64 protein-coding genes (1 of these 64 only partly in view) are annotated in these 57,671 nt (G+C 29.6%); 8 read left to right on the forward strand and 56 right to left on the reverse strand.

Annotation, left to right across the window (positions count from 1 at the left end):
* Positions 1-27: 27 nt before the first annotated feature.
* The 14 genes from QK892_RS03700 to QK892_RS03765 all read right to left on the reverse strand — a co-directional run bounded on the left by QK892_RS03700 (position 28) and on the right by QK892_RS03765 (position 11,321).
* A complete protein-coding gene (locus QK892_RS03700; RefSeq protein ID WP_317272175.1) occupies positions 28-1,431 on the reverse strand; it encodes a PTS ascorbate transporter subunit IIC in 1,404 nt (467 codons plus the stop codon).
* 18 nt (positions 1,432-1,449) lie between these two features.
* Positions 1,450-2,175 (reverse strand): creatininase family protein, encoded by a 726-nt coding sequence (locus QK892_RS03705; RefSeq protein WP_317272176.1) that lies wholly within the window; start codon positions 2,173-2,175, stop codon positions 1,450-1,452.
* A 365-nt stretch (positions 2,176-2,540) separates the two neighbouring features.
* Complete coding sequence (locus QK892_RS03710) at positions 2,541-3,107, reverse strand: DUF4256 domain-containing protein (protein WP_317272177.1); 567 nt, start codon at positions 3,105-3,107, stop codon at positions 2,541-2,543.
* Between the two features lie 111 nt (positions 3,108-3,218).
* Positions 3,219-3,983: an ABC transporter permease gene (locus QK892_RS03715; protein ID WP_317272178.1), complete on the reverse strand. Its 765-nt coding sequence runs from the start codon at positions 3,981-3,983 to the stop codon at positions 3,219-3,221.
* Positions 3,984-4,745 carry an ABC transporter ATP-binding protein gene (locus QK892_RS03720; protein ID WP_317272179.1) on the reverse strand — a complete coding sequence of 254 codons (762 nt, stop codon included), beginning with the start codon at positions 4,743-4,745 and terminating at the stop codon, positions 3,984-3,986.
* A 117-nt stretch (positions 4,746-4,862) separates the two neighbouring features.
* On the reverse strand, positions 4,863-5,051 hold the full coding sequence (locus QK892_RS03725) for a cysteine-rich KTR domain-containing protein (RefSeq protein ID WP_317272180.1): 189 nt from the start codon (positions 5,049-5,051) through the stop codon (positions 4,863-4,865).
* 42 nt (positions 5,052-5,093) lie between these two features.
* On the reverse strand, positions 5,094-5,444 hold the full coding sequence (locus QK892_RS03730) for a DUF1048 domain-containing protein (protein ID WP_317272181.1): 351 nt from the start codon (positions 5,442-5,444) through the stop codon (positions 5,094-5,096).
* 9 nt (positions 5,445-5,453) lie between these two features.
* On the reverse strand, positions 5,454-5,801 hold the full coding sequence (locus tag QK892_RS03735) for a DUF1048 domain-containing protein (RefSeq protein WP_317272182.1): 348 nt from the start codon (positions 5,799-5,801) through the stop codon (positions 5,454-5,456).
* The gene (locus QK892_RS03740; RefSeq protein WP_317272183.1) at positions 5,798-6,124 is read right to left on the reverse strand and encodes a PadR family transcriptional regulator; all 327 of its coding nucleotides are present in this window, start codon (positions 6,122-6,124) and stop codon (positions 5,798-5,800) included. The genes QK892_RS03735 and QK892_RS03740 overlap by 4 nt, the downstream gene beginning before the upstream one ends.
* Before the next feature lie 338 nt (positions 6,125-6,462).
* Entirely contained in the window at positions 6,463-8,448 is a 1,986-nt protein-coding gene (locus tag QK892_RS03745) for an MFS transporter (RefSeq protein ID WP_317272184.1), read from the reverse strand.
* A gap of 22 nt (positions 8,449-8,470) precedes the next feature.
* Positions 8,471-8,881, reverse strand: coding sequence for a MarR family winged helix-turn-helix transcriptional regulator (locus QK892_RS03750; RefSeq protein ID WP_317272185.1), 411 nt, complete (start codon positions 8,879-8,881; stop codon positions 8,471-8,473).
* A gap of 320 nt (positions 8,882-9,201) precedes the next feature.
* Positions 9,202-9,813 (reverse strand): glycerol-3-phosphate 1-O-acyltransferase PlsY, encoded by a 612-nt coding sequence (gene plsY / locus QK892_RS03755; protein ID WP_317272186.1) that lies wholly within the window; start codon positions 9,811-9,813, stop codon positions 9,202-9,204.
* Positions 9,814-9,853: 40 nt separating this feature from the next.
* Positions 9,854-10,468 (reverse strand): NAD(P)-dependent oxidoreductase, encoded by a 615-nt coding sequence (locus QK892_RS03760; RefSeq protein WP_317272187.1) that lies wholly within the window; start codon positions 10,466-10,468, stop codon positions 9,854-9,856.
* A 157-nt stretch (positions 10,469-10,625) separates the two neighbouring features.
* Positions 10,626-11,321: a class II aldolase/adducin family protein gene (locus tag QK892_RS03765; RefSeq protein WP_317272188.1), complete on the reverse strand. Its 696-nt coding sequence runs from the start codon at positions 11,319-11,321 to the stop codon at positions 10,626-10,628.
* A 221-nt stretch (positions 11,322-11,542) separates the two neighbouring features.
* Here QK892_RS03765 and QK892_RS03770 point away from each other — a divergent pair, with 221 nt between their 5' ends.
* On the forward strand, positions 11,543-12,337 hold the full coding sequence (locus QK892_RS03770; protein WP_317272189.1) for a DeoR/GlpR family DNA-binding transcription regulator: 795 nt from the start codon (positions 11,543-11,545) through the stop codon (positions 12,335-12,337).
* 27 nt (positions 12,338-12,364) lie between these two features.
* Here the strand turns inward: QK892_RS03770 and QK892_RS03775 are convergent, their stop codons facing one another.
* The 5 genes from QK892_RS03775 to QK892_RS03795 form a co-directional block, all read right to left on the reverse strand.
* On the reverse strand, positions 12,365-12,904 hold the full coding sequence (locus QK892_RS03775) for a YcxB family protein (protein ID WP_317272190.1): 540 nt from the start codon (positions 12,902-12,904) through the stop codon (positions 12,365-12,367).
* 16 nt (positions 12,905-12,920) lie between these two features.
* Positions 12,921-13,193 carry an HPr family phosphocarrier protein gene (locus QK892_RS03780; RefSeq protein WP_317272191.1) on the reverse strand — a complete coding sequence of 91 codons (273 nt, stop codon included), beginning with the start codon at positions 13,191-13,193 and terminating at the stop codon, positions 12,921-12,923.
* Positions 13,194-13,414: 221 nt separating this feature from the next.
* Positions 13,415-14,833: a PTS galactitol transporter subunit IIC gene (locus QK892_RS03785; protein ID WP_317272192.1), complete on the reverse strand. Its 1,419-nt coding sequence runs from the start codon at positions 14,831-14,833 to the stop codon at positions 13,415-13,417.
* A gap of 28 nt (positions 14,834-14,861) precedes the next feature.
* Complete coding sequence (locus tag QK892_RS03790) at positions 14,862-15,173, reverse strand: PTS sugar transporter subunit IIB (RefSeq protein WP_317272193.1); 312 nt, start codon at positions 15,171-15,173, stop codon at positions 14,862-14,864.
* A 57-nt stretch (positions 15,174-15,230) separates the two neighbouring features.
* Positions 15,231-15,686, reverse strand: a complete 456-nt coding sequence (locus QK892_RS03795; protein WP_317272194.1) for a PTS sugar transporter subunit IIA — start codon at positions 15,684-15,686, stop codon at positions 15,231-15,233.
* Between the two features lie 244 nt (positions 15,687-15,930).
* Between QK892_RS03795 and rpiB the strand changes: the two genes are divergently transcribed.
* From rpiB to QK892_RS03810, 3 genes are read left to right on the forward strand one after another with little or no spacing between them, the layout of a single operon-like run.
* On the forward strand, positions 15,931-16,395 hold the full coding sequence (rpiB, locus tag QK892_RS03800; protein ID WP_317272195.1) for a ribose 5-phosphate isomerase B: 465 nt from the start codon (positions 15,931-15,933) through the stop codon (positions 16,393-16,395).
* A 56-nt stretch (positions 16,396-16,451) separates the two neighbouring features.
* A complete protein-coding gene (locus QK892_RS03805; RefSeq protein WP_317272196.1) occupies positions 16,452-17,273 on the forward strand; it encodes a triose-phosphate isomerase in 822 nt (273 codons plus the stop codon).
* Positions 17,266-18,537, forward strand: a complete 1,272-nt coding sequence (locus QK892_RS03810) for a RuBisCO large subunit C-terminal-like domain-containing protein (protein ID WP_317272197.1) — start codon at positions 17,266-17,268, stop codon at positions 18,535-18,537. Before QK892_RS03805 ends, QK892_RS03810 begins: the two co-directional genes overlap by 8 nt.
* Before the next feature lie 676 nt (positions 18,538-19,213).
* Here the strand turns inward: QK892_RS03810 and QK892_RS03815 are convergent.
* The 8 genes from QK892_RS03815 to QK892_RS03850 form a co-directional block, all read right to left on the reverse strand.
* Positions 19,214-19,813 carry a GNAT family N-acetyltransferase gene (locus tag QK892_RS03815; RefSeq protein WP_317272198.1) on the reverse strand — a complete coding sequence of 200 codons (600 nt, stop codon included), beginning with the start codon at positions 19,811-19,813 and terminating at the stop codon, positions 19,214-19,216.
* 423 nt (positions 19,814-20,236) lie between these two features.
* Entirely contained in the window at positions 20,237-20,710 is a 474-nt protein-coding gene (locus QK892_RS03820) for a hypothetical protein (RefSeq protein WP_317272199.1), read from the reverse strand.
* Between the two features lie 292 nt (positions 20,711-21,002).
* Positions 21,003-21,347: a hypothetical protein gene (locus QK892_RS03825; RefSeq protein ID WP_291707287.1), complete on the reverse strand. Its 345-nt coding sequence runs from the start codon at positions 21,345-21,347 to the stop codon at positions 21,003-21,005.
* Positions 21,348-21,553: 206 nt separating this feature from the next.
* Positions 21,554-22,909: a 23S rRNA (uracil(1939)-C(5))-methyltransferase RlmD gene (rlmD, locus tag QK892_RS03830; RefSeq protein ID WP_317272200.1), complete on the reverse strand. Its 1,356-nt coding sequence runs from the start codon at positions 22,907-22,909 to the stop codon at positions 21,554-21,556.
* An 18-nt stretch (positions 22,910-22,927) separates the two neighbouring features.
* Positions 22,928-23,284: a hypothetical protein gene (locus QK892_RS03835; protein ID WP_317272201.1), complete on the reverse strand. Its 357-nt coding sequence runs from the start codon at positions 23,282-23,284 to the stop codon at positions 22,928-22,930.
* 20 nt (positions 23,285-23,304) lie between these two features.
* Positions 23,305-23,985 (reverse strand): hypothetical protein, encoded by a 681-nt coding sequence (locus QK892_RS03840; RefSeq protein ID WP_317272202.1) that lies wholly within the window; start codon positions 23,983-23,985, stop codon positions 23,305-23,307.
* Positions 23,986-24,178: 193 nt separating this feature from the next.
* On the reverse strand, positions 24,179-24,394 hold the full coding sequence (locus QK892_RS03845) for a DUF350 domain-containing protein (RefSeq protein ID WP_317272203.1): 216 nt from the start codon (positions 24,392-24,394) through the stop codon (positions 24,179-24,181).
* Positions 24,395-24,472: 78 nt separating this feature from the next.
* Entirely contained in the window at positions 24,473-25,129 is a 657-nt protein-coding gene (locus tag QK892_RS03850; RefSeq protein ID WP_317272204.1) for a helix-hairpin-helix domain-containing protein, read from the reverse strand.
* A 155-nt stretch (positions 25,130-25,284) separates the two neighbouring features.
* Here QK892_RS03850 and QK892_RS03855 point away from each other — a divergent pair, with 155 nt between their 5' ends.
* Positions 25,285-26,589: a D-alanyl-D-alanine carboxypeptidase family protein gene (locus QK892_RS03855; RefSeq protein WP_317272205.1), complete on the forward strand. Its 1,305-nt coding sequence runs from the start codon at positions 25,285-25,287 to the stop codon at positions 26,587-26,589.
* A 137-nt stretch (positions 26,590-26,726) separates the two neighbouring features.
* Here the strand turns inward: QK892_RS03855 and QK892_RS03860 are convergent, their stop codons facing one another.
* From QK892_RS03860 to QK892_RS03985, 26 genes are all read right to left on the reverse strand, one after another.
* Positions 26,727-27,623 carry an RluA family pseudouridine synthase gene (locus QK892_RS03860; RefSeq protein WP_317272206.1) on the reverse strand — a complete coding sequence of 299 codons (897 nt, stop codon included), beginning with the start codon at positions 27,621-27,623 and terminating at the stop codon, positions 26,727-26,729.
* A gap of 297 nt (positions 27,624-27,920) precedes the next feature.
* Positions 27,921-29,273 (reverse strand): LCP family protein, encoded by a 1,353-nt coding sequence (locus QK892_RS03865; protein ID WP_317272207.1) that lies wholly within the window; start codon positions 29,271-29,273, stop codon positions 27,921-27,923.
* Between the two features lie 20 nt (positions 29,274-29,293).
* On the reverse strand, positions 29,294-29,860 hold the full coding sequence (gene yqeK, locus QK892_RS03870; protein WP_317272208.1) for a bis(5'-nucleosyl)-tetraphosphatase (symmetrical) YqeK: 567 nt from the start codon (positions 29,858-29,860) through the stop codon (positions 29,294-29,296).
* A gap of 23 nt (positions 29,861-29,883) precedes the next feature.
* Positions 29,884-30,504 (reverse strand): nicotinate-nucleotide adenylyltransferase, encoded by a 621-nt coding sequence (gene nadD, locus QK892_RS03875; protein ID WP_317272209.1) that lies wholly within the window; start codon positions 30,502-30,504, stop codon positions 29,884-29,886.
* Between the two features lie 7 nt (positions 30,505-30,511).
* The gene (gene yhbY / locus QK892_RS03880) at positions 30,512-30,805 is read right to left on the reverse strand and encodes a ribosome assembly RNA-binding protein YhbY (RefSeq protein ID WP_317272210.1); all 294 of its coding nucleotides are present in this window, start codon (positions 30,803-30,805) and stop codon (positions 30,512-30,514) included.
* A gap of 15 nt (positions 30,806-30,820) precedes the next feature.
* Positions 30,821-32,110, reverse strand: coding sequence for a GTPase ObgE (gene obgE, locus QK892_RS03885; protein ID WP_317272211.1), 1,290 nt, complete (start codon positions 32,108-32,110; stop codon positions 30,821-30,823).
* Positions 32,111-32,505: 395 nt separating this feature from the next.
* A complete protein-coding gene (rpmA, locus tag QK892_RS03890; RefSeq protein WP_317272212.1) occupies positions 32,506-32,805 on the reverse strand; it encodes a 50S ribosomal protein L27 in 300 nt (99 codons plus the stop codon).
* A gap of 1 nt (position 32,806) precedes the next feature.
* Complete coding sequence (locus tag QK892_RS03895) at positions 32,807-33,181, reverse strand: ribosomal-processing cysteine protease Prp (RefSeq protein ID WP_317272213.1); 375 nt, start codon at positions 33,179-33,181, stop codon at positions 32,807-32,809.
* Between the two features lie 5 nt (positions 33,182-33,186).
* Positions 33,187-33,498 carry a 50S ribosomal protein L21 gene (rplU, locus tag QK892_RS03900; protein WP_136005970.1) on the reverse strand — a complete coding sequence of 104 codons (312 nt, stop codon included), beginning with the start codon at positions 33,496-33,498 and terminating at the stop codon, positions 33,187-33,189.
* 132 nt (positions 33,499-33,630) lie between these two features.
* Positions 33,631-35,079: an Rne/Rng family ribonuclease gene (locus QK892_RS03905; RefSeq protein WP_317272214.1), complete on the reverse strand. Its 1,449-nt coding sequence runs from the start codon at positions 35,077-35,079 to the stop codon at positions 33,631-33,633.
* 13 nt (positions 35,080-35,092) lie between these two features.
* A complete protein-coding gene (locus QK892_RS03910) occupies positions 35,093-35,794 on the reverse strand; it encodes a TIGR03936 family radical SAM-associated protein (protein WP_317272245.1) in 702 nt (233 codons plus the stop codon).
* The gene (locus QK892_RS03915) at positions 35,778-37,631 is read right to left on the reverse strand and encodes a TIGR03960 family B12-binding radical SAM protein (protein ID WP_317272215.1); all 1,854 of its coding nucleotides are present in this window, start codon (positions 37,629-37,631) and stop codon (positions 35,778-35,780) included. The genes QK892_RS03910 and QK892_RS03915 overlap by 17 nt, the downstream gene beginning before the upstream one ends.
* Before the next feature lie 434 nt (positions 37,632-38,065).
* Positions 38,066-38,917, reverse strand: coding sequence for a site-2 protease family protein (locus tag QK892_RS03920; RefSeq protein ID WP_317272216.1), 852 nt, complete (start codon positions 38,915-38,917; stop codon positions 38,066-38,068).
* Positions 38,918-38,982: 65 nt separating this feature from the next.
* Positions 38,983-39,456, reverse strand: a complete 474-nt coding sequence (locus tag QK892_RS03925) for a peptidase M23 (RefSeq protein ID WP_317272217.1) — start codon at positions 39,454-39,456, stop codon at positions 38,983-38,985.
* A gap of 353 nt (positions 39,457-39,809) precedes the next feature.
* Positions 39,810-40,298, reverse strand: a complete 489-nt coding sequence (locus tag QK892_RS03930) for a hypothetical protein (protein WP_317272218.1) — start codon at positions 40,296-40,298, stop codon at positions 39,810-39,812.
* A 519-nt stretch (positions 40,299-40,817) separates the two neighbouring features.
* A complete protein-coding gene (gene rodA / locus QK892_RS03935) occupies positions 40,818-41,954 on the reverse strand; it encodes a rod shape-determining protein RodA (protein ID WP_317272219.1) in 1,137 nt (378 codons plus the stop codon).
* A gap of 354 nt (positions 41,955-42,308) precedes the next feature.
* On the reverse strand, positions 42,309-42,572 hold the full coding sequence (gene minE / locus QK892_RS03940; protein ID WP_317272220.1) for a cell division topological specificity factor MinE: 264 nt from the start codon (positions 42,570-42,572) through the stop codon (positions 42,309-42,311).
* 15 nt (positions 42,573-42,587) lie between these two features.
* Positions 42,588-43,382 (reverse strand): septum site-determining protein MinD, encoded by a 795-nt coding sequence (gene minD / locus QK892_RS03945; RefSeq protein ID WP_317272221.1) that lies wholly within the window; start codon positions 43,380-43,382, stop codon positions 42,588-42,590.
* Positions 43,383-43,401: 19 nt separating this feature from the next.
* Complete coding sequence (minC, locus tag QK892_RS03950) at positions 43,402-44,055, reverse strand: septum site-determining protein MinC (protein ID WP_317272222.1); 654 nt, start codon at positions 44,053-44,055, stop codon at positions 43,402-43,404.
* A 197-nt stretch (positions 44,056-44,252) separates the two neighbouring features.
* A complete protein-coding gene (locus QK892_RS03955) occupies positions 44,253-47,195 on the reverse strand; it encodes a penicillin-binding transpeptidase domain-containing protein (protein WP_317272223.1) in 2,943 nt (980 codons plus the stop codon).
* Entirely contained in the window at positions 47,192-47,683 is a 492-nt protein-coding gene (gene mreD, locus QK892_RS03960) for a rod shape-determining protein MreD (RefSeq protein ID WP_317272224.1), read from the reverse strand. Before mreD ends, QK892_RS03955 begins: the two co-directional genes overlap by 4 nt.
* A gap of 9 nt (positions 47,684-47,692) precedes the next feature.
* Positions 47,693-48,544 carry a rod shape-determining protein MreC gene (gene mreC, locus QK892_RS03965; RefSeq protein ID WP_317272225.1) on the reverse strand — a complete coding sequence of 284 codons (852 nt, stop codon included), beginning with the start codon at positions 48,542-48,544 and terminating at the stop codon, positions 47,693-47,695.
* Complete coding sequence (locus QK892_RS03970) at positions 48,545-49,564, reverse strand: rod shape-determining protein (RefSeq protein ID WP_317272226.1); 1,020 nt, start codon at positions 49,562-49,564, stop codon at positions 48,545-48,547.
* A gap of 17 nt (positions 49,565-49,581) precedes the next feature.
* Positions 49,582-50,271, reverse strand: coding sequence for a RadC family protein (gene radC, locus QK892_RS03975; protein WP_317272227.1), 690 nt, complete (start codon positions 50,269-50,271; stop codon positions 49,582-49,584).
* A 51-nt stretch (positions 50,272-50,322) separates the two neighbouring features.
* Positions 50,323-50,892, reverse strand: a complete 570-nt coding sequence (locus QK892_RS03980; protein WP_317272228.1) for a Maf-like protein — start codon at positions 50,890-50,892, stop codon at positions 50,323-50,325.
* A gap of 196 nt (positions 50,893-51,088) precedes the next feature.
* Positions 51,089-51,802 (reverse strand): SPOR domain-containing protein, encoded by a 714-nt coding sequence (locus tag QK892_RS03985; protein ID WP_317272229.1) that lies wholly within the window; start codon positions 51,800-51,802, stop codon positions 51,089-51,091.
* 338 nt (positions 51,803-52,140) lie between these two features.
* On the opposite strand from QK892_RS03985, the gene fosX reads away from it, so the two are divergent.
* Together fosX and QK892_RS03995 are read left to right on the forward strand one after the other, a co-directional pair.
* The gene (gene fosX / locus QK892_RS03990) at positions 52,141-52,554 is read left to right on the forward strand and encodes a FosX/FosE/FosI family fosfomycin resistance hydrolase (RefSeq protein ID WP_317272230.1); all 414 of its coding nucleotides are present in this window, start codon (positions 52,141-52,143) and stop codon (positions 52,552-52,554) included.
* A gap of 138 nt (positions 52,555-52,692) precedes the next feature.
* Positions 52,693-52,884, forward strand: a complete 192-nt coding sequence (locus QK892_RS03995; protein WP_317272231.1) for a hypothetical protein — start codon at positions 52,693-52,695, stop codon at positions 52,882-52,884.
* Between the two features lie 282 nt (positions 52,885-53,166).
* Here QK892_RS03995 and QK892_RS04000 read toward each other — a convergent pair whose 3' ends face one another.
* The 3 genes from QK892_RS04000 to QK892_RS04010 all read right to left on the reverse strand — a co-directional run bounded on the left by QK892_RS04000 (position 53,167) and on the right by QK892_RS04010 (position 56,736).
* Complete coding sequence (locus QK892_RS04000) at positions 53,167-54,495, reverse strand: DUF4179 domain-containing protein (RefSeq protein ID WP_317272232.1); 1,329 nt, start codon at positions 54,493-54,495, stop codon at positions 53,167-53,169.
* Positions 54,473-55,009 (reverse strand): sigma-70 family RNA polymerase sigma factor, encoded by a 537-nt coding sequence (locus tag QK892_RS04005; RefSeq protein ID WP_317272233.1) that lies wholly within the window; start codon positions 55,007-55,009, stop codon positions 54,473-54,475. The genes QK892_RS04000 and QK892_RS04005 overlap by 23 nt, the downstream gene beginning before the upstream one ends.
* 275 nt (positions 55,010-55,284) lie before the next feature.
* Positions 55,285-56,736, reverse strand: coding sequence for an aminoacyl-histidine dipeptidase (locus QK892_RS04010; RefSeq protein ID WP_317272234.1), 1,452 nt, complete (start codon positions 56,734-56,736; stop codon positions 55,285-55,287).
* Between the two features lie 128 nt (positions 56,737-56,864).
* On the opposite strand from QK892_RS04010, the gene pyk reads away from it, so the two are divergent.
* A protein-coding gene (pyk, locus tag QK892_RS04015) for a pyruvate kinase (RefSeq protein ID WP_317272235.1) crosses the window boundary here: on the forward strand, positions 56,865-57,671 show its 5' portion. The gene runs 612 nt beyond the window's last position; 807 of the gene's 1,419 nt are visible here — the first part of the coding sequence; it begins with the start codon at positions 56,865-56,867; its stop codon lies off the right edge, out of view.

A 57,671-nucleotide genomic window follows, 5' to 3' on the forward strand; every position in this document is an offset into this window, starting at 1 on the left:
ACTAATGCCTATAAGTAAAGCTATTAATTATTCTTCTTCAGCGAAGTATTTCTTTAGAGGAATACATGCTAGTACATATATAGCTACTAAAAGAATAACAAATACCCAAACATTTCCTAGCACCTTCATAATTGATACTAATATTGCCATTGTTGATCCAAAGTCTGTATTACCATATGTTGCTCCCAGTGTTGATAGACCTGATACTCCAGTAAATATTACTCCACCTAAAATTTGAACTACACCTATTACTAATCCTGAAATTAAAGCAGATTTTTTACCGCCATATTTAAAACCAAATACCCCTGCTATACCACCATCAAAGAAAGTAGCTATAATACCAGGTATCATTAGTGTTTTTGATCCTACAGCTAATAAAATGAAGAATCCTATAAATTCTCCAATAAATGCTCCTAAGAAACCAAGGATAGCTGCAAAAGGAGCAAGTGGATAAAATACAGGCATGTCCACGCTAGGTACTGCACCTGGAACTAATTTATCAGATATACCTTTAAATGCTGGAACAAGTTCTGCAATCATCATTCTTACACCTGATAATAAAACTACAATACCAACAGTAAAACTAGCACCTAACTCTAAAGTGAAAACAACCCAGTTTGCAGTACCAGCCATTTCTTGAATAGCTTCTCTACCTGCTAATAAAGATCCTCCACCTAATACTATTGTCATTAATAAACATGTAACTACTGTAGAATCATTAAATAACCTTGTTAATGAAGAAAATCTACCTGTTTGATTAGAATCTTCTTCGTCCTCTTCAAAAAGCTTTGGATTTTTTTCGTCATATTTACCTAATAACATTCCTATTCTTGAACTTATTACAGCTGCCATACCAGAAATATGTCCTAATGTAAAACTATTTCCTGCAAAAGGCTTAGAATATCTGTATGTCCAAGCTGGCATAACAGTCCAATAAATACCACAGAAAATACTACATACTATTAGTAATGTAGTTCCTTCAACTCCAAAGAACCAATGAACTAACCAAACTGTAAGTGTAGCAAAGGCTAACATTGTATGAGCTGTTAAGAAAACTACTTTTAATGGTCCAAACTTAGCTAATAGTAAATTAATTATGAATCCGAACAACATAACAGTCGGTACTATTGCAACTAATTCTGGTATAGTATTATTAATTGCAGCCATACCTGAATAGTTTTCTGTAATTATTCCTGATATGCCAAAATGACCTTTTAGCATTTCCATAACTGGTTTATATGCAGCTTGTAATAAAGTTGATCCTTGCTTAAGTATCATAACCCCTACAATAGCTTTAACTACTCCACTAACTACATCCACTGGTTTTTTCTTTTGTAATAAAAGTCCTATCAAAACTACAATCCCCATTACTAATTCTATTTGACCAGCAATAGTCTTAAAAATCGTTGTTATAACATTTAAAAATTCCATAATGAACCTCCTAAATTATTATATTAATTTTATTAAGTTTTCTAGTTCTTCTATCCAATTGTCTAAGAATTTCTCACCTTTTTCTTTAGTTGCTTTTGTAGCATCTCCAAAAACTCCACTTTCACAAAACTCAATCCAAGGCTTAGGTTTTATGTCAACATCATAAGGTATATCTGGATATTCACAAACAGCTTTATCCATATCAACGGTGCTTGAATCTATATGGAGCACTATAGATGTTTCAATTTCTCCTGAATGAAAACCACTGTTATTCCATAACTCAGTTTCCATTATTCCATTTCCATTTTTCTTTAGATTCATATAGCTCATGTAATAAACATTGGAGAAACCATTTTCATCAAATAGTTCTCTTGCAGCAATTTTTGCAGGTGCGGTATTCCCCCAATGACTAGAAAAAAGAATTATATTTTTAGCTCCTTTTTTTTCTAGACTGCACACTATATCCTTAACTACTTCTATAAAAGTTCTTTCTTTTAAGGATATAGTTCCAGGAAAATCTTTTGCAGACCATACTTGTCCATACGGTAATATTGGTAACACTACACAATCTGTTTGCATTGCTAATCTTTTAGATACATATCTTCCTACTATATTATCTGTATCAAGGGTCATATGATACCCATGCTGTTCAGTAGAGCCTAGGGGAAGAATAACTGCCTTAGCTTCTTTAATTCTTATATCTGCCTCCTTCCATGTCATTTCACTAATTAAATACTTTTTCATTTCACACCTCCTTTATTAATTTAAATTTTTATTATGTAAAAATTTTTAGTAGACAAATTAACTTTTTCTTTATCTTTCTTTTATTTTCTTTTATTTTCTTTTGTTACTTATATTATACATTTATTGACTGAATTGAGTCAATATTCTGTCTATTTTTATTCCTTATTTTTCATTTTATTTTCCTTATTATTAACTTTTTTTAATTAATAATCTTATATTTACCTCTTTTTAAACTCAAGAAAGAACTTATAACTCATAAAAAAAGAAAAGAGTTAAGCGCCGTACTGCTTAACTCTTATATCTATAGAATATTTTAAACAAAATGATTAATCTATTCACTTTTTATATTATGTGAAAATTAAATGTTATACTTTTAAATATCCACGGAATCCTCTTGCAGCATAGTATGAGTCTGCTCCATTATGATAAACAAAAACAGTATCATAACGTCTATCACAGAAAATAGCCCCGCCTTTTTTTCTAATATTATCTGGAGTTTTGACCCAACTAGATGTTTTAACATCAAAACTTCCAAACTTCTGTAGCTCTCTATATTGCTCTTCTGTTAAAATTTCAATTCCCATATCTGAAGCCATATCAATAGCAGTATTTTGTGGTTTATTTTGTTTTCTTGACTCTAATGCTTCACGATCATAGCAAACACTTCTACGTCCTTTAGGACTTTCTGCTGAACAATCATAAAAAACATATTCATCATTCTTATTATCATAACCAATAACATCTGGTTCACCACCAGTTACTTCCATTTGATGAAGGGACCATAATTTTTCAATATTAGCTTCTAGCTTTGCTTGTACTTTAGACCATTCAATTTCATTATGACGATTCATATTTTTCTCAAAACGAGCTTTCAATATTCCAAGTATTTCTTCATGTTCTTCAAGTGACAAGTTACCTTTTTTATTTTCCATAATAAAGCCTCCTCATATAATATATTTATATTTGAAATAATTCTAATTAAGTTTGATTATCAAATATTTTTAATAATCATATCAAATGCATTTTATAGAATCAAGCTTTATTTATAATTTTTTATAAATCTTCATTGCAAATATATACGCAACAACTATTATTCCTACACACCAAGCCAAAGCTGTCCATATCTCATTTCCTACTGGCTGATTTTCTAATAAGTTACGAATAGCTTCTACTATAGGAGTTACAGGTTGATTTTCTGCAAAAGCACGCACTACTGAAGGCATTGTATCTGTTGGTACAAAGGCAGAACTAATAAATGGTAGAAATATTATTGGATAAGAGAATGCCCCTGCACCATCTGGTGTTTTAGCAGCAAGTCCTGCAATAATAGCAATCCAAGTCATAGCAAGTGTAAATACTCCAAGAATTCCAAAGACTGCTAACCATTCTAAGATTCCTGCTGAAGAACGGAAGCCCATTAATAATGCAACAAGTATAATCACTACTACAGAAATTCCATTAGAAATTAATGAAGTTAATACATGTCCCCATAACACTGTAGAACGAGCAATTGGCATAGAGTGAAAACGCTCAAAGATACCACGCTCTTTATCCATAAACAAACGGTAAGATACATATGCAATCCCGCTACCTATAGCCATTAACATTATACCTGGCAGTAGATAATTAACATACCTCTCTGTACCTGTTTGTATCGCACCTCCAAATACGTAAACGAATAGTAACATCATCGCAATTGGTGTAATACAAACTGTAATAATTGTATCCATACTTCTAAAAATATGACGCATAGAACGTCCAAACATAACACTCATATCTTTTAAAAAATGTTTATTAGTTGATTCCATCTATTTCTCCCCCTTTTTACCTATGATTGCTAAAAATATTTCTTCTAATGTAGGTTCTTTTTCAACATATTCAACTTTTGCAGGTGGGAATATTTTTTTCAATCCTTCTAGTGTATCTAGAGCAATGATTTTTCCTCCATGAAGAATAGCTATTTTATCTGCAAGTTGTTCTGCTTCTTCTAAATATTGAGTTGTTAAGAATACTGTAGTTCCTGAATTGGTTAACTCCTTTACAATCTTCCAAACTTCTAAACGTGCTTCTGGATCTAGACCTGTTGTAGGTTCATCTAGGAAAATAATCTTTGGATTTCCAACAAGGCTCATTGCTATATCAATTCTTCTTTTCATACCTCCAGAGTACGTCCCCACTCTACGATCTGCTGCCTCTGACATACCAAACCTATTAATTAATTCATCCGCTACTACATCGGGATTTTTAAGATGTCTAAGCTTTGCTATCATTTGAAGATTTTCACGACCAGTTAAAATTTCATCAATAGCAGCAAACTGACCAGTAAGACTAATAGAAGCTCTAATGTCACCTGGATTTTTTTCAATATCGAAACCATTAATTACAACACTTCCAGCATCTGCCTTGAGTAAAGTAGACATGATTTTAATTATCGTTGTTTTTCCTGCTCCATTAGATCCTAGTAGTGCAAAGATGCCTCCCTGCTCTACTTCAAAATCTACGCCTTTTAGTACTTCTACATTTTTGTAGGATTTCTTTACTCCTTTAATTTGTATGATATTTTTTTTCATTTTCTTTTCCCCCTCTATATATAATAAACTTTCTTAAAGCTTAATCTAATCCATTTTCTGAATCCTGAATTAGCTATAAAAAAGAGCCGATAACTGTGAATATTATTATTTCACATGTTATCGGCTCTGCGTCTTAGCGTCTGGCTCTTTAATAACTGATATATTAAAATGTTTTACATTGATTATGGTTTCCTGCCTACACTTTGGACAAAATAGTGGGAAATTTTCAAGTACTGTATCATCACCTATCTTGACCCTTGTTTTATTGCCACATACTGGACATAATATCCACTCGTATTTACCCACTCTATCCCTCCTTAATTGATATTATTATTTATCACTATAATTTTACTTTTTCTTATTCATAGCCTTTTTCATAGCCTTATTAACTTCTTGTTCAACAGATTCTTTATAGCTGTCAAAGTAAGTTTTTGAATCTCTGACTAAATCATCACAGAAAGCCGCTACATCTCTGCCAGTCACTTCAAGCACACCTTTACCTAAAGCTATCCCCTCTTCAAAGAGATCAACAATACCAGTAAGCAAACCTATCCCATCAGATAGTTCAACAGGGCCAACCTTATAAAGATATTTTTCAATCTCTTTATAAACACTTTGATAATCTTTAGGTAGAGCCTTAACACGAGCAAGGTGAGCTCTCCATTCTTTTTTGCCTTTTATTATATCTTGAATACTCATTTTATCCTCCTATTTACCTAGTTTTTTAGCTATATTACTATTTAATTGTTTACGCCACTTGTCTCGAAAAGAGTTTGCCCCTTCTTCGCCAAGCAGTGCTAAGCAGAAACCTTTTATATCGTCATCCAAAACCTCTTGTATGCTCTGACCATCTGCAGCTGTTTCTTCTAGCATACTAAGCGCACTATCAAGAATTGGCATCAGGTTACGACCTGTAAAATCTGAATGTTCCCAAAGATTAGCCTTAATTTTTTCCCATGCCTCTCGATAATCAGCTGGTAACTTTCTCACTCTTATTTCAAAAGCTTTCGCTTCTTTAGTCATATCACTTCCCGTGATTTTTTCCCAAAAATTCATGATTTATTCTCCTTTAACTCGTTAATTTTTGTTGAAACAAATTCCCATTTTGCCCAGAATTTCTTTAGTTCTTCACGTCCTGCATCATTAAGAGTGAAAAACTTTCGTGGTGGTCCCATATCGGATTTCTTTTTCGTAGTTTCCACCAATTTATTTTTCTCAAGTCGTACCAGGATAGTATATACTGTTCCATCTACAACATCTGAAAAGCCAAGCGCATTAAGCCTCTTTGTAATCTCATAACCATATATTTCTTCATGACTGATAATTTCAAGAACACAGCCTTCCAGTACACCCTTTAACATTTCTGTTATATTATCCAAATGAATCACCTCTTCACTATCTAGCATTACCGATATTCAGTATTACTTAGTACTACTATATAGTAACACCGAGTAGTGTTGATGTCAATATAAAATATATATTTTTAATATATATTTTTAGCAATTAAATTTTAAATTATACAAGCACTGTATAAATAGGCACATGACCTGCTTTTTTTATTTATTTTTATCAACTAATTATCCCTACTTCATATCACCTTCTTTACTGATCTAAATCCTTCAAGTGAACTAAATTTAATCCCAAAAGTAAAAAGAATCAAGCAATTATACTGCTTGATTCTTTTATTTAGGTCTATATTAAAGTAATATTTCAATTATTATTTAGTTGCCTTTTCTTCTTTATATAGCATAAGAACAATCAAAGCTAATACTGAAGCAATAGCAACTGTTGCATATACTTGCTGGAATGCTTTATTTAATGTTGTTTGATATTCTTTTTCTATTAGACCTCTACTATCTTCAATCTTAACTAAATAATTTTCTTTTCCTTTTTCAAATGCACCTGGAATTGCTTCTTCAAGTGTAGTCATTTTTTCTATAGTATCTTCCATTTGTGCCTTTGCAGATTTCATCTTTTCAACGGATGCAGCCATAGCTGGATTATAAGACATTCCCACTATTGCATTGTTTAATTCTGCAACAGAATCACTTATACCTGTAATTCCAGAATCAATTCCACCTTCTATTTTATCAATTATTGATGGTGTCATTTGTGTAAAAATATATTCTGCCATTACCTTCGTATTATCAGTGATAGTTGTAACATCAGAAGATTTTAATAAATCAAGAATTTCATCTGAAAGCTGTAAGCTACCATTATCACTGTTCATATCAAATTTTATAGTTTCCATTGCTGTTAAGTCAGGTATTTCTATACCTTCAAGTTTATCTGCCATAGAAGGATTAGATTTTAAAGCAGTAAATTCTTCTGTAAGTTCTTCTGCATATGGAAGCTCAGGAACATTTACTTCATTAGGAAGAAGAGTTTTAATATTATCTTGTACTGCCATTCCCCCATGAGAGATAAATCCTATCATTATTGCAGGTGCAACAGCAGTTCCAATTGAACGAACTAATGAAACAGTTGCTAGTGCTGAATTTGCTTCTTCAACTCTAGTATTATCAAGCATCATATAATTTATTGGAGTTCCCATTGTGAATCCAATTCCTATTCCTAGTAAAATTAAGCATACTACTATAGAAAATAAACTTGGATGGTCAGCAGCATATAATATAAGATATAGAGAACCTGCTATTGAAGAAATAAATCCAAAGCCAAGTACTACTTTTGCTCCATACTTATCTATTAACTTACCTGAAAATGGAGCACCTACTCCTGCAAATATTCCTAAAATAATTACGAAATATCCTCCACTACCTGTAGCTATCTTTAATGAATTCTCAGAGAATTGAGGAACGAAAATCATACCCATAATAATGATTCCAGTAATAAAAGCTATAAAAAGTGTAATAATGATTTTAACATTTTTAAAATAAGAAATATTAATTACTGGATCTTCTGCTTTCTTTTCTATTAATATAAATATTGGAAGTAATACAATAAACGCTATTAAGTAAGGATAAACAGATGTACTTAAAAATGTATTCTTAAAATCAAAATAATCTATATTTTTAAGTCCATATAAAATAGAAAGTACCATTAAAGTTACTGTTGTAATTCCTAAGAAATCAATCTTTTTAACATCTGTAATTTTTGTATTTGGAAGAGTTAAAAATCCAGCTACTAATATAAATATTGTAATTGGAACATTTATATAAAAGATATATTGCCAATTGCTTTGTCCAAAAATATCAATAATTGCACTACCTGCTGATGCTCCAAAGATATTAGCAACTCCGTAAACCCCACCTACTAGTCCAAGTGCAAGACCTCTTTTTTCTTTAGGGAATGTTGTACCAAACTCTGCAGTAGCAATAGGAACGATTCCCCCACCACCTATAGCTTGAACAACTCTTGCTATTAATAGCATAGAAAAACTTTCAAAATTTTGTGATAAACCACAGAATAAAGAACCAATCCCAAATAAAGATATGCTTATTAAGTATATATACTTTCTTCCGAACTTATCAGCTAATTTCCCCATAATTGGAATACTTGCTGCATATGCAAGAGTATAAATTGTAATCATCCATATTCCTGTATTTTCATTTACCATAAGGTCATTTTGTATTATTGTTCTTGCAGGTGTTACTATTCCCGTATCAATTGCACCCATAAATATGCCTAATAGATATACAACTGCTATTAATACAAAATTAATTTTTTTCTCTTTTCTCACCATAAATTATTCCTCCTTTTCTTTTCTAATCCATATGATTAGCAATATTTTCTGCCATTTTGTTTGTAAGTTTTTTCATACAAACAATTTCTTCTTCACTCATTTCTCCATATAAAATTTCATACCATTCATCAACTATACTTTTTATATTGTTTAAAATATCTGCACCTTTTTCCGTAAGCGAAATAATATTTTCTCTTTTGTTATCAGGGTTTTGCTCCCTTAATATAAAACCTTTGGTCTCAAGCTTATTTAGAGTTTTTGCTACCATTCCTTTATCAATCATATATCTCTTTGAAATAGTATCCTGATTCACATCTTTATTCTTTGATAAAAACATAATTATAACTTGTTCCCCAAAAGTTAAATCAAATTCTCTTAATCTTTTTTCAAAAAAGTTTCTGCAATATCGTACTATAACCGATAAGTTATTCATATGGTTTTCTCCTTTATATCCATTGCAATATTTAAATGTTGTCATTTGCAACAGTTGACTAATTCAACAATTATTATCTTATTCCTTAATTTGTACATTTGCAATATGCATTTTAAAATAAATAAGTAGACTATACAAAGCTCCCTATTTCGTAAATGTCTGCAAAGAATTTAAATTTTTTATAGCCTTATTCAACCCTAAAGTACGGGAGCTACAAAAATTTATTCATAGCCATTTTTGTGGATTATTAAATAAAAAAATATAGGAAAGTTTAGTAACCTTCCTATATCTCACATTCTTTATTTAATTATAAATTAATATTATCTCACTCTATGTTCGCCTTTATTTGCACTTCTTAGTCCAATTTCAGTACCATTTCTAAGTCTTCTAATATTTTCAACATGTTTATAAATCATCACAAGAGATGCCACAGCTAATATACAGAAAGCTATGAGATCATTCTTAAATAATCCAAAATAAGCAGGTACAGCAATTATAGTTGCAAAAGTTGCACTAACAACATAATCAGTAATTAAAGTTAGAATTACACATAAAACAATTAAAGCAATTGCAAACTTCCAATCTAATGCAATTGTCAGACCCATATATGAAGCTAGACCTTTTCCTCCTTTAAACTTTAAATAAAATGGGAAAATATGTCCAATAACACAGGCCACACCTACTACTTCTGATAAATATGGTAAATCAGCAAATAAATATCTTGCTAACATAATAGCTAGATAAGCTTTTAAAACATCATGTAAAGCTACTATAATCCCAGCTTTCCAACCAATTATGGCAACCATATTTGATGCCCCTAAGTTACCAGAACCATTTTTTGATACATTAATATTATTTAGCCTCCCTAAATAATATGACATACTAGAACTTCCAATTAAATAACCTATTAATATAACTATAATATACTTCACTGCAACCTCCTATTAATGACTATATAAATTTACGTATATTTTAGTATGATAATCCTACACTCTTACCAATATATTTATCATCTTGTACTGCTTTTAATAAAAAGCTAGCTACATCAGCACGAGAAATATTTTTTCCACCCTCTGGTGCTCCTTCCTCCGCCTCTCTATATACTCCTGTAAAATCACCATCTGTTAAGCCTAATGGTCTAGCTAGTGTATAATCAACACCGCTTTCTAATATCTTATTATATGCCCCTGCATGATCCTTTAATGGATTTTTCAACATAAGCATTACTGCTTTTCCTGCTATTCCTTTTAATTCACCATGTACTCCCGCAGAAGCCATTTGTAATATTCTCTTTACTCCTGCTTCATTCATAGCATCTACAATATTCTTTGTAATATCTGTAATAGTTGTAGATGCTTTCATTCCTGGTCCTCCTATACAGCTAATTACTGCATCATGACCAGCCATAGCCTTTTTTACGTCCTCATAGTTAGTTGCTTGTCCAACTATTATCTGTAATTTCTCTGACTGTATTTTCATATTTTCTGCATTTCTTACAAATGCCGTAACCTCTATACCTTTATTTAAGGCTTGCTTAATTACTTCTTGTCCAGTTCTACCATTAGCACCAAAAACTATAATTTTCATCAAAAACCCTCCTTCTTTTGAAATTTATATATTTAATTTCACTATATATTTTAAATAGTATTTTTACTATTCTTAGTTATAGTTATACTTTAATTATATATAAAAATACCCCATAGAGGAAACTTTTTTCACTATTTCCTCCATAGGGCTTATTTTCTTAATCATTAAATGATGGAATACCTCCAGTAGTAATCCCCATATTTTCTCTAATCTCTATTAGTTTATTTACTTGATCTTTAGAAAGATAATTTTGTTTACAAATAATATACTCAGTATTCATCATAATATTTGCATAACTTTCCATAGTCTCAAGCCTATAATATGCTTGATAAATATTTTCTCCCCAAGTTAAGGCCCCGTGATTTGCTAGAAGTACACCATTGTATTCATTTACATAATCTGCTATGGAGTTTGGTATCTCTTCAGTTCCAGGCGTTGCATATTTTGCAACAGGAATAGTTCCAAGGCTTAGGATTGCTTCTGTAAGAATTGCTCTATCTAAAGATTTTCCAGCTACTGCAAAGCCTGTTGCTATAGGTGGATGCGCATGTGTCACTGCATATAGTTTAGGATTTTCTTTATACACTCTAATATGCATTTTTATTTCAGAAGATGGTTTCCATGATCCTTCAATAACATTACCATCTAAATCTATCTTAACTAGCATTTCCTCTGTCATAAACCCCTTTGAAACGCCTGTTGGAGTAGTCCATATTTCATTATTACCAACTTTAACAGAAATATTTCCATCATTAGCAGCAACAAATCCTTTGTTATACATTCTCTTACCCACATCTAAAATTGCCTTTTTTGCTTCAATATCAGAAATATAATAACCTTCTATATTAAACATTTAGTCACTCCCTTCATATTTATAAATTCCAAAGCACTATAAACATATATTACCATATATGTATTTATTGTTCAATTATTTATTTGGTATTTTTTTGTTTCTTGCATTATTTATGTTTATTTGTTTTTATTTCATATTATTTTTATTGTGTTTTGAAATCAAAAATTCTATGCTATAATAAAATATGAATTACATATAAGATAGACAAAAGGAGTAATATTATGTTAGCTATTACTAGACAATCACAAATAAAAGATATTGTACTAGAGAAAAAAAGTGTTACAGTAACAGAATTATCGCAAAGGTTCTCTGTAACAGAAGAAACTATTCGCAGAGATTTAAAGATTCTAGAAAGCGAGGGTTTTCTCACTCGTACTTATGGTGGAGCCTTTATACAAAATGGCGTAAACAATAGTGTAGATTTATCCATCCGTGAGACTACTTACTTACAAAGCAAGCAATCTATTGCTTCTTCATGTCTCAAGTTAATTCATAATGGTGACTCTATTTTTCTGGATTCATCGACAACCTGCCTTTATATTGCAAAAGCTATCAAAGAAATGCGACTTACAGTAGTTACTAATTCCCTATTGATAGTAAATGAGCTTTGTGATAATAACAACATCCATTTAGTCTGCATCGGTGGAAATTACACTCCTAGCGATAAGGCTTTCAATGGTTTTATCACTCAACTAAATTTAGAAACATTATTTTTTGATAAATCATTTATATCATGCCGAAGCCTTTCAATAGTGAATGGTATCACTGACTCACTTGAACAAATGGCCAAAGTACGTCAGGCTATTATTAACAGAAGTGAGGAGGTATACGTGGTTGCAGATTTCTCTAAATTTGACAAGACTTCATTTATACATATAGCAAATTTTGATAAGATTAGCGGGATAGTTACAGATAGAAAACTAAACGACAATTGGGTTGACTTTTTAAAAAGTAATAATGTTGCAATTTATGAGAGTCAATCTTATCAACCTGAAAACAAAAGCTGGAACTCTTAATGACTCCAGCTTTTTATTCTATATATACTATTCAAATATAGAATTCTTTAGAGGATAAAAATACTTTGGTATCTTTTGATTAACTAATCCTTTAAATTCTTCAATCTGTTTATTATTTTGCATACTCCGTTTAGGCAGAATAACTGCATCCTTGTGGTTAAGCTGAATTACGAAGACGCTCTTATGCTCTTCAAGCTTTGATACATCCGTCCAAGGATTCTTTCTGGATTCTTTACTACTTTTATTTACAAAAATGAACCCTTCCTCATCTGCTATTATCGTTCTTTCTGCCCCAAATCCATTCTTATATGCATTTTTATATTTTATTATATTAATCTCTAAAGTAATAGCAGCAGATGGAATAGATACAAATACAAGCAAAGCACACAAATGTACTACTCTACTTAATTGTATTATATTTATAAGTTCTAAAAGTAAAAGAGTTGAAAATACAGCCCAAGTCCCAAATAATATGACACGTCTTATCCATGAATTTCCATAAGTTTGGGAAATCATCATTTTCCGATAGTCACTTACGGACATTTTAAAATCAAACTTAAGTCTCATAATTAATCCGCCTTTCTTATTCTCCAAAGCCAGACTCAATTAATTTAATAAGAGAGTCAACAGCTTCTTTTTCATCTTCTCCGTTTGCAACAATTTCAATTTCCTCGCCATTACATAGCCCCAATGATAGGAGTAGTATTATACTTTTTGCATTAACCTCCCTATTTTCTTCTGTAGTTCTACATATTGTAATATTAGATTTAAACTTTAAAGCATTTTTTACAAACTCAGAAGCAGGACGTGCATGAAGCCCTGTTTTATTTTTAACTACAACAGTTTTTTTTACCATTATGATCTACCCTCCATAAAATATTATTCTAATATATATTAAAAACTCTTCTAATTTCAATTTCTTTTCACAAACTTCATATAGTCTCATTTCTTCTCTACAAAATCAATAGTAATTATATGCTGAATCAAAAATTTCTGGATATGAAGAATACCATAAATCTCTTTTTAAAAAGCTACACTAATATATCAATAGTGCAGCTTTTTATCTTTATTAAAATGTTATGACGTCATTTCCAACGTTTTCCCAGTTGGATTTAGAGCCTGTCTTTCCAATGCATCATGAATCTTATCTTTATTCTTGCGAATTATTACATAACTAACAGCATATACAGCTACCAATAATCCAATAAGGAATATATTCTGACTTGCGAATATTAAGAATGTGAGGTATCCAATTGGTTGTCCAATTATAATGAAAGAAGTAACCATCATAGCTCCATTTGCTCCAAGACTACCACCCGCAACCTGAACTACTTCTGTGAAAGTAACTCCACATGCTGAACATACATATAAGAATATAACACCAACGATAGTAGAACCAATAACAGATTTAAGAACATTACCATTAGACATAGCAACTATTGGCTGTATACAGTAAGGAATAGCAACTAGGTCTACCATTGGAAGTGTTGTATTTCCAGGTAATACAAAAGCTAGTATTAGTATAATAGGCATTGTTAATAGTCCTGATACAAGTGTAGCCGTCTCACCATAACCGGTTGCATCATTAACTGCCAAATACCATTCTCCTTTGAAACCTTTTGTCTTTTTCTTTGATGCTTCTGTTATAGATGTAAAAGCTCCTGAAAAAATTGATGAAATCTTTGGGAACACAGACATAACAGCTGAAGTAGCAACACCACAACTAAGGATTTCTCCCCACGCTTTAAGCTCACCAATTCTAGTTATATTTCCCGCTATTCCAATAACTATACCAAGAATTAAACCTAAAGTCATTGGTTCACCTATACTCCCTAGCCTCTTACGCATACTCTCTGGATCCATCTTAATTTTGTACAATCCAAACTTATCCATCAACCAGTTAAGAGGAATTGCTATTACTGCTATAGTAGCTGTATGAAGTGAGGCAATAGTACATCCCTCATATCCATAATACGTTGACCATCTCTTTGCAATTACTTCGGTTATAAGAAGAGTAATTAACAATTGCATGGTCATCAAACAAATAGCTAAAAACATATTGCCTGTTAACACAAATAACATTGATCCCCAGCAGAAATAAGAATAATTATTCCAAAGATCACCTGCTTGGAAAACAGTTGTATATTTAGTTAAGAAAAGTATTACCTGTAGTAATATTGCAATAACTATGAATATCATACCAGCTTGTGTTGAATAAGCTACTACAGAAGTATTTGGCCATCCAGCATCATATACTGGTAGATTAATGCCTGTAGCTTCCACCATACGAGAAATGATTGGTTGAATAATCGGGCTGTAAGCACCTATTACGAGATTAAATCCCTGAAGACCTACACCAGCTGAAAGAGCTGAAATAAATGCCTTTTTTGGTTTAACCTTAAAAGCAATATTGATAATAAACATAATAATTGGTACAAATACAACTGCACTAAATGTATCGAAAAAAGCTTTTACAGCATTTATAAATAATTCCATGATACTCCCCCCTTTAAGTTATAGAAAATTACTTTCCCGCAGCTTTTAAAATTTCTAAAGCTTTTTGTAAAAATTCATCTTCGCCCCTACCTGTAATTAAACTAATAGCTGGAAGTGCTGGAGTTCCATTTAAATCAGCTTCATTTATGGGACTTGCATATGCCACTAAATCATAATGTTCTCTTGCAATATATGTTGCTAACTCGCTTGGATTGGCCTCCATAGCTTTTACATCATATCCTTCCTCCTCAAACATTTCTGTCAACTTATTAGCTATCATTGATGATGTCACTATTCCTGAACCACATACAGTTAGTAATTTGATAGTTTTACTTTTCACTAAAATCCTCTCCTTTCTCTATACTAAATAGTTTTTATTTAATTCCCCTTTGTAAATCTATTTTTCAAAAATAAGTGAATTTACAATAGAGTACACCTCATCAACCGTCGTTGCTGTTTTAATTTTCTTTAGTACGTCAGAATTCTGAATTAACATCATAATTTTACGTAAAATAGATATCTGATCTTTAGGATCTGTAACTGCTAACATGAATAATATCTGTGGATATAAAGTAATATCTGGAGAACCCATCTGTTTAAATTCCACAGGCTTCTTTAATACACATATACCCATAGCTGGTTCATTTACATGCTCTGCAAATGTATGCGGGATAGCTATATCAAAAGCAGCTGCAGGTAGTGCAGTAGGATACTTGTCCTCTCTTTCTATGATAGCTTGAGGATAAGTAGATTTTGCAATACCTAGGTCAACAAATACTTGTGCCATAGTTCTAAGTGCATCTTCTGACGTCTTAGCATCAACATTTAATCTAATTAGATCTTTTCTTAGCATTTTCCCTTCCCCTCTAATTTAAAATTTTTGTATACGTTTTAATGATTTTATATTAGCATACAATTTTTGGTAAAACAATACTTTTTTTCATATTTTTGTTTTTTTGTTTTTGTTTTAATAAACTTTATACTTAATTCTTACTTGTTTTTTTTGGGGTTATTCTTGATTCCATATTTTCTTTGTGATAACATATAGATATTACATTTTATGGAAATTATTATTTTTATATGGGAGGTCGTAATTAATGGATAGACATATTGTAATAGGCTGCGATAATGCAGCTATTCATATGAAAAATGAATTAAAAAAATACCTAGAAAATAACGGTTATACTGTAGAAGACGTTGGTTGTAATAGTTCTGAAGATTCCACCTATTATGCTTATATTGCGGAAAAGGTCTGCCGTAGTATCATTGATAGTAATTTCATAAAAAACGGAGTCTTAATTTGTGGTACTGGTCTTGGTATGGCTATGGTCGCTAATAAGTTTCCAGGCATTAGAGCTGGTGTATGTCATGACATTTTTTCAAGCGAACGCCTAAAACTTAGTAATGATGGTAATGTCATATGTTTTGGTGAACGTGTAATTGGAATTGAGTTAGCAAAAAAAATTTTAAAAGAATGGCTATCTCAAGAATTTATAAATGGTCCATCTTCTCCGAAGATTGAAGCTATAAAGGAAATTGAAAAGAAAAATATGAAAGTCTGAATCATCAAAATAATAACTGCTTTTTTATCAAAAATAGGGTATGAAAGGAGAAATATATGAGCCGTTTAGATAAACTCTATATAGGTACTAACACAAAGATGTACAAAACTATAAGCGATACAAAAAAATATCTTACTCAACTAATTGAACATACAAAGAATATTGATAGTAATAATTTAGAATTATTTGTAATTCCATCCTTCCCAGCTTTAGATGCTGCAGTGCAAGCCACCCAAGATAGCATAATTTCTATTGGCGCACAGAATATCTCTTGGGAAGATGAGGGACAACTTACTGGAGAGGTATCTCCTCTTATTTTGAAAGAGGTTGGAGTTCAGATAGTGATGATTGGTCATTCAGAACGTCGTCATATCCTAGGCGAATCAGATTATGACGAAGAAAAAAAAGTTGCAAAATCTTCTAGTCACGGATTTACAACACTATTATGTGTCGGAGAAACATTAAAACAAAAGAATTACAATTTATGTGATGAAGTATTACGTACACAGATAAAAATTGGACTTAACTCTATAACAAGTGAACAAGCCAAAAAGCATCTATGGATTGCATATGAGCCAGTATGGTCTATAGGTGTAAATGGTATCCCCGCGAATGAAAGTTATGTTGATATAAAACACCGGGTTATAAAAGATACTCTAATTGAACTTTTCGGACAAGAAATAGGTTCTGATATACCTGTCTTATACGGAGGGAGCGTGGATTATTCAAACGCACAGCTATTTATTAAGATGCCTAATATTGATGGATTATTCATTGGCAGAAGTGCATGGGACCCTATAAATTTTAATAAGATTATCCACTCTGTTCTTCCTCTTTTTATTGAAAAAAAAATAAATAAGGAGAAATATAATGATTGATTCTAACCTTTATTCACTTTCAGAAGATATTAAAAACAAAGACTATATTCTTGCTACCTATTATATAGAACTTGATAAAGATGTTAATATAATTAGGAAAGCAGAAAGTATGGCGATAGGACAAACTATCGGCACATGGGTTCCAATTCCAGGTATTACAGAAGAAATGCGTAAAAATCACATGGGTAAAGTGGTGAACATCATGGATGCTCCTCCCTATGAACTATATACTCAAATTCAAGGTAACTTACGCTCATACTTTATACAAATTGCATATCCTACAATTAACTTTGGTCCACAATTTCCCATGATGCTAACCACATTATTAGGTAATGATGCTTCTACAAGTGCCCAAGTAAAACTTGTAGACCTTCAGCTTCCTGAAAGTTTCGTAAATCATTTTACGGGTCCAAAATTTGGAATAGAAGGACTTCGAAATCTTACAGGTGTTTATGATCGCCCACTAATATTAAATATGATTAAACCCTGTACTGGAATTACCCCGGAATTAGGAGCTAAAATTTTTTATGAAACCGCTCTTGGGGGAGTAGATTTTATAAAGGATGATGAACTTCTTGGAAATCCCGATTTTTGTAAGGCTGCTGATCGCGTTAAAGCATACAATAGAGCATCTAAAGCTGCTTATGAAAAAACTGGTAAAGAAGTCATTTATATATGTAATATCACTGATTCCTCTGATAGGATTTTGGATACACTAAAAGCTGTTCAAGAGGCAGGAGCAAAAGCTGTAATGATGTGCTTTTCAACTATTGGTTATAGTCAATTCCAGCATATATCTGAACAGATTGAAATTCCTGTAATGGGTCACTATGCTGCTTCTAGCATATGTAACGAAGGCATTCTAAATGGACTTGGCTCTCATCTATCAGTTGGAAAATTCCCTCGTCTTGCAGGAGCTGATTTGGTTATGATGAATACCCCTTACGGTGGATATCCTCTTACTACCTTGCAATATTTTAAAACTGCACTTCAACTTACCTTGCCATACTATAATCTTAAGCCTACTATGCCTATATGTGGTGGCGGAGTTCATCCAGGCATGGTACAGCGTTTTATTGATGACTTTGGCTCTGATATTATTCTTGCAGCTGGAGGAGCCATCCAGGGTCACCCAATGGGTGCTACTGCTGGCGCACAGGCTATGCTTCAAGCAACAGAAGCTGCTATGAAAAAACTAAGTTTAGATGTTGCTGCAGAAGAACATAAAGAATTAAAGGTAGCTTTAGAACAATTCAAACATTAATTCAAATTCACTATGCACAAACTAAAATTTTTATAATAGGGATACCTCAGATAGGTATTCCCTTTTTTGAAAGTATTATATTATAGAGCAACATAAAAAATATCCAAGCAAAATTCCTTGCTTAGATCTTACGTTTATCTTTATTAATTTTATCTACAACTAAAATAATAACTACAATAATAATTAAAATTAAAGAAACTATTAGTGGATCATAATTAGAACCGTAATTAGGAAATAAAAAAACACTAACATTAATCATCATATGATAAATAACTGAAGTTAAATTATTTTTATTGCCCTTTACATAAATCCAAGTTATAAAGATATCTAGACCAAGCTACCTCTTCAAAAAATGCTGGAACAAAGAATATTATTAGAAACACAGGTATATCTCCTAAATAAATCTGTGGTGTAGGTAAATTTCTCTTAGATAATAACATATATTATATATACTAATTAAAGAAATTTAATAATTCACTAAAAAACCCTCCTTCTTTTGAAATTTATATATTTAATTTCACTATATATTTTAAATAGTATTTTTACTATTCTTAGTTATAGTTATACTTTAATTATATATAAAAATACCCCATAGAGGAAACTTTTTTCACTATTTCCTCTATAGGTTATACTTTTTCAGTGAAATGATAGACTTGTTAAGTGACTTCTCTAATACTTATTTCTCCTTTAACATAGCATATTGAACAATATCCGTACCCGGTAGAATATCCTCAGATACTACTTTAAAACCAAGCTTATTATAGAAAGATACATTCTTTTCACCATGTGTCTCCAGATAACAAGATTGACCATTTTCTTCTGCTAATTTTAGTACTGATAGCATCAATTTTTTGCCGTATCCTTGTCCTTGTTTACTTGGATTAACTCCAATCATTATGATATATTGGTGGTTATCTTTCATTATTCTTTTATGCGTTTTTAATGTAAAACTATCAAATTCATTGAATCTCTTTCCTGCATCCCCACCGATTTTCATTAGTGGTAATATGCCTGATCTTATGGATCTAATCAAATTGAACTTATAGTCTTTAAAATCTGTAAATAATATAATTCCTTCCATTTCCTTTGAACTTGCATACGCATTTCCATATAAAATTGAGTAGTTAATTAGAAACTTAAGAAAAAGCTTTATATTTTCGTGATTTAGCTTGTCTGCTAATATATGCTGAAACATTGGATAGTCATAGAAGGCCTTTGCTATACTATCAGAACTTGCATCAATATCTTGCTTCTTCAACTTATATAGATCATTCATATCTCTCCTTGTCCTTTCTTATAGAAAAATTACATAAACTATATGTTTACATTCATTCTAAATGTATGCAAATAGTTTTTAGCTATGACCCATAATTTAATAGAAATATTATCTAATTCAGTTCACCATAAAAATAGGCATAGTTTCCCTTCCCCTGAACCTCACTAATACCATCATTGTAAAAAAGTTTGAATTTTTTAGTATGTCAGATTTAAAGAATAATGAAAAAAGAGCTAAGCAATAATTTTGCATGGCTCCTCTATTTATCTTACATTAGTTTTATTATTCTTTCTTATTTTATCCTATTACTCTATCAACCTTAACTCTGCATAAAAGATGCACCAGTTAAACTTTCCTCAGAATAGTTATTATTTAGTCGGATTAGTTAAAGTTTAATTGGAGACTACACTTACTATTAAACTTTTAATAATAAATTGTTACTATTGGAGCATCTGCATTCCATAGCTCAACTTGCCTACCATCTCTTTCAATAGTTTGATTTCCAAATGTATCACTTACCATATTGTAAATCTCATTACCAGCTGTTGGTAGTGCCATATTTAATACCTGCTTAACTATTGAATCATCTGTAGCATTATTCTTATATAATTCTATTTTAACATTGTTACTTATAGCAATTACAGTTTCTTTTGTTGAAGAAACATATACATTTATGCCATATCCACTACTTTCTGTATCATAAGTCATTCCTAAATCAACAAGTCTGCTCTCTATTTCACTTGGAGACATTCCATAAGTCGGAATAGGTGGAGGTGATGGCTGTGCAGGTTGTGGTGGTTGTGATGGTTGTGATGGTTGTGGTGGTTGTGGTACTAAAAGCAAAAATAATATAGCTACTACTGATATAATAAATACTCTTATCTTTTTATATCCCATTTATCATCTATCCCTTTTCATAAAATTGCTATCATAAATTTTATCAAATATTTATTTTAAAGTCATTTTTTATAACATTTCCTATTTATATAAAATATTAAATACTTCTTTAATGCTCAGTGATAAAAAACATTCTTACTATGTATTCTTCCACTAAAGCTGACTTTTATCCCCTTGCTCAACTCCTCTATTTATCTGTCTTTAATAATAGTTTCCTTAAGTAAATTTATAATTTTAATTACTATTTTCTTGTTAATTTCATTGAGTTATATTATTTTCTTTAATATCCCCTTTATTCAAGCTCTATATTTCTTATTTTATTATAAAACTCCTCTGAAACTTCAATTTCTTCTAAATTAATCTTATCTGGATTTGTTGTTAAAGGAAATTCCATTATCCAAATGTTTCCCTCAATTAATATTGGTTCTGTAATTGAACTACTTGGATCTTTCTCATTTACCTCTTCAAGCTCTTTAAATTTTGTAAGAACTAGAATTCTTCTGCAGTATTCTTCTGTTTCAGTAAATATATTAAAAAAACTATTATAATTTTCAAAGAAGCTAGTTGATGTTACAACTTTTAAATTCAATCCTAATTCCTTTGCAATATCACTTATCTTAATTAATTTTTCTTTCATCTTATTATCCTCTTTAAATTATTATTATATATATTTATTTTTTGACTTCAATTCTATATTCATAATTAAACTAATTATATTTTAGCTATTTAATTATATCATATTTATTATTTCTATCTACCTTCGACTTTAAGAAACTATAGGATTAAATGAAAATAAAAAAGAGCCAAGCATTTATTTTGCTCGGCTCCTGTATTTATCTTACTTTATTTCTTTACTAACTTAACTACTGCTTCTAGATGTGGTGTATTCGGGAACATATCTTTTACGCAGCTTTCTACGATTTGATATCCTGCTCCTAATAACACTTGTAAGTTATCTACTAATGTTTTTGGATTACATGATACATAAATTATTTCCTTGGCATTAAATTTAATTACGTATTCTAATGCTTTTGGATGTACTCCACTTCTTGGTGGGTCTAAAATTATTGTATCTGGTTTATCTTTAACGTTCTTTATTATTTCTGCTACGTCTCCAGCTAGGAATTCGCAGTTATTTAAATTATTTAATTTAGCATTTTCCTTTGCTGCTTCAACTGCCTCTTCTATAAGCTCTATACCAACAACTTTTTTTGCATTAGCTGCTGCTATTTGGCCTATAGTACCTGTTCCACAATAAAGGTCAAATACTACCTTATCATTTGATTCTCCTAGATAATCTCTAACTATACTATAAAGGCTTTCTGCTCCCTTAGTATTCGTTTGGAAAAATGAAAAAGGAGATATTTTGAATTTTAATCCTAAAAGATTTTCTGTTATATAATCTTTTCCAAATAATAAGTTAACTTTTTCTGGCACTACTGCATCTGAAAATGAATTGTTTTCTGTATGTAATATTGATACTAATTCACCTTTATAATTTAGATTTTTTAATATATCTACATATTCTGTTAAATCAAAATCAATTTGAGTTGTAGTAACTAAGTTAACCATTAATTCTCCTGTATTAATAGCTTTTCTTATTACTAGGTGTCTTAAGTATCCTTCTCTTTTCATAACTCTATAATAAGGTAAGTTTTGAGCTCTGAAATAATCTACTGTAGCTTTAATTACAGTTCTAAAGTCTTCATCTACTATTAAGCATTTATCTACTGTAATTATGCCAAAGGATTTCCCCTTCATGTGCATTCCTAGAGTTAATTCTCCACCCTTTTCAAAGTCACCAAAAGTGAATTCCATCTTATTTCTATATTCCCATTGTTCCTTGCTTCCTACTATCCCTTTATAATTGTTAAGAGGTAGGTTCGCTTCTTCAAATAAAGTTTTAAACTCTTCACTTAAAAGTTCTAATTGTTTTTCATAAGTTAAATTTTGTGAAGTGCAACCACCACAGATTCCGAAATGCTCACAAGATGGTTCAATTTCATAATCTGCTCTTTCATCTACAGACATAAGCTTTAATTCTGCAAAGGCTTCTCTTTTCTTTTTAACTCTCCCACTCACTGTTTGACCTGGAAAAGCACCCTTTACATATATTTTTTTACCTTCTGCAGTCCCAATCCCCATTGATGGGAACTCAGTTTTATCTATTTTAACTTGAATAGTACTTCCTTTTCTCATGTTAACTCCTAATTTCAATTATTTTAACACTGTTTTTCTTCCTATAGTATCTTTTAATTTAGTTGATGCACAAATTGGTCCATATATTATATTAACTATAATATACATTATTAAGAACATTGGCTCTCTTTCTACAATATAGAAGCCAAATAGTTTTAACAACAAATCTACTACTATTAATAATAATAGAGATAATGCAATACTAATAATTTGATCAATTGCTCCAGCTAAAATCTTTTTTAAAAATCTTATTCCCTTGCTATCATCTTTTACTTCTGTTTCCTCATATACTTCTGCATCTACTGGTTCTATTACCTTATTTTCTTCTATAACTTCGTTTATAACATCATCTTGGTTTAATTCTTTATTATCCAAACCGAAATCCTCCTAAAAAGTTACTTTTTAAAATTGTAAGTCTTTGAATCTATTTTATATAATAAAAAATCATCCTTTATAGTTATAGTTTCAACTAATCCATTTAAGTTAGTCTCTATAGTTCCATTTGCATTTTGATTCTTTACAATATCTATTATATTTTCGTTTATTTCAGAATAATCTCTATCTGGATTATTTGTCATAGCTTCAGAAAAGTTTGATATAGACGTTTCTTTAAGATCAAACTTATCTTCATTTTTAATTAAATCTAAATCTAACTTAAATCCTATTTTTAAATTTAAGCTACCTCTTGCCATATCTGTTCCATATGTTTTGAAACCATAATACATGCTTTCCATTCTATTTGGCTCTGGATCTAAATTATCAAAATAAACGTATTTGTCATTAACACTCTCATTATTTTCATCTTTAATTTTTTCATCCTTTATGTACTCTAATCCGTAAAAGTTACATACTTCTTCCATTCTTGTAGTAATTTCATTATTTAATTGAGTTACTTGATCCATAGTATAATCTGTTGCCCATTCACCTTCTCCTATGAATTTTTTTTCGCTCTCATCAGCCTTAGCACTTTCTTGTACCTTTATTTCATTTTCATTCTTACTAGTAGATGGACTACATGCCACTAAAGATATAATTGCTACTCCGCTTAAAATTACTCCTAAAATTCTCTTTATCATAGTATCCTCCTTAGAATGCAAGTGGTATTTATATGCATATCTAATATTTTTCCTTAAATTCATCTTATTATAACACTAAAGGTCTCATATTAAAAGTGCTTGACACTTAACTGTCATATTACCTAATACTATAATTATCTAAATAAAAGAGTTAAGATAATTTTATTTTTATGTTTATCTTAACTCTTTTAATTTATTTTACTACTTGTGATACTATAATAGCTATTCCAATTAAAGCTCCTGCTAAAAATATAGCAACTGCTATATTACCTTTTTCTAACTCCTTGTTAAAATCAGCCGGTATAATTGCATCAAATATTTTATATCCAATTACTAATATAAGAATACCCATAGCTCCAAAAAATAAACTAAGTAATAAATTCATAAGCGTGCTAAAAACTACTTCCATAACAGATCCCCCTTTTCAATACATATTTTTATTTTATCACAAAATATATTAGCATGTATTAATTCTCTGTAATATTTTTCAAGTTCTTATTTTATCCTTTATTTTCTCAAAGGTTTTATCTCCGATTCCTTCAACATTCTTAATATCTTCTATGGATTTAAACCCTCCATTTTTTTCTCTATAATCTATTATACTTTGTGCCTTTACTTCTCCTATTCCATTTATTTTTTGTAAGTCACTAATTGAAGCAGAATTGATATTTATTATTCCATCACTAGACACTGCACTTCCAGTATTTATACCTATTCCACTACTAATATCACCATCTTTATTAGGAATGACTATAAGCTGATTATTTATTAATTTTTCTGCTCTATTTATTGAATCTATATTAGCTTCTTCTGTTAATCCTCCTGCTACATTAATTAAATCCCTTATTATACTACCTTCTTCAACTTCATATACATCTGGGTTTTTAACCTCTCCTTTTATTTCTACTATTATCTTACTTTTATTAGAATTAGCTATATTTGTTCCACTAGAAGTAATGCTTTCTTCTTCTAAATCTGTCCCAGTATTTTCTTCTTCCACAAATATATTCTGCATATATTCATCTTTAAATACTTTTGATTTATTTCTACCATATAAATAAAAAGAAGCTATGATACAAAATAAACCTAAAAAAATTAATATCAAATTTCTTACAGTTAATATACTTTTTATCTTCTTATCCATTAAGCCCTCCAACTATATAATTATTCCTTTTAATTATTAACTATTTATTAAAAATATATATATTTACATTTTATTATTTATAAAATATAGAAACATTTTGTTATTTTTGATAAAATAATTTTGTCTATATGAAAAAGTTAATTGGGAGAATCGATATGAAAAATTTATTTAAGAAATTTCTTCTATCTGCTTTGCTTGTGAGCAGTGCTTTTATTGGTATTAATCCAATTAAAGCAAATGCTACTGAACTCCCTCCTGTTTATTCAGAAGGTGCAGTTTTAATTGATGGAAGAACAGGTACAGTACTTTATTCAAAAAATGAGCACACTCAATATGAACCTGCATCTACAACAAAGGTAATGACAGCACTAGTTGTACTTGAAAATGTGAAATTAACAGATAAAGTTACAATAGGCGAAAATCCACCTTTAGTAGATGGTTCTGCAATTGGTATAAAAAAAGGGGAAGTTTATACTGTTGAAGAACTTATGCTTGGACTTTTATTAGAGTCTGGAAATGATTGTGCAGAAGCTTTAGCTGAATACGTTTCTGGTTCTAATGCAGAATTTGCTAAACTTATGAATGCTAAAGCAAAAGAACTTGGAGCCTTAAATACTAATTTTAAGAATCCTAGTGGACTTCATGAAGAAGGGCATTTAACAACTGCTTATGATTTAGCACTTATAATGAAAGCTGCTGCTAATAATAAAGAATTTGTAAGACTTGCTCAAACAGATTGTTATAAATATGTAGATCAACCGTTTTCTGATGGTAGTGAAAAATGGGCTACAAATAGAAATCAACTTTTTAATGAGTATAGTCCTTATTACTATACTAATGCTTATTGCGGGAAAAATGGATATACACCTGAAGCAAATCATACTTATACTGCAGCTGCTGTAAAAGGGGATCAGATATTAATAGCTTCTTTCCTAAATGCCACTGATAAAGATAATTTTTACACTAACATTGGTCCACTTTTTGATTATGGTTTTGATAATTTTGAAACTGTAAAGTTAATTAGTGAAGGTGAAGCATTAGATACATATACAATTAATGATGAAATAACTCTTCCTTTATTAGCTAAAAATGATTTTTATTATACTAAATCAAAATCTTATGAAACACCTAAATTTTCAATTCAATATGATAAAAGTGATATAAGTAAGATGAATATAAATCTAGGTGATACCTTATATAAGGCGAAGATTAATATTGGTGATGAAACTGTATCTACAGTAGATTTGGTAAGTGGTGCTAACAGAGTATATAATGATAAGATTGAATTTAAGGAAAACTTCTCAGACTTTATTAAAAGTCCAATGAATATACTATATGTATTAATTATTGCATTTGCTTTATTATTAATCTTAAGAATAATAATAACTTCTAGAAGAAGAAATAAAAGAAGGATAGTAAGAAAAAGTCGTCCTAGATTTAATAGGTATAAAAGTGAATAAATCTTATATTAATTGATGCCTTGAAATGTCCAAGTCACAATTATATAGGATTTATCCAACTCAATACTAAAAGACGGAAATTATAAAAAATTAGTCACAAGACAATCTTTTTATAATTTCCGTCTTTATTAATTTCATTATTTAAGGTTATTAATTAAAGTTTCAATGTCCTCTGGTACTGTCGCTCTTAAGGTTAAAGGCTTTTTAGTTCTTGGAGATTTAAAATCTAATCCATAAGCATGTAGAGCTTGCCTTTCTATAAGCTTATTATCATCTTCACTACCATATAATGTATCTCCCCATATAGGATGACCTAAAGCACTTAAATGTACTCTTATTTGATGTGTTCTTCCTGTTTCTAATAAACACTCTACTAAATCAGAATCCTTAAATCTTTCTACCACCTTATAATGAGTTATACTTCTTTGTCCTCTATCATCAACAACCCTTTTTATAGTTCCTTCCTCTTCCGGTCTATAAATAGGTAAATCTATTGTTCCACTCATATTTTCCATATGTCCATGGACTACTGCTAAATATCTCTTTTCTACATTATTCAAACTCATTTCCTTAGATAATTCCATATGAGCATATTGATTCTTAGCTATTATTATTAGACCTGAAGTATCCATATCTAGCCTACTTACTAATCTAACTATGCACTTTTGATTACTTTCTTTAAAATAATACATTAAAGCATTTGCTAATGTACCACTTTGATGCCTTTTAGTAGGATGCACCACCATATTAGGACCTTTATTTACTACTATGATATCTTCATCTTCATAAACAATATCTATTGGAATATCTTCTGGGTCTATATTTTGTGTTTCATTCTTCATTAAATTAATTAATATATTATCATTTCCTTTTAATATATAATTCATCTTAACAGCTTTATTGTTTGCAAATATTCTCTTATCTATTGATGCACTCCTAATTAATCTAGAGGAAAGACCAAGCTCTTCTTTTAAATATTCTCTTATTTTTCTTCCTTCATACTCCTTAGGAGCTATTTTTTTTATAGTACTCATATGTCCTCCTGAGATAAATTTAGAATGTAGAATGTAAAATGTAAAATTGTTGATGTAATTTGTTCCAAATTACTAAAATATAGATTTTAGGAGCTGTTTATTACAGCTCCTAAATTAAAATATTTAATTTAAAATTATAGATATAACTTATTCCAAACTACAATTAAATGTAGAATCCAAAATGTGAAATTATTATTGTAATTTATTTTAAATTACTAAAAATATATTAATTGTCAAAACTCCTTAAGGAATTTTGACATTAAGTCTACATTCTTTATTTTTCATTCTCTATTATAATTAATTACCAAATAAATTGTAATCTTCACCTAAAAGTATTACTATATCATAATCCTTATTTTCAGAATCACTTATTTTCTCAATTTTTTCTATATCTATATCACTTTTTAATACTTCTCTTAAATCTTTATTATCAGTTTGTATAACACTTTTAGAAACAGTTGTAGTAGTATTACCTACTTCAATATTTGAGTAACCTAATGAATAAAGCTTATCTCTAGCACTAGAAGCTAAGCCTTCTATCTTAGTACCATTTAATACTAGTATCTTTAAATCTTCTCTATTTATTGATGTAATATTTTTAGAAGAAGATGGATCACTAGCATTTAAAGCATTAATTAAATCTCTATTATCATCTTCATATGCTACTAAGAAATCTTGACCATAGATATTTTCTGGCTGACCTTTTAGAGTTGTCATTATGATATCAGAAGAATTTAATCTTAGCACTTTTAGTCCTAATGATATTAACTCCTTAGCAGGAATATTAGTATCTACATTCTCACTAATAACATCTAATATTTTTGGTACTTTAAATACTATACTTGGCGTTAACACTTTATCTAATAGCTTACTAATAAATAATTGTTGATTCTCTATTCTATCTAAATCACCATTAGCCAATCCTGTACCATCATTATTTTGTCTCCATCTAAAGAATTCTTCTGCCTTTTCTCCATCTAGAAGTACAGTTTCTCCTGCTTTAAAGTTTATATGTAGATCCTGCGCCTCATCATCGTAATACATATCTTGCTCTATTGTCATCTCTACACCACCAAGAGCATCAACAACACTTCTAAATGCATTATAATCTATCTCTACAATATAATTGATATCTATATTCAGTAATGACTCAACATGAGTAGTAATTTCTTCTTCTCCACCTAAAGCATATGCTGAGTTAATCTTCCAATATCTTTGATATTCTCCTGAATCCAAATACCCATCAACTTCAATCATAGTATCTCTAGGTATTGATACCAAGTGAGCCTTCTTAGTATTTGGATTATAGTTAAATACCATTATAGTATCACTTCTTCTTATTGACTTATTAGACTGATTATCCGTATCTCCAACATCCATGCCTAAAACCAAAATATTAATTGGAGAACTTGAAGATGCTGGCTTTATCCCAGTTCCTAAACTATTTGTCTTTAAACCCGATATAAAAGAATATGCATAAAAAGCACCTGAAAAAATTAAAATTAAGAAAATAGTAATTATAGAAATAACTATCCTCTTTCTTCTTCTTTTTCGCCTTTTAGCTTCTATTGCTTTTCTTCTTTTTATTTGCTCTTCTCTCGTAAGCTTTCTTTTTCCTCTATTTTCAAATTCTTCTCTACTATTACCCATCTCAATTCCCCTCTAATTAATTATTTATGAAGCAATAAATAATTTCTTGCCTTAATGCTATTTACATCAATAGGTACTCCCTTATTTAATAAATACTTAATAGTATGATTTAAGCCTAGAAGAACTCCATTATCTAAATCTTTGAAACTCTCTCTTCTTAGAGCATCTACTCCTGGAAAGTTTCTGTTTGGTTCTATCATATCTGCCATATAGATTACTTTATCCAATTTGCTCATATTTTCTTTACCTGTGGTATGCCATCTCATAGCACTTAGAATTTCTTCATCTTCAATTTTAAAAACTTCTTTAGCCACTATAGGCCCAACCATACTATGCCAAAGTTCTTGATTTTTTTCTTCATCATAAGATAGCTCAATATTATTTTTATCTAAGATTTCTTTTAATTCATATATTGTCATATTTTTAGCTATATCATGTGCTAAAGCAGCAATTTCTGCTTTTTCTTCATCTACCTTATTCATTTTAGCTAATCTTATTGCTGTATCAACTACGCCTAATGTATGAATATATCTATTCTCAATCAAGTTATTTTTAAGGTAGATTCTCATTTCATCTTTACTAATCATAATTCTCTCCCTAAATATCACTTTTAATAGAGTTTAATATTTTTACTATAATTATATATATTATTCTCTTTAATAAAATTCAAAACCTCTTTAGAAATGAAAAAATCTATTCTTTTCCCTTTACTTATTCTTTCTCTAATCATAGAGGATGAAATTTCTAAGTCTATTATATCTAAAAACTTTATAGATGTGTTGAACTTTTTCTCAATTTTATCTTTTTGAATTATTAAATTTTTCTTATCATAACCAGGTCTATAAAATACTACAAACTTTGAAAGCCTAAATATTTCTTCTGGCATCTTCCATTTTTCAATATCCATAAGACAATCAGCACCTGTTATAAAGTATAATTCATTATCATTAGATTTGAACTTTTCTAAAGTCTCATATGTATAACTATATCCTTCTTTTTGAATTTCGTAATTGCTTATTTCAAAATCCTCATAATCTTTTATAGCTTCTGAAACCATTTTATACCTTAAGGAAGCCTCTAAAACTTCCTCATCTTTTTTATGAGGTGGGCTTCCTGCTGGCATAAATATTACTTTATCTAATTCTAATTGGCTCTTAGCTTCATATGCTATATATAAATGTGCTAAGTGAATAGGGTTGAAGGTTCCTCCTAATATACCAATTTTCTTCATATCCTTATTACCTAGGTAATTCTATCTTCGGTTTTTTTGAGGATTTTTTGTATAAAACTATCTTACTACCAATTGCTTGAATACCTTCGCAATTAATTTTTTCACATATTTCATTTGATGCCTCTCTTGCAACTAATCCACTATTTTCAAGCACCTTTATTTTAATTAATTCTCTCGCTTCTAAAGCTTCTTCTAATTGAGTTAAAAAAGTCTCTTCTATTCCATTCTTACCTATTTGGAATATTGGATCCATGTTGTTTGCAAGCCCTCTTAAATAAGCTCTTTGCTTTCCTGTTATCATCTTAGTCCTCCTAAATTATAGTATATATTCAAATTCAAAATCGTTAAGTCTTACCATATCTCCATCTTCAATGCCCATTTCTCTAAGCTTATCTAATACTCCCTTATTTCTTAATACCTTATGGAAGTATCTTAAAGAATCAGCATCATGTATATTAACTGAGTTTAATAATCTATCTACGAATGATCCATAAACTACATATACTTTATTTCCTTCTTCTCCATCTTCAATAGAAACGTCGTAAGTAAATCTCTTTTCTTCTTGAATAAATCTTTCTTCTTCGCTAATTTCTAATTCAGTAATTGGAATTTCTGAAAGCATTCTACCTGCTTCTTTAATTATTGTATCTACACCAGATTTAGTAGCAGCTGACATTTTATAAACTTTATCAAAACCTAATTCATTTACTTTTTTCTTAAAGTCTTCATAAACTTCTTCATCATAAAGCATATCAGTCTTATTAGCTACAACTATTTGCGGTCTATCCCAAAGCTTAACTGAATATTTCTTAAGTTCTTCATTTATTTTAACAAAATCCTCAAATGGATCTCTTCCTTCGATTCCTGATATATCAACTACGTGTATTAATAATCTAGTTCTTTCGATATGTCTTAAGAAATCTAGACCTAATCCAACACCTTCAGCAGCTCCTTCTATTATTCCTGGAATATCTGCCATAACAAAGGCATTAATTCCTTCTGCTTTAACTACACCTAAATTTGGTTTTAAAGTAGTAAAGTGATAGTTTGCTATCTTTGGTTTCGCAGCTGTTACTGTTGAAAGGAAAGTTGATTTACCTACATTAGGGAATCCTACTAATCCTACATCTGCTAATAATTTAAGCTCTAATGTAATCCATCTTTCTTCTCCTGGCATACCTGGTTCAGCAAAATGAGGAGCCTGCCTAGTTGGTGTACAGAACTTACAATTTCCCTTTCCGCCTTTTCCACCTCTTGCAATTGCAAAAGTATCATCCTTATGAGAAAGGTCTGCTATAATCTTATTAGTTTCAAAATCCCTAATAATTGTTCCCATTGGAACTTTAATATGTAGATCATCTCCATCTTTTCCATAACATTTAGAGCCTTCACCTTTTCCACCAGCTTCAGCTACGAATTTCTTTCTATATTTAAAGTCTAAAAGTGTAGTTAATCCTGGATCAACTTCAAAAATGACACTTCCACCTTTTCCACCGTCTCCACCATCTGGTCCACCTAGTGGAACATATTTTTCTCTTCTAAAGGATACACATCCGTTTCCGCCATCTCCAGACTTAACAAATATTTTCGCCTTATCTATAAACATAAAATCACCTATCTTTCTTAATTATTTTTCCTTATTCTTATTATTTCAATATTCTTAAGGTTTATTATAACATAACTATAAATAACAATATTATTACTTATGTTGATTAAACTAAATTTAACTATATAATTTAGATTAACAGTTGTCACAGTATCTTTTCTATTATAAATACACAGAACAAAATGTAAAATTTTATATTTATTTTTGAAACTCCCTTAGGAGTTTCCTCCTTAATTCTACATTCTTCATTCTTCATTCTTCATTGTGCGATTGCACAAAAAATGGACAATTGGCAGTGTACAATGAGCAAAATTATTCATTCTCAATTGCCCACTTTTCACCTTGCTTTTTATAAAATAAAGCACCCTAAACTAGGGTGCTTTATGAAAATAATATTATTCTGCTATTTCTTCAAGATTTACTGGGTAAATACTAACTTTTTTCTTATCTCTACCCATTCTTTCAAATCTAACAACTCCGTCTTCTTTAGCAAATAGAGTGTCATCTCCACCCTTACCAACATTAGTTCCTGGATGAATCTTTGTTCCTCTTTGTCTAACTAAAATGTTACCAGCTAAAACGAACTCTCCGTCAGCAGCTTTAACTCCTAATCTTTTAGATTCAGAATCTCTACCGTTCTTAGAGCTACCTACCCCTTTCTTGTGGGCAAATAATTGAAGGTTCATTATTAACATACTAGTGCACCTCCTCTTTCAATAATCTTATATATTCACTATCTTTGTTATTTCCCAAAGTTAATTTAATAGATTCTATCAAGCTTTCTATACTTTTTTCAAAAGTTAAAAGTAATACTTGAGCTGCATCTATCTCTTGATCTTTAAGATTTGATAAATTTATATGTAAAAATCCATCATCTATCTTATACTTAACCTTAAGCTTTAAAACCTCTTCCATACCTATTAAGGCACCTTGAGATAATACAGAAACGGAATTGCAAATCAAATCATAAGCATCTCCACTTTTCTCTATTTCAGCTTTAGATAAAGCATGACCTTCTATCTTAAATCCAAGTCTTAAATTTTCTTTTTCAAAAATTCTAATCTTAATCATAATAATTAAGCTTCAATTTTTTCAATTACTAACTTAGTGTATGGTTGTCTGTGTCCAGTCTTCTTTCTGTAGTCCTTCTTTGGCTTATACTTGAAAACTGTTATCTTCTTAGCTTTACCTTGAGATAAAACCTTAGCTACAACCTTAGCACCTTCTACAACTGGTGTACCAACTTTTAAAGCATCACCATTTGAAACTGCTAATACTTCAGTTAATTCAACTGTTGAGTCAACTTCAGCGTTAAGTTTTTCAACGAATATTACGTCTCCTTCTTGAACTCTGTATTGTTTTCCTCCTGTAGATAATACTGCGTACATTAAAAACACCTCCTCTTATTACGGTTTCGCCAACCGAGGTACAAAATTCTAAACTTTGTTTATATAAAAACCTCTTATGTGCGGTTTAACATCTGCTATTTTACCATACTATTATGTAGATTGTAAAGCAATTTATTCATATTTTTCATAAGCTTTTACAATATACTTTTTTACATTTTCTTTTTGACTATTAAATATTAAAGGTTCAATTTTATAACCCTCAATTCCATCTACAAAATTCAAATAAATTTCATTATTTAATGAATCTATATTGGATAAAAATGAGAATTCGTCACCTCTAACTATATCTTCATAGTTCTTATCTAATTCAATGTAAAAAGACTTTATAGAATTTTCTTCTTCTGCTTTAATTACTTCATTTCTAATTAACTTTTCTATATAAGATAACTTTAAAATAAAGCCTTCTTTATTACATCTCTTGCAGCCTTCTTCTAAGTATTCATATATAGATTTCCCTCTTCTTTTTCTAGCAATCTGAACTAAATCTAATTCAGTAAAAGGAAATACCTTAACATTGCCCTTATCTTCTTTCAAAGAGTCTTTAAGAGCATCCATAACTAATGCTTTTTGTGAAAAATCTCTCATATCTATAAAATCTACAACTATAATACCTGCTAAATTTCTTAGTCTGATTTGCCTTCCAATTTCTCTAGCAGCCTCTAAATTAGTTTCTAATATAGTTTTATCAAAACTTCTACCCTTAATATTCTTCGATGAGTTAACATCTATAACATACATAGCTTCTGTCTTATCAATAACTATATTTCCGCCACAATTTAATGCAACTTTTTTATGTCTAAGCTTTAATATTTCCTTTTCTATTCCATAACATTCAAATAAGCCTATACTATCATTATATTTTTCAATAATTATATCTTTATTTGATTCTATTAATGATGAAACCTCTTTTAAGTCTTCATCATTATTTATAATTATTTTGCACTTACTTCCTAAGTTCTCCATAATTACTTTATTTAAAATAATGTTTTCTCCATATACCTTACCTAAATTAAGACTATATTTTAATTTCTTAATAAGAATATCAAATTCTGATAATAATCTTAATTTCTCTGATAATAAATCCTCATCACCAGCATGTACTGCTTCTGTTCTGATGGTTATTCCATAACCATCTATTTCATTAATAACGGTAGAAATTCTCTCTTTTTCTTTTTCGTTATTAATTCTCTTTGAAAAGCTAATGCCACTTCCCCCTAGAGTTAATACCATAAATCTACCTGGAATACTAATATTTTTGCTTATCTTAGCTCCTTTATTATTTAAAGGCTCTTTTATTACTTCTACAAGAAGCTCATCACCCTTTTTAATATTATCATTCTTTAATTCATTACTAAGATACATATACGCTTCTTTTTCTAAGCCTATATCAACAAAAATTGAATTTATAGCAGGAACTATATTCTTAACTCTTCCCTTATAAATTTCTCCTATTTTAGGATCCTGAGATACTTCTTCAAAGAAGCACTCAACAAGTTTTCCATTATCCTTTATGGCAATTCTTAAAAGCAATTCATCTCTTTCAATGAAAATTTCTCTCATAAAATACACTTCCCTAAATAAATTTATATATCGGTATGTATTTATTATCATCTAATACATACATTTCTTCTCTCTTTATGTCAACAAAAGCATCATCAACTATTTCAGGAATATTGCTCTTTATATAGCTTGCTACTAAATCTGGTGATAAATGTTCTCTACTACCTGAAGAAACTACTATATTTATGATTAATTCATCATTATTTATCCAATACTTCATTTCTTTAATCATAGTTTTTAGATTTACTTCTTTTTCACCTTTTTTACTTTTCTTTATAGTAGTCCATTCACTTTCTTTTTCTAAAGCTTTCATTTTTTCTTCTACTATATTTGCATCTTCACATAGCATTTTTATAGTAAACCTAGCTGCATCTACTAAAGCCATAGTTTGAGGAACCTTCTTTTGCCCTTCAACATTAACTACCTTCTTAGCAGTTAAGAACTTAATTCCTGATGCTGTTTTTTCATTTAATCTATTTATTACTTCTTCTTCACTTAACTCTTCTACTAATACAATATCCATATATTCAGCATCTGAATAAACACCAACTGATAAAGGTTGTGCTATTGACATTGCCATATGAGGATTAAATCCCTTTGAATATTCCATAGGAAGATCAGCTCTTCTTATTACTCTTTGAATTGTTCTCATTAAATCTAAATGAGATATAAATTTAATGCTTGATTCTTTAGTAAACTTAATTGCATAACGCACCTTCAAAACACTTCCCTTCTTTAAAGTTAACATTTATACCACAACCTGTACAACCCTTTCTACAGTTTTGTGTAAGTTCAGCTTTTTTAGCTTTTTCATTTTCAACTTCTAAATATCTTCTATTAACTCCAATATCTATAAAGTCCCATGGAAGTATTTCATCATAGCTTCTATCTCTGTAAACATAGAATTCTTCATCTATATTACATTCCTTCATAGCTTCTGTCCATAACTCATAATTAAAGTATTCTGACCAGCCATCAAATTTTGCACCCTTTTCAAATGCCTTTATTAATAATTCACAAGTTCTTCTATCTCCTCTTGCAAATACAGCTTCCATAAATGATGTTTTTTGTTCATGGTAATTATAGTGTATAGCTCTAGTTTTTATAGCCCCTTTAACTGCATCAATCTTTTGCCATACTTCATCTGGTCTAGCCATTGGAGCCCATTGGAATGGTGTAAATGGCTTTGGTACAAGTATTGATGTACTTACATTTATCTTTAATCCTTTTGCTCTCTTATCTTTATGGATATCATAATAAACAGCAGCCATCTTTTCAGCAAGTTCTCCAATTCCTGCTGCATCTTCTAATTCTTCATAAGGAAGACCTAAGATAAAGTATAACTTAATAGTACTCCATCCTGATTCAAAAGCATTTTTAGTTGCTTCTAATATTCTTTCTTCAGTTAATCCTTTATTTATTATGTCTCTCATTCTTTGAGAACCAGCCTCAGGAGCAAATGTTAATCCTGTTTTTCTAACCTTTTGAATTTCTTTTATTAAATCAACTGAAAAAGCATCTACTCTTATAGATGGAAGGGCAACCCCTACATTTTTCTTTCCATGTTCTAAAATTAAATTACTAACAAGATTTTGAATATCTGAATAATCACAGATACTTAAAGAAGCTAATGAAACTTCTTGATAACCTGTAGCATCAATCATCTTTTTAGCTTGATCTAATAAAGTATTAGTTGTCTTTTCTCTAACTGGTCTGTAAATCATACCTGCTTGACAGAATCTACATCCATTAGTACATCCTCTTGAAGTTTCTAAAACTACTCTATCATGTACTATTTCAGAGTAAGGAACTATCATATCTAATGGGAAATCTACTTTATCAAAATTATTAATTATTCTCTTTTTAACTTTTGCAGGAACATCTTCATACTTTGGTTTAAATTCCTTTATAGTTCCATCTTCATTATAAGTAACATCATACAATGAAGGTACATAAACTCCTTGAATCTTAGATATCTCTCTTAAGAATTCTTTTTTCTTTCCTTTGCCCTTGTATTTTTTATATACATCAAGAACATCATTCATTATTTCTTCGCCTTCACCTATTTCGAAGAAATCAACTATATCATGTAAAGGCTCTGGATTATATGCACAAGGACCACCAGCCATTACTATTGGTTCATCTTCTCCTCTTTCAGAAGCTCTATAAGTGATTCCAGCCATATCAAGCATATTTAATATGTTTGTATAACTCATTTCATATTGAAGTGTAAAACCTAATATATCAAAATCAGTAAGAGGGTCCTTTGTTTCTAAAGTCATTAACGGAATTTCATTTTTTCTAAGTTCAGCTTCCATATCAGGCCATGGAGCAAAAACTCTCTCACAATATGTATCTTTTCTTTCATTTATAGTATGATAAAGGATTCTTGTTCCTAAATGTGACATTCCAACTTCATATACATCTGGGAAACAAAAAGCAAATCTTATATCAACATCATTTGGATTTTTAACTACTTGATTTAACTCTCCACCAACATATCTTGATGGTTTTTCAACCTTATATAGAATATGATCAGTAATTTTTTTCATAAATAATTCCTCCTATAGCAAGAATTTAAATAAGCCACGCAACTGCCTTAATGGAATGCATAATGCATAATTAATAATGCATAATTGAGGAAATAACTCAGACAAGCTGAGTTATGAAAATTGTAAATTCTCAAGGAACTTAATCCTTACTTTTTTCATTCTTTCATTTCAATTTTGCGAATGCAAAAGAGAATCTTCATTCTTTCATTTGCCAAAATCTCAAAAGGAGTTTTCACCACAATTATGCATTACGTATTATCCATTAATTACAGAAACTCCCGAAGGAGTTTCATCATTAATTATGCATTACGCATTAGTCATTATCCATTGTGCGTAGCACCAATATATCTTTTCTATTCTAGCATATATAAAACTAAAGGTAAATCTATTACTATCATATAAGTCTTTGATAATTTAAACCTTTTTTACGAGATTTAGGATTTTCCATTTATATATTCCTCAATAGTCATATTTCCATAGTTTTTTAAAGCTTCTATTAATTCATCTTCATTCAATATATAAATAAGCTTCATATCATCGTCTAAAATATAAAAAGTATTGAACTTATTTCTATCTACTAAAGCCAATACATTAACAAGACCTTGCTTGTAATAGACTGATATGCTCTTATTCTCAATATAACTATTTTTTAAAAGCATCTTTCTTTTCTTAACCATATTCCCCATGGTTATATACATAGAAGTTTGTTCTTCCATTCTAGTAATATAAATTATAATAATTGCTCCTATTATAATACTAAAATTTAAACTATGTAGAAAAATATAAATATAAATTCCCGATACAATAAATAATCCTGCTATAACAAAGCTAATTATACTTATTACACTATGCGCTCGTTTAAATAATATTTTCTTCGATAATATTATTTCTAGAATTCTAGCTCCATCTAATGGATAAGCAGGTAATAGGTTAAAAACAGCTAACCCTATGTTTAAATTAATACTAGTTTCTATAAAAATATTGTTATACTTAATGCTAATTAAATAAAATATAATTGCAGAGATTATATTAAATAAGGCTCCTGATATATAAATAATTATCTTCTCATTATCCTTTAATGAATTAATTTCCGAAAGCTCTGCATTCATTCCAAATATATGAAACCCAATATTATAAAATTTGCATCCATATTTTAAAGCTACTAATATATGCGTCATCTCATGTAAAAACACCCATATAAAAGCAAATATGAATATTTTATTATAGCTACTTATCAACAATATTAGTAATATCTCTGCCAAAATCTTTTTTGATTCTCTCTTCATTTATTTCTCCCTAATCATTGCTACATTTCTCTTAAATCACCTTCTATTCCTAAAGTTTTATATCATTATAATTTTAATACCTCACTTATATCATCTAAATTTATATTAGATATTTTATTGATGACATTTTTATATTCTTCTTCAAACTTATTCTTAACATCACTATAGTTAAATCCAAAGCCTTCTATGCTAGGTATAACTTTTTTATAATCGAAATCAGTACTTATAGCAGTCTTAAATACTTTGTAATACTCCTTTGCTTCTTTGTTAGGAAGTACTTTTAAAGTAAAAACTCCTAAAAATAATACAAAAGTTAGTATAAGCTTAAGAATAAACTTATCTATAAAAGCAAATTTCTTCTTACTAGATTTAAGTTGATAACTTCCTCTTCTATAAGAATAACTTCCTACATTTGCAGTACTTGGATATATATCATCTTTTGTCATAAGTACTTTATTAGATTCACTCACTTTCCCTTTAACCCTTCCCCTTACTTTATCATAATACTCTTTATATGCTTCATTATAATTGTTTATCATGCACCTCTCTCCCTACCCTTAATAATGTATTTATATTTAAATATTAATAATTTTATGCTAGGTAATGAGGATATAAATATTATATTCCTGCTCCGTCGCAAGCTCCAAGTCGCCAGAACATAATATTTATATCCTCATTCTACACACTGAAGGTAATAATTCTTCGCTGGCTCAGAATTATGTATTAACCTAAAATTTTAACTATATTTTTTAATTTTGACCTCTGATTCGCTCCAACTCACACTAGCATTATATTTTTTTCTCTTATAACTAAAGAAAATTATTCTCAATTCCAACAACAAAGGTCGAGCATATCATATGCGCGACCTTTATTAATTTGTATTACTTTAATATTATTTGTATGGACTTGTAAGAGGTTTTTCTTCAACATTCCATGTAATGGTATCTTCAAAACTATAAATATAAGACCCATCATTATCATATCCAAGAACTTCAAATTCAGTACCTTTAAAACCACTCATATAAACGAGCCATATTCTCTTGTCACCAGCTTCAATTATTTTTGCATCTTTCATTTCAGAGCTACTACTTTGTTTTACACTTACCGTCTTTATCTTATCATTCAATATTACCCCAAAATATATTGGTAGTGAAGTTTGCTTAATAGCAGGAAAGTATTGAGCTGTTAAATCTCTTTTTTCAAATCCATCGATTGAAGAAGTTCCACTGTATAGTTCTCTATAACCAAATAAGTTTTTATTAACAAAAGCTGTACCAAGATATTCTTTAGAATTATTTGAACTAATACCAAAAACAATGCTTCCTTTATCTGTTGATTCCTCATGAATTATTTTAAAATTACTAGTTGCATTAATATTCAAAGCGTCTTCTATACTATTTTCTCTACCACTTCTATTGATGATTATAAATATTAAAATTACTATTACTGATATTATTGATGTAATAATTAATTTATATTTATTTTTTATAATAACCCCTCCTTATATTTTGTCTTTATTGAGAGAGTATACTAATACATTTTTATAATCCAATTTATTGTAATTATATCATTATTTTCAATTTAAATACAATCGCTTCTTTTCGATAAGCACTTATTTAAAATTAAAAAAATGAATTTATAAAAAAGAAATAAATATCATATTCGTTGCGACCTCGTAAACTCCAAGTCGCTCTCATATGATATTTATTCCTTATAAACTGAAGGAAGGAAATTATAAAAAATTATTCACAGGGTAATATTTTTATAATTTCCTATAAAATAAAAAGAAAAATCCGCTGTTTTCTAACAGCGGATTTCAAATAAATCTATTTCAGTAATTTGGAACAAATTACATCATTAATTCTTTCATTCTTTCATTCTTTAATTTTTTAATTTCTAATTAGAAGTATATTTTCTTCCTTCTCATACCTATATTTAAAACTAAACCTATTGACATTACTGTAGTAAGCAATGAAGTTCCACCATAGCTAATCAGCGGTAATGTAATACCTGTAATCGGCATAAGTCCAATAGTCATTCCAATATTCTGCAATAATGCAAATAAGAAATAAGCTACTAACCCTACAGAAATTATTGATCCAAACTCATCCTTTGCTGTTCGCCCAATTGCTATCATTCTCGAAATTAATATTCCATATAGAACAAGCAAGAAACAAGCACCAATCAAGCCCCACTGTTCTGCTATACTTGCAAAAATAAAGTCTGTTTGCACCTCTGGTACATACTGAGCAGCATATCCAACTGAATTTTCTTGGGTTATTGAGTTCCCTTGTAAACCTAGGACTCCACCATTCCCTATACTAATTAGAGATTGTCTTAGCTGATATCCTGATTCTGAAGAGTCAGACTCTGGATTCATAAATGAAGTTATTCTTGTTTTTTGATAGTCTTGTATTAATCCTGAATTCCATACTATTACTATTGCAACAAGTACTGCTAATGCTCCACCACCAATTATCTTCATATCTAATCCAGCAATAAAAAATATCCCAACTACCATGAAGAATAAAACCATTGTCATTCCCATATCAGGTTGAATAACTATAAATATAGCAGGAACTATAGCATAAAAAGCCATTATCCAGAAATTTTTCCACTCATTTATTGTTCCATTCATCTCTTCTAATGTTTTACCTAACATCATTATTGTAGCTAACTTCGCTAGCTCTGCTGGTTGAAATGATAATGGTCCAAGTCTTATCCATCCTCTTGCTCCATTAATGTCTGTCCCTATAAACATTGTAACTATAAGTAAAAGTATAGACCCCCAATAAAATAAAGGTGTATATGACTTTAACAATGTATAATCTATAGCTACAACAAAATATAATGCAACTAAGCAAACAACGAACCACATAGATTGCCTTTTTAAAAACAAAGTTCCATATTCAGCTGAACTTGCTAAGTATATATTTATTATTCCAAATATCATTAAAGCTATCATAGAAAACAACATCAATTTATCTATTTCTTTTAACTTTTTAAAATCTATTTTAAAATGTGATAATGGTATCATTCCTTTTTATTACACCTCCATCTATAAGCCTAGAACTTATTATATCCAAAAATAATTTATTTCTCTATAATCTATATAATAAATAATTAAAATTTAAGAATTAATTAATTATTTATATGAAATTTATAGAAAAAAATAATAAAAGGTCTATTTCTAACTCCTTGTGTAAAATTAGAATAACTATAGACCTTTTAATTAATGCATAATTCATAATTGATAATATATTTTATTTCATTCTTTCATGCTGATTTTGCTTCAGCAAAGAAGCTCTTCATTCTTTCATTAAAAAACTCCCGTAGGAGTTTTCACCTTAATTATGCATTGTGCATTACGCATTATGCATTATTCTCTCTGTTAGTTTTTAATATTTTTAATTGGGATATTTGCAACTAACGCTGGATTATTGCCATCTAAATTTTCGCTTTTACTTACAGCTATTTCTACATCATCAGCATCTATCTCAATATATTTTGATAATACCTCTAATATTTCAATCCTTATTTTATCAAGGGTTTCATGAGGTAAATCGCCTCTATCATGTATTAATATTAACTTTAACCTATCCTTTGCCACGTCCTTCGGTGTTTGCTTACCTGAAAACTTTCTAAAAAAATCCACCTCTCACTCCCCCTTTTAACGTTTAAATAATTTCTTTAGTGATGCGAAGAACCCATCTCCCCCAGTTTTCAAATCAAGTAACGGAACTTCTTCACCCATTATTCTTCTAGCTATATTTCTAAATGCTTGACCAGAAATTGATTTGTCATCCAAAACTATAGGCTCCCCTTTATTAGTCGAAACAGTAATATTCTTATCATCAGGAACTACCCCTAATAATTCGATTGATAAAGTTTCAATTATGTCAGGAACATCTAACATATCTCCTCTTTGAGTCATTTCATAATTCAATCTATTTATTATTACTGAATGCTCTTCTAATCCCTTAGCATCTAATTTACCAATAACCCTATCAGCATCTCTAACAGAAGTTATTTCTGGGTTAACCACTACAACCGCTTTATCAGCCCCTACTACTGAATTTTCGAAGCCTTGTTCAATACCTGCCGGACAATCTATTAACACATAATCAAAATCTTCTTTTAGCTCATTTATTATCTTTAGCATATCTTGAGGTCTTATATCATCTTTATCCTTTGTTTGAGCTGTTGGTAATAAACAAAGATTTTGATATCTTTTATCCTTTATTAAAGCTTGTTTTAATCTACACCTATTTTCTATAACATCTGAAATTGTGTAAACTATCCTATTTTCTAGCCCCATTAATACATCTAAATTTCTAAGACCCGTGTCTCCATCAACAACTACAACTCTCTTATTCAAAGCTGCTAACGCAGTTCCAATATTTGCTGTTGTTGTTGTTTTTCCAACTCCACCTTTACCTGAAGTAATAACAATAGAAATTCCCATTTTTAATCTCCCTCCAACACTAAATATATTTCTTTGGTAAATATGGTTCTACCACAATTGTTTCACCTTTAATCTTTGCTAATTCTGGGTAAGATGGCTTAACTCCATCATCAGGTGCAATAGTAACTATGTCTGCAATTTGAAGTATTTCTGGCTGAAGGTTAAATGCTGATATAATAGCTTTTTTATTTCCTCCTACACCCGCATGTACTTGACCTTTAATAGTACCTAATACGATTATATTTCCTCCTGCATACACTTCTGCTCCATTGTTAATATCACCAATAATAACTATGTTTCCATAATATTTAACTTGTTGCCCACCTCTTACTGTCTTCTTGATAAATTTAGTTTTTCCTTCATATATTCCATTAAAAATTTTATTTTCTTTATTATCTTTAGATTCTGGCTTCGTAATATCTTCAAAAATGCAGTCCTTAATTTTAATTCTTTCAAATAAGGCATCCTTTAGTTTTAATATATCATCTTCTTTTAATAACTTTAAATCTGTTTCTATCGTAAGTGATGACCCTTTATAAAAACCCTTACCCACTGATAACTTTTTAATTAGTTCCTCTAACATATCATCAAAGTTATCAAACTTATCCATATCTATGGTTGCATTGATTCCATCTTTAGTACCTTTTATTTGTATGCTACTATGTACTTTCATTGGTCACCCTCCACCAATTATCTTTATTTATTTGATAAAATTGTTTTATATCTATAATTATACAATTATATCATACAATTTAACAACCTAATTTTGTATTAAATTAAAAAATACGGAGAAAAATAATATTTTAAATAAAATAAAAAGCTGAGAAAACTCAGCTTTTTATTTAAAATTCTATTATTTTACATTTATCTTTAATTATTTAATTTAATGTTGTCATCTTTATTATCTTTAAGTGGTGATTCTAATACATACTTTCTAAATGAATCTGATTTAGAAGCGTAGGATGAATCTAATTCTAGTAACTTTTCCTCAAAGTATGCTTCGTATATAGCCTTATGAATAGGTGCAGCTTCACTACCTCTGCTACCATCATAAATAGTTGAGAATATAGCTATTTCAGGATCATCTAATGGAGCAAAACTAATATAGTTACCATATGCCAATCTTCCTTGAATAGCATAGTTTTCATCCGTACTATAGTCTGCTGTACCTGTTTTCCCAGCTACCTTAATTGGGAATTTCGCAAAAGATTGATATGCAGTTCCATTACTAGGACTTGTATTAACTCTATACATACCTTCCTTAACAGCTTGAAGATATTCTTCAGGTATATCTATTTGATCAACAACTTCCGGTGTGTACTCTTTTAATACCTCTCCAGTTGGTGAAGTAATTTTATCTACAAGAGTTAATTTATATCTAGTTCCTCCATTAGCTAAGGTTGCAACATAATTTGCTATTTGCACTGGAGTAAAGTTATTCATACCTTGACCAATAGCACTTGATATTATTTGTCCTGGTGTTTTAATTTGGAGACCTGCGTTACTTATAATATAATAAGCAATTACATCTGAAATAACTCCGGCTTCTTCATCTAAATCCACTGTTCTTCTTTGAGAAGTTTGAACAACAGAAGCTTTAAATTCATCAGATAAATCCATAACCTTCTTAATATAAGGTACTAAGCTTTGTGCATATTTAGTATTATCAGTTACTTCTTCATCTGTTCCTACTTTTGCTAAAGTGTCCTTCATGTAAGTTTTTAAAGCAGTTTTTGCTTCTTTTAAAGCATCTGGATCACTATCACTATCTTCTATATTAAATGGAACAAATGAATATCTATAATAATTTCCCGCCTTTAATGCATCTACTATTTCATACATTGGAGTATTTAGTATTAGATTCTTCCAAGATTTGAAATTATAAACTTTACCAAAATTCTCTTCTATTTGAATACCTGTAGATAGATTTTGGGAATTCTGCTTATCTGGGTCTACACCAAGACCAAACTTCCAAGCATATTTAGCAAGAGTATCTAAAGCTTCTATATTTCCACCATTAATATCTCCACCATTATGCTTATATAATCTATATCCTAATTCATAAAAATAATAGTTCGATGAAACTTCTAGTGCTTTTCTTAAATCAGTAGCACCATTAGCTACCCCTTGGAAATTCTTTAATACTAATCCTAATTCATCTTTAGTCCATTTACCACTTGTATCCATCATAGTTTCACCAGTACTTACCACACCTTCCATTAGTCCCGCTATGGCAGTAAGTGGTTTAAATGTAGAACCTGGTGGTAAAAGCCCTTGCGTTGCATAATTAAAGAACCTTTTAGGATAAGTATCAAATTTATCTACTCTTTTACCTGTATCCTCATCTACAGGAAATAAATAATCTATTCCTCCAGTAGCTCCAGTTCTTTTAATGTATTCCTCTGCATAACTTTCAATATCCGGATTAAAATATTCTTCAGATAATTCATCAGTTAGCATACCTGGAATAGAGAATACATTCGGATCATATCCTGGATAACTTACCATTGCAATAATTCTACCAGTCTTAACTTCAATCGCTACTACAGCTCCTCTATTGGCATTTGGCGCTATACTACTTTGGAGACGTTCCATAGTATCTTGCATAGATTTTTCTGCAGCATACTGAACATCTTTATCTATTGTTAAATGTACATTATTCCCTGGGTAAGAATCCAATTTAAATAATTCTTCTGTTACCCTTCCTTGAGAGTTAACTTTAACAGTAGTTCCACCTTTAGTTCCTTTTAATTGATCCTCTAAAGCAGCCTCTATACCTGCAATCCCTATTAAATCAGAAGATACATCATATCCTCTTAATTCGTAATTTTCTTCTTTAGACGAATCTATAGAGGATAAATAACCTATAACTCCTGAAGCTAAGCTATTATATGGATAAAATCTAATAGGTTCAATACTGACATCTATTCCTGGTAAATCATTTAACTTTTGATAGATTATAAAAGCAGTATCTTCCTTTATATTAGATGCAAGTGTTACATTTCTATATCCCTCAAAGCTTTGCATCTTAATTGCATCTTTAACTACAATATACCTTCTTATATCTTGAATAGAGTATTTAGTTAAAAGCTCATCTAGAATTTCTTTTCCTGATAAATCATTATAAGCTTTCATCTTCTGATCATAAGCATCAACTCTTGCATTGTATGCCTTTTTATCTTCACCTTCTTCTTGAACAGGTTCTTCATTTACAAGTTCTTGAAGGCTATAAATCTTTACTAACTTATAGAAAGTTTCCTCTGCTGATAATTTTAATAGTTCATTATTAACTTGCTCTGTTTCTTCATCAGTAAAATCAGTTTTTTGATTACCAAATAATTTTCTTTCTATCTCCTCATTAAGGCCTCTATCTCTTTTAAATCTAATCTCTACAATTTTCTTCGTATCTACATCATCTGTTTTAAAGTCAAAATAGAATTTACCCTCACTATCTATTTTTAACATTAAATCATCTTCAATCTTCTCTCCATTCTCAGAAAGTATATTAAATACCTTATCCATGGTAGCATAAAAATTTTCATTTTCATCACTAGGCTTAGTATATGTTAAAGTGTAAGTTTGAATGTTACTTGCTAAAACATTACCATCACTATCATATATCTTACCTCTTGGTGCATTTTCAGATATAAGTCTTGTTGAACTAATATCTGCTCTTTCTTTATAATCTTCGTGTTTATATACCTGAATATAAACTAACTTAGAAATAAATATAGTAAAAAGAGCTATCATTATTATATTTAAAACAGTATACCTAGAAATTTTCTTTTTCTTTTTCGGTTTATTTACTATCATTTAAACCTCCATGATTTCTTCTTATAGTCAATATCATAAAGCCTTAAAACAAAATTATACCCTAAAAACATTATTACAGAACTATATATTGATGAATATATACCAACTTCAATATTTATGTTCTTGCCTGCAATTTTTAATATTACAAATAGTCCTAATACTTTTAATATGTATAAAATTCCCATAGATATAGTTGGTATAAGTTTTTTCTCTTTATATATACTTTCTCCTATAAAAGCTGCAAGTAAACAAATTAGCATATTAAGTAAAGCATTTACTCCAAAGCCTTCAAAGAAATATATATCTTGCAGTAATCCTGATATAACTCCAATAATAACTGCTTCTTTTTTTCCATTAATAATAGAATAAGCTACGGCAAAAGTAAAAAGTAGACTTGGAAAGACTCCTTTAATAGCTAGAAAAGGCATTAAAGAATTATCAAGTATTAAAAGCACTAATGAAATTAAAAATAATACCCATTTTTTCATATACGACCCCTAATTATCATATTTAACTTCTCTCGTTTCTTTTGGTATGATTACAAATAATTCTTCTAGCTTATTGAAATCCACATATGGTTTAACTATCGCTGTTTTCATAACCTTTATTTCATCAGTCTCAATAGATATAACTTCTCCTATTCTAATTTCCTTAGGATATATTTGTCCAAGTCCTGAAGTTACTATTACATCGCCTTCTTTTATTTCAGAATCTAATGGTAAGTTAGTTACCTTTGTTAATCCATCATTAGTACGAGTTACATATCCCTTTAATATTCCTGATGTCTCTCTAGTACTATTTACCATTACTGATACAGCTATATTTTCATTTAATAAACTTTCAACTATAGCCCAATTGGAACCAGTACTGGTTACTTGCCCAACAAGACCTTTGTCTGAAATCACAACCATATCTTTCTTCAAACCATCATTTTCGCCCTTATCTATTATGTATCCTTGTGAAAAACTTTCTCCACTATATCCAATTATTTCAGTTCCAATATAATCATAATTGCTTTTTGAATTTTTGAAATTTAAAACTTCTCTTAATCTATCATTCTCTTCTTTTAGTTTGTCATATTCTAAAAGTTTATTTTTCAACTCAACATTTTCTTTAGTTAACTCTTCATTCTCATCTTTAACCTTTGAAAAATTTAATAAAAAGTCTAAAGAACCCTTTATCTTATCATTAATTGTATAAACTACCTTTTGCAAAGGATTTATTGCACTACCAACACCACTTGAAACAGCATCTTTACTTTCTTTGTTCATTGTATAAATAATTATTCCTAAAAAGGCAACTGACAGCACTATTACAGTAACTGCCAGTTTGTTCTTATGACGCTTCATCTATTGACCTCTTTGCGTCTTGCTTAACTCATCAAAGCTATCTAATGCCTTACCTGCCCCTAGAACTACACAATCAAGTGGAGATTCTGCTATATGAACAGGCATGTTTGTTTCATGGTTAATTAGCGCATCTAAGCCTCTAAGTAATGCTCCGCCACCAGCTAACATTATTCCTTTTTCCATTATATCCGCTGCTAATTCAGGTGGTGTCTTTTCTAATGTTGTTTTTATTGATTCTATTATTGCATAAACAGGTTCTTTTAAAGCTTCTCTTATTTGAGCTTCAGTAACAATTATTGGTTTAGGAAGTCCTGTAATAAGATCTCTTCCTTTTATGTCCATTTCTCTTTCTTCATCATCTATCTTATAAGCTGAACCTAATTCCATTTTAATTTGTTCTGCAGTTCTTTCACCTATCATTAAGTTAAACTCTTTTTTTATGTAAGCTATTATTGCTTGGTCTAATTCATCTCCAGCAACTCTTAATGATTTACTAGTAACTATTCCTCCTAAAGATATTATAGCTACTTCTGTTGTACCGCCTCCGATATCAACTATCATACTTCCAGTAGGTTCACCAACTGGAAGTCCTGCTCCAATAGCAGCTGCCATTGGTTCTTCCATTAATACAACATCTCTAGCTCCTGCAAATTTAGCAGCCTCTTCTATAGCTCTTCTTTCAACTTCTGTTACTCCTGATGGATAGCATACTATTATTCTAGGACTAGTAAAAGCACTCTTACTAGTTACCTTTTCAATTAACTTCTTTAACATTGTTTGCGCTATATCAAAATCAGCTATAACACCATCTTTTAAAGGTCTAATAGCAACTATATTTCCTGGAGTTCTTCCTATCATAAGTTTAGCTTCAGCACCTACTGCAAGTGGCTTTCTAGTTGCAGTATTAATTGCAACAACTGAAGGTTCGCTTAATACTATACCTTTCCCCTTAACAAAAACAAGCGTATTCGCTGTCCCTAAATCTATTCCCATGTCCTTATTACTACTGAAAAATCCCATATGAATTCCCCTTTCGCTTATATTATTCCTTTTTCTTTTAAACTAACATACTGATTTTTACCAATTATTAAATGGTCCAATAAATCAATGCCTATTATCTTACCACATTCTTTTAATCTGATTGTTATATTTATATCTTCTTTACTTGGTGTAGGATCTCCCGAAGGATGATTATGACAAATAATTATGCTAGAGCTGCTCTTTTTTAAAGCTTCTTTAAAAATTTCTCTAGGATGTACTATTGATGTATTTAGACTTCCTTTAAATACATCTTTTATTCCTATTATGTTGTTTTTAGTATCTAGCATAATAAGTTTTAAAACTTCTTGTTTTAAAAATACCATTTCCTTCATTACAAGGCTTGCTATATCAATCGGAGAGGAAATGCTCTTTCCCACTCTAATTAAACCTAACTTATTTATTCTTTTAACAAGTTCACCAATAGCTATAATTTGACTTGCCTTTATGTTCTTAATTCCTCTTACACTAGTAATTTCATCTAATCCAGCTTCTAATAAACCATCAAGCCCATTAAACTCTGATATAATCCTAGTACTTAAAGAAATAATGTTTTCTCCTCTAGTACCAGTTCTTAAAATTACTGCAAGAAGCTCTGCATTAGTTAAAGCTTCAGGGCCATTAATTAGTAATTTTTCAATAGGTCTTTCCTCTTGTGGTATATCCATAATTTTTATACTATTATTCATAAATAAACTCCTCAAATTATAGTAATATTATTTATAAATATACCCAATTTTCTATTCCTTAACCTTATTAAGCATTTTATTTAGAAGATTTAATGGCAATCCAACTACATTATAGAAACATCCCTTTATCTCTTCTACAAAAATGCCACCATAACCTTGTATTCCATAGGCACCTGCTTTATCAAGCGGCTCACCAGTTTTTATGTAATCTAATATCTCTTTATCTGTCAAATTTCCCATCTTTACTTCAGTATATATAGCAGATTCTTCAATCTTATTATTATACATATTAATCACAACTATACCTGAATATACTCTATGGGTTTTACCACTTAACTCTTTTAACATTCGATATGCATCTTTTTCATCTTTTGGCTTACCTAAAATTTTGTCATTTAATACAACTATGGTATCTCCACCAATAATTATGGCATCTTTATTTAGTTTTTCTTTTGTACTAATTGCCTTTCCCTTAGCCAAATTAACTACATATTCTTCTATGTCTCCATTAAATAATATAGCGCTTTCATCAAAGTTACTAACTTCTATATCAAATTCACTAATTATTCTTTGTAATAGTTCTTGCCTTCTGGCAGAAGCTGATGCTAAAACATATTTCAAACCTATCACATCCTATTTTTATAGTATCGACAAAACGGCATGGTTTAAAACTAAAATAAAGACAAAGATAATTGCCTCAATCTTACATCTAATATAGTGTATCATTATATAAGATTTGAAACAAGTAACTTTGTCTTTGTTTATCCAATTTTTATTTATTTTTAAGAGTTTTGTCATATTTATCCATGTAGTCTTTTTATTTTTCTATTTTATTTAATATTGAATAAATATATTCCAATTCTGATACGATATTATCCTTATTTATAGATTCAGGTAATGCTCCTATATGTTCTTTATATTCTTTTAATAAATCAATTCCATTTCCATCAGAAATATCTTGCAACTCAGTAGTCCATTTTTTAAAATCACTAGTATTAACTTCTTTTACTTCTTCTTTACTAACTGTATCTAAAATTTCTAAAAATCCTACGGTTATTTCACTTATTTGATTTTGTATATTATCTTTCTTATTTAGACCTACATTTACTTTAATATTCTCAATTCCATCATCCTTTAGCTTTTGCATAACTTCACTACTATTTTCTTCTTTAGTAATTCCAGCAAGTACTCTAAACTTTCCTTCAGAATCTTCAACTATAAATGAATTAAATTCGCTACCTATTCTATCTAATATCTGTTTAGCATTTTCTTCTTTGGAAAAATATCCACATTGAATCAAGCTAAAGTTTATTAACTCTTCACTTTGTGAAACATTATCTGTATTATTATCTTCTTCTACTTGAGGTCTTCCATTTACATCTTTTATAGAATCAATATTAGGAATCACTTTTAGCAACAGCCATGCTGCAAGTAATCCTATTGATATTGCAGAAAGTGTTGTCATTAGTAAAGATGTTAATAATTTTATACCATTATTTTTCTTTTTGTATTGATATTTTGTGTACTTCATTTTATCATCCCCCTCATTCTATATATTTCATATATATTCTGAGCAACTTGATAATATTCATTATGTAAAACAATTTTTTATTCCAAAACCAAAACTTTAAGTAATGAATAATGGATAATGCATAATGGATAATGCATAATTAAGGAAATAACTCAGACGAGCTGAGTTATGAAAATTAATATCTCTAATACGCATGTAACTTATAATTTTACAAATATATTTATAGGAACAGTCTGTTACTATTACCAATTAGATGATTTTTGAAAATTGAATAACGCATCTTTTGGAAAATATTGTATAATAGATTTATGTTACTATATGAGATGGAGGGGTTATCTATGATTGAAAGCATAAGCCATATTACTTTTGTTGTTAAAAATTTAGACAAAACTACTCAATTATTTAAAGAGCTATTTAATGCTAAAGAAGTTTATTATAGTGGTGAAAAAAAACATTCTTTATTTAAAGAACGCTTTTTCATAATTGGTGGTCAGTGGATAGCTATTATGGAAGATACAAATATAATTAATAGGACTTATCATCATATTGCCTTCAAAATATCTGATTCTGATGTAGATAGTTATTTAGATAAAGTTAAAACTCTGAATTTAGAATTAAAACCTCCTAGGGAAAGAGTGTACGGGGAAGGTTATTCTATATATTTTTATGATTATGATAATAATTTATTTGAGCTTCATACAGGAACATTAGAGAAAAGATTAACTTCGTATACAAATATTGATAAAGTATAAACAACATCTATATTTATCTATATATTTTATCTTATTACAAATAAAATATTAAATTTATAAAAATATCACATTAATTTACAATTATATTATAATACAAATTAGTCTTTTAATAATAAAGAAATAAGGGGATATAACTATATGAAGAAATTTATGTTTGGTTTTCTACTTTTTATTGGAGCTCTATTGTGTATATTATTCTTTCCTATAACTGCAAGCCTAGGTCCTTGGACTATAAATCTGGATACATTAGCTTTAAGCATGTTTACATTCATAGTAATATTAATAACTGGATTTACGATATGTATTTATGAGGCTTATATAAAAAAATAAATATAATTTTACAAAGGAATTTATCGATTAATTGTTTCATTTTTTCATGCTGATTTTGCTTCAGCAAAGAAGCTTTTCATTCTTTCATTTTTCAAAACTCCGTAGGAGTTTTCACCTTAATTATGCATTGAGCATTACGCATTATGCATTTTAAATGTGCATTACGCATTATTCATTATTAATTAAAAAAGCTGGTCTATAAAACTATAGCCAGCTATTTCAATTTATATTTTTATTTTAGCTCTTTTAGTACTCCTAGTAAGTAATCCCAAATATTTTTAATTATTTAATCTTAATTGTTTTGAAATCATAATTTTCATCAGATTTTTTAATTACCCCAGAGTAAATCTCTAATTTGTTATTAGAATCTAAATCATTAAATTCTATAATATATTCATTATCTTCAATTTTATATAATTTAGGAAGATACATTCTTACAACTTGACCATCATTATCTATCTCACTTAATGTAATTGATGTCAGAGTTAATAATGGATTATAATCACTTTTAAAGTGTGCTTTTAAAGTATCACCTTCACACTCTACCTTATAAAATCCTGCTTTTAAACCTATGTCTGTTACTGTTGTTTTGGGATAAGTACTATTATTTTCAATTACCTTCTCTATCACATTTGCAAATATAGTATCTTCATCTTTAATGGTAGGGGTTATATAGATAATATTAATACTTTTTGCATTTTTTATATCATCAACCTTTACAGTTGGAAAATTCATCATAGACATATCATTAAGAGCAGAACTTCTATTACTATAATGTAGTTCTCCATCTATTTCTAAATAATATATATCTCTCCCATTTCCCCAGACCTCAAATCCCTCAATACCTTCTCCTTTTATGTTTGGGTTAAAAATAATATCTGTCCCTATTACAGAAGATGTTATTGATTTAACCTTTAATATTTCATTTACTTTTTTATCAACTTTTATTGTTTCTATTTTATTGAAACTTGAGGTAAAATCAACTGAAATGTTAAATTCAGCACTTATAGGCTCTATATTTTCCCCTGTAATATCACGATAACTTGTTTTTATATTAATATCTCCAAGTTTTTTAAACTTACCTTCAACGTTCTTAAAATGAGATGTCACTATTGCAGTGTAATCATCTATATAATAACTATTAACATCACCTGACATTCCCTCCATTCCAAAGTCAGTGAAACCAACATCTATTTGAACCCATTTTTGTTGATTATTCTTTTCAAACGGAATAGGACTTTCAACCTTAACTCCCACTAATAAATCTGTAGGTGTTCCAACAATATTATCTATTGTAAACTTATACCCATCTACTTTCTTAGACTCACCAATGTAGTTAGTATAATCTTCAAATTTACTAAAGAACCCTAATTTCTTATATATATCTCCTATTACTGGTATATTGGCTGCTATAGTTGGAGTTGCTATTACCCCTATTGTCAATGTACTTATAGTTAATAAAGCTACTATGATAGTTTTTTTCAATTTACTGTAGTTTTTTTTTGATTTAGTATCTTCTTTTATATTTGTATAACCATAATTAATAGCATTATTTATAGTTTCATCTAATTTGGAAGAAACCTTCAAATTATTTATAGATATTTTTTTCATAATTATTTTCCTCCATATAAATTCTTAATTTCTTCAATGTTCTATTAATCTTACTTTTAATTGTTCCTAAAGGTGCTTTTCTACTATTAGCTATTTCTCTTAATGACATATCATCAAGGTATCTTTTAACAATCAAATCTTTTTCATCTTCATTTAATTTACTTAATGCAAAAAGTACGTCTTCATCATAACTTTCACTACTTTCTTCAACAGTAAGCTTATCTCGATAATCATTTATATCTACTAACATCACCTTATTTTTCCTTATAAAATCCTTGCATGTATTTATGGTAATGCGTATCATCCATGTATTAAAATATTGAGGTGTTTTTAAAGACTTCAAGGACTTAATTGCTTTAACTATTGATTCATGAACACAATCCAAGGCATCATCTTCATTTTCAGTATAAGTTAAAGCTACTTTATACATACTTTCTTTTATTGGCTGAATAAGTTCACATAAACTATCACCATCACCATCCTTAGCTTTTTTAAACACTAATTCGTTAATCAAAGTTTTTTCCTCTCTTTCTGAATCGATTCCTTTATTAGACGAAATTTATCTTTGAAAGGTTGCATATAATTAAAAATATTTATTTATAATATACTATTTCATAAATAATTTTTAAATAAAAAAAGGATTGGAAACCCAATCCTTTTTAGCATTTTTCAAAACTCCTTAAGGAGTTTTTACCTCAATTCTACATTTTACATTATTAATTTTACATTAAAGATAACTTAATTATCTATATAATGGTACTCATCTAAAATAATTATTCTATTCTTAACTTATTTTAGCTCTTTTAGTACTCCTAATAAGTAATCCCAAACATTTTTAACTGATGAAATACTCATGTGCTCTTGTGGTGTATGAACATCAAAAAGATTTGGTCCAAAACTTATCATATCAAGTTTTCCTAGTCTTTCATTAAATAATCCACATTCAACTCCAGCATGAATTGCTACTATCTTAGCATCTTTTCCGTACATTCTCTTATAAACATCTTGGCATATTCCTCTTAACTTTGATTCGCTGTCATATTGCCATTCTGGATAACTAGAAGTAGTTTCAAATTCTGCACCTAGTAACTCACCTATAGTCTTACTTCTTAAAACTATTTCATCTTTTAATGATGCAACTGAGCTTCTTATAGCACTATCATATTCAACAGTATCACCGTTAGTTGTTACTACACCTAAATTAGTAGAACTTTCAACTAAGCCTTCTATTTCAACACTATTTGAATTTATTCCATTAGGAATTAAATAAAGTAAATTTACAGCTCTTTCAGTATCAACTCTATTAAATACCTTTTCAACTTTTTCAGTATTTTCTAATATAGAAACATTAACACCTGGATCTTGAGTTTTTAGTTCATTTACTAAAATAGAGTTCCATGAATTAATTATTTCTTTTGCTTTTTCAACATCTGCTGATTTTAAAGCTATTATAGCATCTGCTTCTCTTGGAATAGCATTATTCTTAGATCCTCCATTAACTGATGCTAACTTGTAATCTACAGATAATAAAGATTTTAAGATTCTACCCATTATTTTATTTGAGTTTCCTCTCTCTTTATTAATTTCCATACCTGAATGACCGCCCTTTAATCCTCTTACTGCAATATGTAAGAAATTATTGTAGTCACCTCTCTCTTCTAAATTAGCCTTTAGTAAGTGTTTACTTCTTATACCACCAGCACAACTTACTAGTAAATGTCCTTCTTCTTCATTATCTAAATTCAATAGGATTTTTCCAGTTATATTTTCCTTTGAAACTGCCATTGCTCCAGACATTCCAGTTTCTTCATCTGTTGTGATTAACACTTCTAATGGTGGATGTGGAATATCAGTAGAATCTAATATAGCTAATGAATATGCAACAGCAATTCCATTGTCTGCACCTAATGTTGTATCAGTTGCATAAACCATATCATCTATAACTCTTAATTTTAGTGGATCTTTTTCAAAATCATGCTCCGTTCCTTTATTCTTTTCACAAACCATATCCATATGCCCTTGAAGAATTACAGTTGGTGAGTTCTCATATCCCTTTGTTCCAGGTTTCTTTATTATTACATTTAATGCTTCATCTTGGTGAACTTCTAAGTTAAGTTTTTTAGCTAAACTTACTAAATAATCACTTATAGCCTTTTCATTACCTGATCCTCTAGGAATTTGTGATATTTCTTCGAAGTATTGAAAAACCTTCTTTGGTTCTAAATTTTGTAAAATATTCATAATTCTATCTCCTTTGTTCCTAAATTATGTTAGAATGATAATATAAAATAAGTATATCATAGTATTATAATACTTAAAATTTAATTTTTTATTATCTTATTCTTAATATTCTATTTTGAGGTGATGTTATGCAAAAAACAAAAATGATTTTTACTATTGGACCTGCAAGTGACAACGAAGAAATACTAAGAAGTTTTATTCAAATCGGAATGAGTGCTGCAAGATTAAACTTTTCTCATGGAACTCATGAAACTCATAAAGAAAAAATAGATCTTATCAAAAAAGTGCGTGAAGAATTAAACTCCCCTACTGCAATAATTCTTGATATTAAAGGACCTAAAATTAGAACTCATAATTTTATAAACGATGGTGTTGAATTGTTTGAAGGTGATGAGTTTTCTTTTATTTGTGATGATGAAATATTGGGAGATAATAAAAAATGTACAATTTCTTATAAAGAATTATATAAGGATGCTAAAGTTGGTGGAGAAATTTTAGTAGATGATGGATTACTAAGATTTAAGATTAAAGAGGTAATTGATAAAGAAATTAAATGCTTAGTAACAGTTGGAGGACTTATAAAAAATCATAAGGGTGTAAATGTCCCTAATGTAAAAATTAATCTTCCTTCTATAACTGAAAAGGATACAGAAGATTTAATCTTCGGATGCGAAAATAAAGTAGATTTTGTTGCTGCCTCTTTCATTAGAAAGGCTTCTGATATAGAAGATGTAAGAAGTATTTTAAAAGCTCATGGTGGAGATTATATTCAAATTATTGCTAAGATTGAGAACCAAGAAGGCGTAGATAATATAGATGAAATTATAGAAGTTTCTGATGGAATTATGGTTGCAAGAGGAGATATGGGAGTTGAAATACCAATTGAAAAAGTTCCAATAATCCAAAAAAATATAATTAGAAAATGTAATGCAGCT

It is taken from the genome of Clostridium lamae (assembly GCF_033043255.1).
Classification (GTDB): domain Bacteria; phylum Bacillota; class Clostridia; order Clostridiales; family Clostridiaceae; genus Clostridium; species Clostridium lamae.

Bases quoted from the DNA above. Each gene is read 5' to 3' on its own strand.
- QK892_RS03700 (WP_317272175.1), bottom strand. From the start codon at position 1,431: ATGGAATTTTTAAATGTTATAACAACGATTTTTAAGACTATTGCTGGT.
- QK892_RS03705 (WP_317272176.1), bottom strand. From the start codon at position 2,175: ATGAAAAAGTATTTAATTAGTGAAATGACATGGAAGGAGGCAGATATA.
- QK892_RS03710 (WP_317272177.1), bottom strand. From the start codon at position 3,107: ATGGAAAATAAAAAAGGTAACTTGTCACTTGAAGAACATGAAGAAATA.
- QK892_RS03715 (WP_317272178.1), bottom strand. From the start codon at position 3,983: ATGGAATCAACTAATAAACATTTTTTAAAAGATATGAGTGTTATGTTT.
- QK892_RS03720 (WP_317272179.1), bottom strand. From the start codon at position 4,745: ATGAAAAAAAATATCATACAAATTAAAGGAGTAAAGAAATCCTACAAA.
- QK892_RS03730 (WP_317272181.1), bottom strand. From the start codon at position 5,444: ATGAGTATTCAAGATATAATAAAAGGCAAAAAAGAATGGAGAGCTCAC.
- QK892_RS03735 (WP_317272182.1), bottom strand. From the start codon at position 5,801: ATGAATTTTTGGGAAAAAATCACGGGAAGTGATATGACTAAAGAAGCG.
- QK892_RS03745 (WP_317272184.1), bottom strand. From the start codon at position 8,448: ATGGTGAGAAAAGAGAAAAAAATTAATTTTGTATTAATAGCAGTTGTA.
- QK892_RS03750 (WP_317272185.1), bottom strand. From the start codon at position 8,881: ATGAATAACTTATCGGTTATAGTACGATATTGCAGAAACTTTTTTGAA.
- QK892_RS03760 (WP_317272187.1), bottom strand. From the start codon at position 10,468: ATGAAAATTATAGTTTTTGGTGCTAATGGTAGAACTGGACAAGAAGTA.
- QK892_RS03765 (WP_317272188.1), bottom strand. From the start codon at position 11,321: ATGTTTAATATAGAAGGTTATTATATTTCTGATATTGAAGCAAAAAAG.
- QK892_RS03770 (WP_317272189.1), top strand. From the start codon at position 11,543: ATGTTAGCTATTACTAGACAATCACAAATAAAAGATATTGTACTAGAG.
- QK892_RS03775 (WP_317272190.1), bottom strand. From the start codon at position 12,904: ATGAGACTTAAGTTTGATTTTAAAATGTCCGTAAGTGACTATCGGAAA.
- QK892_RS03780 (WP_317272191.1), bottom strand. From the start codon at position 13,193: ATGGTAAAAAAAACTGTTGTAGTTAAAAATAAAACAGGGCTTCATGCA.
- QK892_RS03785 (WP_317272192.1), bottom strand. From the start codon at position 14,833: ATGGAATTATTTATAAATGCTGTAAAAGCTTTTTTCGATACATTTAGT.
- QK892_RS03795 (WP_317272194.1), bottom strand. From the start codon at position 15,686: ATGCTAAGAAAAGATCTAATTAGATTAAATGTTGATGCTAAGACGTCA.
- rpiB (WP_317272195.1), top strand. From the start codon at position 15,931: ATGGATAGACATATTGTAATAGGCTGCGATAATGCAGCTATTCATATG.
- QK892_RS03805 (WP_317272196.1), top strand. From the start codon at position 16,452: ATGAGCCGTTTAGATAAACTCTATATAGGTACTAACACAAAGATGTAC.
- QK892_RS03810 (WP_317272197.1), top strand. From the start codon at position 17,266: ATGATTGATTCTAACCTTTATTCACTTTCAGAAGATATTAAAAACAAA.
- QK892_RS03815 (WP_317272198.1), bottom strand. From the start codon at position 19,813: ATGAATGATCTATATAAGTTGAAGAAGCAAGATATTGATGCAAGTTCT.
- QK892_RS03820 (WP_317272199.1), bottom strand. From the start codon at position 20,710: ATGGGATATAAAAAGATAAGAGTATTTATTATATCAGTAGTAGCTATA.
- QK892_RS03825 (WP_291707287.1), bottom strand. From the start codon at position 21,347: ATGAAAGAAAAATTAATTAAGATAAGTGATATTGCAAAGGAATTAGGA.
- rlmD (WP_317272200.1), bottom strand. From the start codon at position 22,909: ATGAGAAAAGGAAGTACTATTCAAGTTAAAATAGATAAAACTGAGTTC.
- QK892_RS03840 (WP_317272202.1), bottom strand. From the start codon at position 23,985: ATGATAAAGAGAATTTTAGGAGTAATTTTAAGCGGAGTAGCAATTATA.
- QK892_RS03845 (WP_317272203.1), bottom strand. From the start codon at position 24,394: ATGGAAGTAGTTTTTAGCACGCTTATGAATTTATTACTTAGTTTATTT.
- QK892_RS03850 (WP_317272204.1), bottom strand. From the start codon at position 25,129: ATGGATAAGAAGATAAAAAGTATATTAACTGTAAGAAATTTGATATTA.
- QK892_RS03855 (WP_317272205.1), top strand. From the start codon at position 25,285: ATGAAAAATTTATTTAAGAAATTTCTTCTATCTGCTTTGCTTGTGAGC.
- QK892_RS03860 (WP_317272206.1), bottom strand. From the start codon at position 27,623: ATGAGTACTATAAAAAAAATAGCTCCTAAGGAGTATGAAGGAAGAAAA.
- QK892_RS03865 (WP_317272207.1), bottom strand. From the start codon at position 29,273: ATGGGTAATAGTAGAGAAGAATTTGAAAATAGAGGAAAAAGAAAGCTT.
- yqeK (WP_317272208.1), bottom strand. From the start codon at position 29,860: ATGATTAGTAAAGATGAAATGAGAATCTACCTTAAAAATAACTTGATT.
- nadD (WP_317272209.1), bottom strand. From the start codon at position 30,504: ATGAAGAAAATTGGTATATTAGGAGGAACCTTCAACCCTATTCACTTA.
- yhbY (WP_317272210.1), bottom strand. From the start codon at position 30,805: ATGATAACAGGAAAGCAAAGAGCTTATTTAAGAGGGCTTGCAAACAAC.
- obgE (WP_317272211.1), bottom strand. From the start codon at position 32,110: ATGTTTATAGATAAGGCGAAAATATTTGTTAAGTCTGGAGATGGCGGA.
- rpmA (WP_317272212.1), bottom strand. From the start codon at position 32,805: ATGTTAATAATGAACCTTCAATTATTTGCCCACAAGAAAGGGGTAGGT.
- QK892_RS03895 (WP_317272213.1), bottom strand. From the start codon at position 33,181: ATGATTAAGATTAGAATTTTTGAAAAAGAAAATTTAAGACTTGGATTT.
- rplU (WP_136005970.1), bottom strand. From the start codon at position 33,498: ATGTACGCAGTATTATCTACAGGAGGAAAACAATACAGAGTTCAAGAA.
- QK892_RS03905 (WP_317272214.1), bottom strand. From the start codon at position 35,079: ATGAGAGAAATTTTCATTGAAAGAGATGAATTGCTTTTAAGAATTGCC.
- QK892_RS03915 (WP_317272215.1), bottom strand. From the start codon at position 37,631: ATGAAAAAAATTACTGATCATATTCTATATAAGGTTGAAAAACCATCA.
- QK892_RS03920 (WP_317272216.1), bottom strand. From the start codon at position 38,917: ATGAAGAGAGAATCAAAAAAGATTTTGGCAGAGATATTACTAATATTG.
- QK892_RS03925 (WP_317272217.1), bottom strand. From the start codon at position 39,456: ATGATAAACAATTATAATGAAGCATATAAAGAGTATTATGATAAAGTA.
- rodA (WP_317272219.1), bottom strand. From the start codon at position 41,954: ATGATACCATTATCACATTTTAAAATAGATTTTAAAAAGTTAAAAGAA.
- minD (WP_317272221.1), bottom strand. From the start codon at position 43,382: ATGGGAATTTCTATTGTTATTACTTCAGGTAAAGGTGGAGTTGGAAAA.
- minC (WP_317272222.1), bottom strand. From the start codon at position 44,055: ATGAAAGTACATAGTAGCATACAAATAAAAGGTACTAAAGATGGAATC.
- QK892_RS03955 (WP_317272223.1), bottom strand. From the start codon at position 47,195: ATGATAGTAAATAAACCGAAAAAGAAAAAGAAAATTTCTAGGTATACT.
- mreD (WP_317272224.1), bottom strand. From the start codon at position 47,683: ATGAAAAAATGGGTATTATTTTTAATTTCATTAGTGCTTTTAATACTT.
- mreC (WP_317272225.1), bottom strand. From the start codon at position 48,544: ATGAAGCGTCATAAGAACAAACTGGCAGTTACTGTAATAGTGCTGTCA.
- QK892_RS03970 (WP_317272226.1), bottom strand. From the start codon at position 49,564: ATGGGATTTTTCAGTAGTAATAAGGACATGGGAATAGATTTAGGGACA.
- radC (WP_317272227.1), bottom strand. From the start codon at position 50,271: ATGAATAATAGTATAAAAATTATGGATATACCACAAGAGGAAAGACCT.
- QK892_RS03985 (WP_317272229.1), bottom strand. From the start codon at position 51,802: ATGAAGTACACAAAATATCAATACAAAAAGAAAAATAATGGTATAAAA.
- fosX (WP_317272230.1), top strand. From the start codon at position 52,141: ATGATTGAAAGCATAAGCCATATTACTTTTGTTGTTAAAAATTTAGAC.
- QK892_RS03995 (WP_317272231.1), top strand. From the start codon at position 52,693: ATGAAGAAATTTATGTTTGGTTTTCTACTTTTTATTGGAGCTCTATTG.
- QK892_RS04000 (WP_317272232.1), bottom strand. From the start codon at position 54,495: ATGAAAAAAATATCTATAAATAATTTGAAGGTTTCTTCCAAATTAGAT.
- QK892_RS04010 (WP_317272234.1), bottom strand. From the start codon at position 56,736: ATGAATATTTTACAAAATTTAGAACCAAAGAAGGTTTTTCAATACTTC.